Origin of the sequence: Streptomyces sp. NPDC059816 (assembly GCF_042732055.1) — a bacterium.
GTDB lineage: Bacteria > Actinomycetota > Actinomycetes > Streptomycetales > Streptomycetaceae > Streptomyces.
Map to the genome: position 1 here is coordinate 1 of NZ_JBHWIQ010000012.1, position 55,917 is coordinate 55,917.

Sequence of the window (55,917 nt, forward strand, 5' to 3'; positions counted from 1 at the left end):
AGATCGAACCACGCGGCCCCATCGAGACCGAAGCAGCCCGCCGCCTCGCCGACGATCTCAAGAACGAGTGATCACCCGGTTACCCAACACTTTCTGAGCCGGTGGCCCGGGAGTGAGTGGCCGGTGGCCGGCCCCGGCAGGGCCGGCCACCGGGGCCGGGGGTGAGCCCGTCAGCCGGTGGTCTCCAGGGCGACGGGGCCGCGGAAGGTGCGGCGGTAGGCGTGGGGGGTGGTGCCCAGCACCCGGAGGAAGTGGTGACGCAACGTGGCCGCGTTCCCGAAGCCGGCGCGGCCGGCGACCGAGTCGACCGTCTCGTCGGTCTCCTCCAGCAACTCCTGTGCCAGCAGGACCCGTTGTTGCAGCAGCCAGCGGTACGGGGTGGTGCCCGTCTCCTGGCGGAACCGTCGGGCGAACGTCCGCGCGGACAGGTGGGCCCGGTCCGCCAACTCCTCGACGGTCACCGTCCGGTCCAGGTTGCGGCCCATCCACACCAGCACCTCGCCGACCGTGTCGCAGGGGGCAGTGGGCATCGGCCGCTTGATGTACTGGGCCTGCCCGCCGTCCCGGTGCGGCGGCACCACCATCCGACGGGCGATGGCGTTGGCGACCTCGGAGCCGTGCTCCTGCCGGACGATGTGCAGACAGGAGTCGATCCCGGCGGCCGAACCCGCCGAGGTGACCACCGGGTTCTCGTCCACGTACAGCACGTCCCGCTCCACCCGGGCGCGGGGGAAGCGGACGGCGAGTTCGTCGGCGTGCCGCCAGTGCGCCGCACAGCGCCGGTCGTCGAGGAGCCCGGCCGCACCGAGCACGAAGACCCCCGAACACACCGACAGCACCCGGGTGCCGCGCTCGGTGGCCCGCCGCAACGCGTCGAGCAGCGGTTCGGGGAACTCCCGACTGCCGTACTGTTCGCCGGCCGGGATCGCGATGAGGTCGGCCTCCTCCAGCCGTTCGAGGCCGTGCTCCACCCGGACCGAGAATCCCGCGTGGGTGGTCAGCAGCGGACCCTCGCCGGAGACCACCGCGAAGTCGTAGACGGGCAGCCCCTGATCGCTGCGGTCGAGGCCGAAGACCTCGCAGACGACGCCCAGTTCGAAGGGGTGCACCCCGTCGAGGAGCACCACGGCCACGTTGTTCAGCATGCGGTCAGTGTGCGCGCGCGGTGGCAGGAAGTCGAGGGCGCATGGCACTTCTGCCACTGACGCGGAGGCGGCCGGGGCGGGACAGTGAAGGCATGGACACCTTGCTGAACTACCTCACCGTCACGTTCGTGCTCGCCCTCCTCCTGGCGCCCTCCCTCCCCGGCTACCTGCACGAACGCCGCATCGACCGGGAGTTGCGGGCCGCCGAGAGAGGGTCGGGGGACGAGGAACGGCCCGGCCGCCCCGAAGGGGCACCGGGCCGTTCCCTGGACCTCGCGGCCTAGGACCGCCGGACGACTAGAAGTCGTCGTCGAAGCCGACCGAGCCCTCCACCGCCACCTGGTAGGCGGAGGGACGGCGCTCGAAGAAGTTGGTCAGCTCCTGGACGCCCTGGAGCTCCATGAACGCGAACGGGTTCTCGGAGCCGTACACCGGGGCGAAGCCGAGGCGCTGGAGGCGCTGGTCGGCGACGCACTCCAGGTACTGCCGCATCGACTCGGTGTTCATCCCGGGCAGGCCCTCGCCGCACAGGTCGCGGGCGAACTGGAGCTCGGCCTCCACGGCCTCCCGCAGCATGTCGGTGACCTGCTGCTGGAGCGCGTCGTCGAACAGCTCCGGCTCCTCCTTGCGGACCGTGTCGACCACCTCGAAGGCGAAGCTCATGTGCATCGTCTCGTCGCGGAACACCCAGTTGGTACCGGTCGCGAGCCCGTGCAGCAGACCGCGCGAGCGGAGCCAGTAGACGTAGGCGAACGCCCCGTAGAAGAACAGGCCCTCGATGCAGGCGGCGAAGCAGATCAGGTTCAGCAGGAACCGTCGGCGGTCCGACCGGCTCTCCAGCTGGTCCAGCTTCTCCACCGAGTCCATCCACTTGAAGCAGAACTCTGCCTTCTCGCGGATGGAGGGGATGTTCTCGACGGCGGCGAACGCGGCGGCCCGGTCGTCCGGGTCGGGCAGGTACGTGTCGAGCAGCGTCAGATAGAACTGGACGTGCACGGCCTCCTCGAAGAGCTGGCGCGACAGGTACAGCCGCGCTTCCGGGGAGTTGATGTGCTTGTACAGCGTGAGGACGAGGTTGTTGGCGACGATCGAGTCACCGGTGGCGAAGAAGGCCACCAGCCGCCCGATCATGTGCTGCTCGCCCGGCGACAGCTTCGCGAGGTCGGCGACGTCCGAGTGGAGGTCCACCTCCTCGACGGTCCAGGTGTTCTTGATGGCGTCGCGGTAGCGCTCGTAGAAGTCCGGGTAGCGCATGGGCCGCAGCGTCAGCTCGAAGCCCGGGTCCAGCAGGTTCTGGGCACGGCCGCCGCGGGTGGCCTGGGTGGGGACGGTCATTACTGGCATGCCTCGCAGGACTCGGGGTTCTCCAGGGAGCAGGCGACGGCGTCCGCGTCGGGCGCGGCCTGCTGCACGGGGATCGGGGTGGGGGCGGGGCGCTCGGCGGTGGACGAGCCGGCCGCGCGGGCGATCCGGGTCGCCGGACGCGACCGCAGGTAGTACGTGGTCTTCAGGCCCGACTTCCATGCGTACGCGTACATCGAGCTGAGCTTGCCGATGGTCGGCGTCTCCAGGAACAGGTTCAGCGACTGCGACTGGTCCAGGAACGGGGTGCGGTCGGCGGCCATGTCGATCAGGCCGCGCTGCGGGATCTCCCACGCGGTGCGGTACAGCGCCCGCACCTCCTCGGGGATCCACGGGAAGTCCTGCACCGATCCGCTGGACTCGCGCAGCGCCTCGCGGGTCCGGGCGTCCCACACGCCCAGCTCCTTGAGGTCCCGCACCAGGTACGAGTTGACCTGGAGGAACTCACCGCTGAGCGTTTCGCGCTTGAACAGGTTGGACACCTGGGGCTCGATGCACTCGTAGACCCCGGCGATGGACGCGATGGTCGCGGTCGGCGCGATGGCCAGCAGCAGCGAGTTGCGCATCCCGGTGACGGCGATCCGCTCGCGCAGCGCCGCCCACCGCTCGGCCCAGTGCAGGGTGACGCCGTAGTGGTCGGGGTGGAGCACGCCCCGGGCGGTGCGGGTCTTGTCCCAGGCGGGGAACGGGCCGGACCGCTCGGCGAGGTCGGCGGACGCCTCGTACGCGATCAGCATGATGCGCTCGGCGATCCGGGTGGACAGCGCGCGGGCCTCGGCGGAGTCGAAGGGCAGCCGCAGCTGGAAGAACACGTCCTGGAGGCCCATGGCGCCCAGGCCCACCGGACGCCAGCGGGAGTTGGAGCGGCCGGCCTGCTCGGTCGGGTAGAAGTTGATGTCCACGACGCGGTCGAGGAACGTCACCGCGGTGCGGACGGCGGCGTCCAGCCGGTCCCAGTCGATGGCGTCGGCGGGGTCCGCGCCGGGCGTGCGCACCCCGGTGACGAACGCGCCGAGGTTCACCGAACCCAGGTTGCACACGGCGGTCTCGCCGTCGTCCGTGACCTCCAGGATCTCCGTGCAGAGGTTGGAGGAGTGGACGGTGTGGCCGGGCTCGGCGGTCTGGTTGGCGGTGCGGTTGGCGGCGTCCTTGAACGTCATCCAGCCGTTGCCGGTCTGCGCCAGCGTCCGCATCATGCGCCCGTACAGGTCGCGCGCCGGGATGGTCTTGCGGGCGAGCCCGGCGGCCTCCGCCGCACGGTACGCGGTGTCGAACGCGTCGCCCCACAGGTCGACCAGCTCGGGCACGTCCGACGGGGAGAACAGCGACCAGACGCTGTCCTCGGCGACCCGGCGCATGAACTCGTCGGGCACCCAGTGCGCGAGGTTCAGGTTGTGGGTGCGCCGGGCGTCCTCACCGGTGTTGTCCCGCAGCTCCAGGAACTCCTCGATGTCGGAGTGCCAGGTCTCTAGGTAGACGGCCGCCGCACCCTTGCGGCGCCCGCCCTGGTTGACGGCGGCCACCGAGGCATCGAGCGTCTTGAGGAAGGGGACGATGCCGTTGGAGTGGCCGTTGGTGCCGCGGATCAGGGAGCCCCGCGAACGGATGCGGGAGTACGACAGACCGATGCCGCCCGCGTGCTTCGACAGCCGCGCGACCTGGTGGTACCGGTCGTAGATGGAGTCCAGCTCGTCCTTGGGGGAGTCCAGCAGGTAGCAGGACGACATCTGCGGGTGCCGCGTACCGGAGTTGAACAGGGTCGGCGAGGAGGGCAGGTAGTCGAGGCGGCTCATCAGGCCGTACAGCGAGGCGACCTCGTCCACCGCACGGTCGCTGTCGTCCTCGGCGAGACCGGAGGCGACGCGCAGCAGGAAGTGCTGCGGGGTCTCCACGACCTTGCGGGTGAGCGGGTGGCGCAGCAGGTAGCGGCTGTGCAGGGTGCGCAGGCCGAAGTACCCGAACCGGTCGTCGGCGGCGCGGTCGATCAGGGCGTCCAGGCGCTCGGTGTGCCGGGTGACGAAGGCGGCGGTGCGGTCGGCGATCAGCCCTTCGCGGTGCCCGGTGGCGACCGACTCGGAGAAGGTGCGCACCCCCTGCGAGGCGGCTTCGGCGGTGATGGTGACCGTGAGGAGACGGGCGGCGAGGCGGGAGTACGCCGGGTCCTCGGAGATGAGGCCAGCCGCGGCCTCGGTGGCGAGTTCGCGCAGCTCGGCCTCGTCGGCGTGGGCGGACCGGCCGCGCAGCGCCGCCGCGGCGACCCGGCCGGGGTCGGCGTCGGGGAGGTCGGCGGTGAGGTCGGTCAGGGTCCGCAGCAACGCGGCCCCGGGGCCGTCGGTCCGCTCGGATCCCGGGCCCCGGGCCTCGGCCGGCTCGGTCGCAGGAGCCTGATCGACGACTGACGCCGGATCGGCTGGCGCGATGGTCACGTGTAGCTCTCCCTCGCTGGGCACGGGCCTGGCGGGGAGGTGGGCAGCGGGCACGCGGGCGTGCCGCCCGAAGGCGGTACGCCGCGTCCACCAACCCAGTCCACGAGGCCCGGACGTCTCATCTCCACCCGGACCGGTCGGAACGGGTGCGCCACCATCAGGTCATCGGACTCGTGGGTGTGCGAAAGCACACCGATCACACCGTTGCGGGACAGTTCCGGATTCACACCGGATTCCCCTGTGGTGGCGGCGAGCATGAGCATACATCTTGTGTTGGCCCTCGATACGGAGCCCACATGTTGTGTCTGTGTGGCGCGCGGCACCTTGGCGGTGCGGGGTGTCGGCCGCTCCGCGGCGACCGCGAACGTACCCCGGGCCGACCGCAGTCGAGGGGTGTTCGCGGGGTGTGGCGGGGGCTGGGAGGGGCGTCCGGACGATGCCCGGCGCCGGGTGTGCGGGCGTCTCGCGGCGCCCCGTCGAGGGGCCTTCGGTGGCCTTCGGCGGCGGGTGGTGCGAACCGCCGGCGGTGGGGTCGCCGTCACGGTGGGTGACGTCCGGCGGGCCCTGCGGCCCGGCCTGGCGGTGGCGACAAAGGTCCAGACAACTCGGGGCGGTTCGGCTCCGGATCGGCGGTCGGCGGCCGGTCTACGCCATTCGCCGGGTGCCCGTCCAGGTGGCGGGTTGGGGGCCCCTGGGACAGCAGGGGGACGGGTGTCGCCCCCGGCCGGGGCGCGGCGTCCGTCCGTCGTGCGGGGGTCGTTCGGGGTCCCCGGCGGGCTCGGGCGTGCGGCCCGCCGGGGAGGGGCTCAGTCCTGCGGGCGCTTGAGCCGGGCCACGAACTTGTAGCGGTCGCCCCGGTACACCGAGCGCACCCACTCCACCGGGCGGCCCTCGCCGTCCAATGAGTGGCGGGACAGCATCAGCATCGGCAGGCCCACGTCCGTGCTGAGCAACCCGGCCTCGCGCGGGGTGGCGAGGGAGGTCTCGATGGTCTCCTCGGCCTCCGCGAGACGGACGCCGTAGACCTCGGCGAGCGCGGTGTAGAGGGAGGTGTACTTCACCAGGGACCGGCGCAGCGCGGGGAAGCGCTTGGCCGACAGGTGGGTGGTCTCGATCGCCATGGGTTCGCCGCTCGCCAGGCGCAGCCGCTCGATCCGCAGCACCCGGCCGCCGGTCGTGATGTCCAGCAGGCCCGCGAGCGTGTCATCGGCGGTGATGTACCCGATGTCGAGCAGCTGGGAGGTCGGCTCCAGGCCCTGGGCGCGCATGTCCTCGGTGTACGAGGTCAGCTGGAGGGCCTGGGAGACCTTGGGCTTGGCGACGAACGTGCCCTTGCCCTGGATGCGTTCCAGGCGCCCCTCGACCACCAGTTCCTGGAGCGCCTGGCGTACCGTGGTCCGTGAGGTGTCGAACTCTGCCGCGAGTGTCCGTTCCGGTGGGACCGGGGTTCCCGGTGTCAGCGTTTCGGTCATGTCGAGCAGATGCTTCTTCAACCGGTAGTACTTTGGCACGCGTGCGGTACGACCTGGGGTCGCCGTCTCCGTCGTCGCGGACGTACCCATCCGGGTAACCTCGCTGGCCATCGTCCGCCTTTCCGGCTCTCGTGCTGCTGCCGCCACCGGCTCCTCCGTCTGTAGCGGCTCACATCGTGGCACGGCGTGCCCGGAGTGAGCCGAGCCCCCTCAGGTGTCGGTCCGATAACGGACGTGACAGCCCTTCTTATACACCCTTGACACCCCTAAAGGTCTAGGCCAAGCTCCCGGTACTGGTCTACACCATTAAAGGCCAGGTCCCAGTCCCACGAGCTTCAGTTTCTCGCTGTAGTCATTCGCGGTGGGTGTGGGGGGTATGCATCCTGAGGAGGGTGACGTGAAGCGCAAGCTCATTGCGGCGATCGGTGTCGCGGGCATGGTGTTCTCGGTCGCGGCGTGCGGCAGCGACGACAAGAAGGACGAGGGGGGCTCCGGGGGCTCCACCAAGGGGAAGACCCTGGTCGTCTGGTCCATGGACGGCTCGACGCCGGACCCGTGGAAGAAGGCCGTGGGGGACGCCTTCGAGAAGAAGACCGGGTCGAAGATCAAGTGGGAATCCCAGGTCTGGAACGGCATCCAGCAGAAGATCACCACCGCGCTCTCCGAGTCCACTCCGCCGGACGTCATTGAGATCGGCAACACCCAGACCCCGGCGTACGCGTCGACTGAGGGCCTTGCCGAGCTGGGCGACCTCAAGAGCGAGATCGGCGGCGAGTGGACCGAGGCCCTCAACAAGTCCTCGATCTACAACGACAAGCAGTACGCGGTGCCGTGGTACTTCGCCAACCGCGTCGTCCTTTACAACAAGAAGATCTGGGCCGAGGCCGGTCTGAAGGACACGCCGAAGACGCGTGAGGACTTCTTCAAGGCGCTCGACACCATCAAGGAGAAGACCAAGGCCGAGCCGCTGTACATGGCGGGTCAGAACTGGTACTTCCTCGATGGCCTGATCATCGGCAAGGGCGCCGACCTGGTGAAGAAGGAAGGCGACAAGTACGTCTCCAACCTGTCCGACCCGAAGGTCGGCGAGGCGATGGAGCTGTACAAGAAGTACGCCTCCTACTCCAAGGCGCCCAAGGACAAGGACGAGGCCACCCCGCAGCAGGCCGACGTCTTCGCCGCCGGCAAGACGGCCGCCTTCATCGGCAACGCCTCCGAGGCGACCATCGCCATCAAGGCCAACCCGAAGATCGAGCAGGACATCGGCTACTTCACCATCCCGGGTGAGACCGCCGAGAAGCCCGAGAGCGTCTTCCTGGGCGGCTCCAACCTCGCCGTGCCGCTGCGCAGCAAGAACCAGGACCTCGCCAAGGAGTTCCTGAAGATCGCGCTGGCCGACGAGCACCAGATCTCCTTCTCCAAGCAGATGGGCTTCACGCCGAACAAGGCGTCGCTCCTGCCCAAGGTCAAGGGCAGCAACGCTGGCCTCGACGCCGCCGCCCCGGCCGCCGCGTTCGGTGGCACCACCCCGTTGATCCCCGAGTGGGCCGCGGTCGAGAACATCCCGAACCCGATCAAGGACTACATGACGGCCGTCCTCAACGGTAAGTCGCACGCCGACGCCGCGAAGGACGCCGACAAGGAGATCAACGAGCGTCTCGCCAAGAAGAACTGACTCACCCCCCGCGCCCCGGGTGCGGCGGGTCCGGAGCCAGAAGGACACCTCTGAGGTGACCTGAGGAAAGACCGGCCCGCCGCCCCCGGGCGCACCGGTGTGCGCCCCCGAGGGCGGGGTGAGCACCCGCATCGAAACGTACAGCCACGGAAGAGACGGCGACGATGTCAGTGCAGACGGAACAAGCGGACGCGGGCGGGGTGTCCGGCGTCCAGAAGGGCGAGGCTCCACCGCCTCGCGGCGCGGGGAGCGCCACCAAGAACGGCGGAGGCGGCCAGAGACGGCCGGGCGGACGCGGTTCGTTCACCCCCTACCTGCTGCTGCTGCCGGCGACGGTCGTCACCATCGTGCTGCTCGGCTGGCCGCTGGTGAAGAACGGCATGCTGTCGTTCCAGAACCTCAACCCCAAGCAGCTGATCCTCCACCTCACCGAGTGGAACGGGATCGAGAACTACAAGGAGACGCTGACCAACGAGGAGTTCTGGCGGGTCGTCGTCCGCTCGTTCGTCTTCACCGCGGTCAACGTCGTCCTGATCATGGTGCTCGGCACCCTGATCGGTCTGCTGCTCGCCCGCCTCGGCAAGCGGATGCGGATCACCCTGCTGCTCGGTCTGGTGCTCGCCTGGGCCATGCCGATCATCGCGGCCACCACGGTCTTCCAGTGGCTGTTCGCCCAGCGCTTCGGCGTGATCAACTACGTCTTCGTCCAGCTCGGCTTCGAAGACATGGCCGACCACAACTGGCTCGGCACCCAGTTCTCCACCTTCGCCGTGGTGACCCTGCTGATCGTCTGGCAGTCGATCCCCTTCGTGGCGATCAACCTCTACGCGGCGACCACCACGATCCCGCGGGAGCTGTACGAGGCCGCGGCGCTGGACGGCGCCGACTCCTGGAAGATCTTCCGGACGGTGACCTTCCCGTTCCTGAAGCCCTTCCTGTGGGCCACGCTCTTCCTCGAAGTCATCTGGGTGTTCAAGTCCTTCGCCCAGGTCTTCGCCATCAACCAGGGCAAGCCGGACCGGCTCACCGAGACGCTGCCGGTCTACGCCTACATCGAGGGCTTCGGCAACCAGCACTTCGGCATGGGTGCGGCGATCTCGATCCTCACCATCCTGGTCCTGCTCGGCATGACCAGCTACTACCTGCGCACGGTGATCAAGCAAGAGGAGGACGAGCTGTGAAGCGCTCCTTCCTGGCCAGGTTCTGGCCCAACGCAACGTCGATCGTCCTCTTCGTCGTCTTCGCGTTCCCCGTCTACTGGATGTTCGCCACGGCGTTCAAGAAGTCCAGTGACATCGTCACGGACACGCCGGTCTGGTTCCCGACCAGCCCGACGTTCGAGCACTTCAAGACCGCGTCGGACGCCGAAGGGTTCTGGACCCTGGTCCGCAACTCGCTCACGGTGACGACCCTCGCGGTCGTGCTCTCCCTCCTCATCGCGCTCTTCGCCTCCTTCGCGCTCGCCCGGATGCGGTTCAAGGGCCGGCGCGGCTTCATCCTCGCGGTCATGATCGCGCAGATGGCGCCCTGGGAGGTCATGGTCATCGCGGTCTACATGATCGTGCGCGACGCGGAGATGCTGAACAGCCTCGTCCCGCTGACCATCTTCTACATGGTCATGGTGCTGCCCTTCACCATCCTGACGCTGCGCGGCTACGTCGCCGCCGTGCCGAAGGAGCTGGAGGAGTCCGCCATGGTCGACGGCTGCACCCGGCCGCAGGCGTTCGTGAAGGTCATCTTCCCGCTGTTGGCACCGGGTCTGATGGCCACCTCGCTGTTCGGATTCATCACGGCCTGGAACGAGTTCGCGATGGTCCTGATCCTCAACAAGGACCTCGAATCACAGACGCTCCCGATCTGGCTCTCCAGCTTCCGGACCGTCTTCGGGGACGACTGGGGCGCCACCATGGCGGCCTCCAGCATCTTCGCCATCCCGGTTCTCGTCCTCTTCGTCTACCTCCAGCGCAAGGCCGTCAGCGGCCTCACCGAAGGCGCAGTGAAGGGATAGCCATCCGATGACGACACTCGCCACCACCGACACCCTCACCAGGGACGCACTCACCGTCCTCCAGCCCGGCTTCGACGGCACCAGTGCACCCGACTGGCTGCTGCGCAGGCTCGGCGAAGGGCTCGCCTCCGTAGGACTGTTCGGCCGGAACATCCACACCCCCGAACAACTCGCCGCGCTGACCGCACAGTTGCGCGCCGAGCGGGGCGACGTGCTGGTCGCCATCGACGAGGAGGGCGGCGACGTCACCCGCCTCGAAGTGCGCGACGGTTCGTCCTTCCCGGGCAACCACGCACTCGGCGCGGTCGACGACGTCGACCTCACCCGCGCGGTCGCCCACGAACTGGGCCGCCGCCTCGCCGAGTGCGGGGTCAACCTCAACTGGGCGCCGTCCGCGGACGTCAACGCCAATCCCGACAACCCGGTCATCGGCGTCCGTTCCTTCGGCGCCGGCACCGACCTGGTGGCGCGGCACACCGCCGCGTACGTCGAGGGGCTCCAGTCCGCCGGGGTCGCCGCGTGCACCAAGCACTTCCCCGGCCACGGTGACACCGCGGTCGACTCGCACCACGCGCTGCCCCGCATCGACGTGGACCTGGAGACCCTGCGCGCCCGGGACCTCGCACCGTTCCTGGCGGCCATCGCGGCCGGTTCCCGGTCGGTGATGAGCGCCCACATCCTGGTCCCGGCGCTGGACGCCGAGCGCCCCGCCACGCTGTCCCACCGCATCCTGACGGGCCTGCTGCGCGAGGAACTCGGTTACGACGGCCTGATCGTCACCGACGGCATGGAGATGCAGGCCATCGCCGGCACGTACGGCATCGAGCGCGGCAGCGTGCTCGCCATCGCGGCGGGCGCGGACGCGATCTGCGTCGGCGGCGGACTGAACGACGAGGACACCGTCCTGCGGCTGCGGGACGCACTCGTCTCCGCCGTGCGCACCGGTGACCTCGCCGAGGAGCGGCTCGCCGACGCGGCCGCCCGGGTCCGGGCGCTGGCCGCCTGGACGCGCACCACCGAGGTGCAGGGCGCGGGCGTCAAGGCCGACATCGGTCTGGTCGCCGCGCGCCGCGCACTCCAGGTGACCCGCGGGGACGGCTACTCCGGGCCCGTGACGGGGACGCCGTTCGTGGCGACCTTCACCCCGGAGGCCAACATCGCCGTCGGGGACGAGACCCCGTGGGGCGTCGCCGCCGAACTCCGGGCGCTGCTGCCCGGCACCGAGGGCGAAGGCTTCACCGGTGACGCGTCCGGCGAGGCGGCGCTGAAGGCGGCCGGGGACCGGCGGATCGTCGCCGTGGTCCGGGACGCCCACCGCCACCCGTGGATGCGGGACGCCGTCGCGACCCTGGTCACCGCCCGACCGGACACGGTCGTGGTGGAGATGGGCGTGCCGCAGTCGACGCCCGTCGGCTCGCTGTACGTCGCCACGCACGGTGCCGCCCGGGTCTGTGGAACGGCCGCCGCCGAGGCGCTGACCACCACCCACTGAGCCAGACCCCCGTACCGAGTTGGGGCTCGGTGCGGGGGCCTGTTTCGCCGCACGGCACCCACCGCGCACACGAAGGCGCCGGGCGCCCCCACTCCAGGGGGCGCCCGGCGCCTTCGTCGTGCCGGGTGCGGGCCGGTCAGATGCCCTGCCAGGCGGGCTTGGCCGCGAAGGTGTGCCGGAAGTAACCGGCGAGCTTCAGCTTGGAGGCGGCGGCCTCGTCCACCACGACCGTGGCGTGCGGGTGCAGTTGCAGCGCCGAGGCGGGGCACACCGCGGCGACGGGGCCCTCGACGGTCGCGGCGACGGCCTCCGCCTTGCCCTCGCCGGTGGCGAGCAGCACCAGGTGGCGGGCGTCCAGGATGGTCCCGATGCCCTGGGTGATCACGTGGTGCGGGACCTGCTCGATGTCACCGTCGAAGAAGCGCGCGTTGTCGACGCGGGTCTGCTCGGTGAGCGTCTTGATCCGGGTGCGGGAAGCGAGCGAGGAACAGGGCTCGTTGAACCCGATGTGCCCGTCGGTGCCGATCCCGAGCAGCTGGAGGTCCACCCCGCCCGCGTCGGCGAGCGCCGTCTCGTACGCGGCACAGGCCGCGGCGACGTCCTCGGCGGCCCCGTCCGGGCCCAGGAAGGCGTCGGCGCCGATGCCGAGCGGCTCCAGGACCTCACGGCGGAGCACGGAACGGTAGGACTCCGGGTGTTCGGCGGGCAGTCCGACGTACTCGTCGAGCTGGGCTATGCGCGCCCGCCCGACCTCGGCCTGTCCGGCGCGGACCTTGGCCTCCAGCGCCCGGTAGACGGGGAGCGGGGTGGAACCGGTGGCGACACCGAGGACCGCGTCGGGCTTGCTGCGCAGCAACGCCGCCATGGCCTCGGCGATGAGTTCGCCGCCTGCCGCCGCGTCCGGGACGATCACAACTTCCACTCTGAGCCTGCCGATCTGGAGAGCGAACACGGATGGAATACGCCATGTGGTATAGACCAATCTAGCAGAACTGCCCTGCCGTGCGGGGGTTCGGCGGGCGTGCTATGCGGGCGGACGCCGGAACGCTCAGGGCGGGCGCCGGACGCCCGGGGGGAGTGGAATGGGAAACGGGGCCCGCCGCCCCGGGAGCCGCCACCCACCGGAGGAGACCCGCATGACTGCCACGACCACCACCGACCCGCAGAGCGAGCGGCCGGGTCGGATCATGTCCCGCGAGATGGCCGAACAGCCCGCGGTGCTGCGCCGCATCCTCGACACCGCGGCCCCCGCCGTGCGCCGGGTGGCCGAGCAGGTCGCCGCCCGCGCGCCCCGCTTCGTCCTGCTCACCGCCCGCGGCACCTCCGACAACGCCGCCCTGTACGCCAAGTACCTGCTGGAGATCCGGCGCGGCCTGCCCTGCGGGCTCACCTCGATGTCCACCACCACCGCCTACGGGGCCCGCCCCGACCTGCGGGACGTCCTGGTCATCACCGTCAGCCAGTCCGGCGGCTCGCCCGACCTGGTGGCCTCCACCCGGGCGGCCCGGGAGTCCGGGGCGATCACGCTCGCCGTCACCAACAACCCCGACTCCGCGCTCGCGGCGGTCTCCGAGTTCCACATCGACATCATGGCCGGGCCCGAACGCGCGCTGCCCGCCACCAAGACGTACACGGCGTCCCTGCTCGCGCTGTACCTCTTCGTGGAGGGCCTCGCGGGCGACGACGGGGGCGCTGCGCTGCCACTGCCGGAGCTGGCGGCCCGGCTGCTCGACCGTCAGCCCGAGGTCCGCACGCTGGCCGCCCGCTACCGGTTCGCCGAGCGGATGGTGATCACCTCCCGCGGCTACGGCTACCCCACCGCCAAGGAGGCCGCGCTCAAGCTGATGGAGACCAGTTACATCCCCGCCCTGTCCTACTCCGGGGCCGACCTGCTGCACGGGCCGCTCGCCATGGTCGACAACATCTCCCCGGTGATCGCCGTGGTCACCGCGGGCAAGGGCGGGGACGCCCTGCAACCCGTCCTCGACCGGCTCCGGGGCCGCGGCGCCGACCTGGTGGTCATCGGCCCGCGGGCCCAGGTGGAGGCCGCGTCCGGCGGGTTCGTGCTCACCACGGACGACGTTCCCGAGGAACTCCAGCCGATCCTGGAGATCATCCCGCTGCAACTGCTCGCCTACGAGGTCACCATCGCCCGAGGTCAGGACCCGGACGCCCCGCGGGCCCTCGCCAAGGTCACCGAGACCCGCTGATCCGGTGCGGGGCCGGGGCCGCCAAAAGGGCCGGACGTCACCCGGATAGCGTCACCCCATGAACCCCCCGTTCCGGCAGCCCCGCCCCCTCCCGCCGCCCGCTCCCGCCGGGCCCCGCGTCCACCGTCCCGTCGCGGGGGAGGCCACCCCGTGACGCTCTGGGAGATGGTCGCCGTCCTCGCCGCCGGAGCGGGCGCCGGAGCCATCAACGCCGTCGTCGGCTCCGGCACCCTCATCACCTTCCCGGTCCTGCTGGCCACCGGCCTGCCACCGGTCACCGCCACCGTCTCCAACGCCCTCGGCCTGGTCCCGGGCTCGCTGAGCGGCGCCTTCGGCTACCGCAGGGAGCTGGTCGGACAGCGCGACCGGGTGCTGCGGCTGGGGATCGTCGCGGCCCTCGGCGCCGTGGCCGGGGCGGCGCTGCTGCTGATACTGCCGGAGACCGCCTTCGAGACCATCGTGCCGATCCTCGTGGGCCTCGCCCTGGTGCTGGTCGTCCTCCAGCCGTGGATCTCCCGGACCGTCAAGCGCCGCCGCGAACGCGCGGGGACCCGGCCCCGGCCCGACGGCGGCGTCCCCCTGCTGGTCGGAATGGGCCTGGCCAGCGTCTACGGGGGGTACTTCGCCGCGGCTCAGGGGATCGTCTACCTCTCCCTCATGGGCTCGCTGATCGACGAATCCCTGCAACGTCTGAACGCCGTCAAGAACGTGCTGGCCGCCGTGGTCAACGGGGTCGCCGCGGTGTTCTTCCTCTTCGTCGCCGACTTCGACTGGACCGCCGTCCTGCTCATCGCGGTCGGCTCCACACTCGGCGCGCAGGCGGGGGCGCTGGTCGGACGCCGGTTCAGCCCGGTCGTCCTGCGCGCCGTGATCGTGGCCGTGGGGGTCTTCGCCCTGGTCCAGTTGATCCGTCGCTGAGCGCCCGGACCGAGCGTTTCCCGCCAGCGACCGGACCCGCACGACAAACATGGGCCAACACATGGACAGACGTGAATGGTCTAGTCCACAATGAAAACGATGGACCTCCGGGGACTCCCCGGGACCACCATTCCGTTCTCCCCGCACAGGAGGACGGTCGAGGAGCCGGAGCTCTCTGCCCTGACTGCACCGGGTCCTCACCCAACGGCCGACCGGGACCGCACACCCGCCGGCCGGGTTTGCTCCGGGCTGCGGTGCCGGGAGGGTTGAGGGTCCCTCCCAGGCACCGTGGCCCGCGGGTCTTTCCGGGGCGGCCCGCGGTGACGCCCCACCGCCGTGCTCGCCCACCCGCCCGACGCCGCCAGGGGGCCGACGCGATCCGGCCAGGTACGCTCACAGACGTGCCCTCCATGAACGATCTCGTACGCCAGCACACCGCCCTGTCCGACACGGACCTGGAGTGGCTGCACCTGCTGGTCTCGGAGTGGCAGCTGCTCTCCGACCTCTCCTTCGCGGACCTCGTCCTGTGGGTCCCCACCAGCGACGGCACCCGGTACGTCTCCGTCGCCCAGATGCGCCCCAACACCGGCCCCACCTCGTACCAGGACGACATGGTCGGCCACCTCGTCCCGCGCGGCCGGCGCCCGCTGCTGGACGCCGCCCTCGACGAGGGGCGCATCGTCCGCGAGGGCGACCCGGAGTGGCGCGAGGAGGTCCCGGTCCGGGTCGAGTCGATCCCGGTCCGTCGGGAGGGCCGCGTCCTGGGCGTCATCGCCCGCAACACCAACCTGCTCACCGTCCGCACCCCCTCGCGGCTCGAACTCAGCTACCTCCAGAGCGCGTCGGACCTGGCGCAGATGATCGCCGCGGGCTCCTTCCCCTTCCCCGGCCAGCAGGTCGACATGGACGCCTCCCCCCGGGTCGGTGACGGACTGATCCGGCTGGACGCCGAGGGCATCGTCCAGTACGCGTCCCCCAACGCGCTCTCCGCCTACCACCGCCTCGGGCTCGCCGCGGACCTGGTGGGCCACCACCTGGGCACCGCCACGGCCGAACTCGCCCCGTCCCGGGGGCCCGTCGACGAGGCCCTGGTCAAGATGGCCAGCGGCTGGGCCCCCCGGGAGTTCGAGATCGAGGGCAACGGGGGAGTGATCCAGCTCCGTGCGATCCCCCTCAAACCCAAGGGGCCGCGCATCGGTTCCCTCGTCCTGCTGCGCGACGTCACCGAACTGCGCCGCCGCGAACGGGAACTCATCACCAAGGACGCCACCATCCGGGAGATCCACCACCGGGTGAAGAACAACCTCCAGACGGTGGCCGCCCTGCTGCGGCTCCAGGCCCGCCGCATCGAGTCCGAACGGGGCCGGGCCGCGCTGGAGGAGGCGGTGCGCCGGGTCGGTTCCATCGCCATCGTCCACGAGACGCTGTCCCAGAACCTGGACGAGCGGGTGGAGTTCGACGAGATCGCCGACCGGGTGCTGGCGATGGTCTCGGAACTGTCCCCCGGCAAGGTCACGGCCCGCCGCACGGGCCGCTTCGGCATCCTCGACGCGGAGGTGGCCACCCCGCTGTCGATGGTCCTCACGGAGGTGCTCCAGAACGCGCTGGAGCACGGGTTCGGGCCGCTCGACGCGGGGGCCGTCGAGGTGTCCGCGGTGCGTGGGGGCACGGTGCAGCAGGAGCGGTTGCTCGTCACCGTCCAGGACGACGGGGTCGGACTGCCCGAGGGGTTCGACCCCCACCGGTCCGGCAATCTGGGGCTCCAGATCGTCCGGACGTTGGTCGAGGGGGAGCTCGGGGGCACGTTCGGCATGCTGCCCGCGCCCGGTGGCGGCACCCGGGTCACCCTCGACCTTCCGGTCCGCCGCCACCCGTAGCCGTTTCCGTGCGGTGCGCGGTGGTTGCCCGCGCGCTGTCCCGTGCGGGTGCGCCGTGGTCGCTCGCGCCGTTCCCCGCGCCCCTATCGGGGCGCGTCCTGTCGGTACGGCGCCTGCCGGGGCGCTGTGGTCCGGGGCGGAGGGGTCAGGGGAGGTTCTTCCAGAACGGGTACTCGTGGTCCCCGGTGAAATCCGCGCGCTTCCACGGCCCCGAGGTCAGCGACTGCACGTGGCCGCCGTTGCGGAAGTCCGGCCAATTTGTCCTCCCGGACCCGGCGAACTCCACCCAGGAGTCCGTCATCCGCTTGCCGAGGCGTTGCTGCTGCTGCGTCAGCCCCTCGAACAGGGGCAACGCGAAGTCGAAGAGGTAGGGCAGCTCCGACATGTGCGAGGCACGGAGCCCGAAGCTGAGCTTCGGGCGGCCCACCCACGGGGGCGTCTCGTGCTCGCTGAACTCGAACATCCGGGTGGGCGTCCAGTGCGCCAGCAGCCGGGCGGTGTCCAGCGTCGGAACCGACCAGGCGTGGTCGGTCCGCACGGTGGCCAGCGCCTCGCCGGCGGAGCCGAAGCGGCTCAGCGGGTAGCGGGCCAGCACCGCATCGGCCCGGGCGCCGAACTCCTCGCGGATTTCCCGCTCGTACGCTTCGGGCGGCAGGGGACCGCCCGTCAGTTCCTGACCGAGGATCCGGCTGCGCTCCTCGTCGTGGTTGACCCCGATGAGGACCGGGACGCGGTGGAACGCGCCCGTGCGCAGCGCCTCGGCCGGGGCCAGCGGCATCAGGTCCGTACCGGCGATCGGGCGGGGTTCGTTCCAGGTTCCGTACGCCGCCATGAGCGTGGCGGGGTCGGCGCCGCGCAGACAGGACTCCGCGTCGGCGCAGTCCTCGCCCTTCTCGGACTTCAGCTCCCTGAGCCTGGCGAGCGTGGCCCTGGCCTCGCTCTCGGCTTCCTCCCGGGTGCGGGAGCCGCCGGTGGCGCAGGGTGCGCTGTGCAGGACTGCGCGGTCGAACAGTCCGGCCGACTTCGGTGAGGCGAGGTGGCCGCACACGCTGTACCCGCCGCCGGACTGGCCCATGACCGTCACCTTGCCGGGATCGCCGCCGAAGGCGCCCGCGTTGGCGCGGACCCAGCGCAGTGCGGCCTGCTGGTCCTCCAGGCCGAGGCCGCCGGAGGTCTTGAGCGTCGGGTCGGACAGGAAGCCCATGACGCCGAGCCGGTAGTTGACCGTCACGACGACGGCGCCCTCGGCGGCCAGCCGCTCGGGGCCGTAGAGGTCGCCGCTGCCGAACATCAGGCTGCCGCCGTGGATCCACACGATCACCGGCCGTTTGCCGACCCGCTCCGCGGGGGTGGTGACGTTCAGGTAGAGGCAGTCCTCGGCTTCGCTGGGGACTCCGACGGGGAGCCCGGCCGGCTGCGCGCACGGGGAGCCCGGCGCGGTCGCCTCGCGCACCCCGCTCCAGTTCGCGGCGGGCCGCGGTGAGCCCCAGCGCAGGTCCCCGACCGGCGGGGCGGCGTACGGAATGCCCTGGAAGCTGCGCAGACCGTCGGTCGATGTGCCGCGGACCGCGCCGCCGGTGGTGTCCACGACCGGTCGGGCGTTGCGGTCTGCCGCCGCGTGCGCCGTTCCGGCCGGCCCCCCGCCCATGCCCAGCACGGCCAGCGACAGCGCGGTGGCGGTGAGCCCTCGGAAGACGCTTCTGGTGTGTCTCATGGCCCGAAACGCTACGCAGTCTTGCACGATCGTGCAAGACGTGCGTATAACTCGATCGTGCCATATGAGGTGCTGGGTAGGCTCCGGGCATGGGAAACCGTGAAGCGCTGCTCGTCGGCGCCAAGGCGTGCCTGCGGGAAAAGGGCTACGACCGCACTGCCGTACGCGACATCGCCACGGCCGCCGGGGTGAGCACCGCCGCCATCGGCTACCACTACGGCTCACGGGAAGCGCTGCTCAACCAGGCCCTGTTCGAGCTCCTCGACGAGTGGGGCGACGCGATGGGTCGGGCGCTGTTGCCCGACGCGGACGGCTCCTCCCGGGCGCACTTCGAGCGCATCTGGGAGAGCTTGATCGAGCAGTTCGCCGCGCACCCCGACCTCTGGCTGGCCACGGTGGAACTGTTCATGCAGGCCCAGCGTCAGCCGGAGTTGCGCGCCGCGCTGGCCGACGGGACCGCCCAGGGGCGACGTGGCCTGGCGGCCATCCTGGACGGCGTCCCCGAGGAGCAGGTGTCGGAGACCTCCGTGCGCACCCTCGGGACCGTGCAACTGGCGCTCGTGTCCGGTGTGATGTTCCAGTGCCTGAGTGATCCCTCCAGCGCCCCCACCGCCACCGAGGTCCTACAAGGCATCAGAACCCTGGCCCAGCTCGCAACCTGACCCCTCGCGAGCACACCCCCACAGAACAGCACACCCCACCGGAACGCACCCGTAGGGGGCGCGGGGAACGGCGCGAGCAACCCCAACGCACCCGCACGGAACACCGCACCCCCGCGGGGCGCCCCCGCACGGGAACAGCGAAAAGCCCCGGATCACCAGGATCCGGGGCTCACGCAAGAGCACTGCGGGGTTCTACGCGCTGCGGCTCGGGAGGCGGGAGTTGCGTACTCGCTGTACGCGCCGCCGGCTGAGACTCGTACGGGCGGCTGGGCGTCAGGCGCTGGCCTGCCGCGCCCGGTTGCGAGCGGCACGACGCTTCATTGCGCGGCGCTCGTCCTCGCTGAGGCCACCCCAGACACCCGAGTCCTGACCGGACTCGAGCGCCCACTGCAAGCACTGCTCCATGACGGGGCAGCGACGGCAGACGGCCTTCGCTTCCTCGATCTGCAGCAGCGCGGGACCGGTGTTGCCGATGGGGAAGAACAGCTCGGGGTCTTCCTCGCGGCAAACGGCGTTGTGACGCCAGTCCATGGCTGCTACCTCTCTTGGTGGTACATCAGTGTGCTTGTGAATGTGAACGCTTTCACGAATCCCTCGACAAGGGAAGGGCCTACTCCCGGATGTGACCCGGGGCGGTCCTAGAGTTTGAGGAGGGGTTCGGACTCTCTATGGAGGGCGGTGGTGCGGCCCGTCCTGAGCGCCACGTAGAGACTCGCAAACCTCGGCTACGGATACAACCCCTTCTGGAAAGTTTTTTTTGATTCCTCGGTGTCGACTAGGTCACAGCCGTACTTCCATGGGGTGGAGCCTTGCCTAAACGTTCGAGTGCAAGGACTTTTGCTGCTTCCGCTCACACAATCACACGCAGTGCACGGTCTACGCCTAGGAACGTCACGCTAGTGCGCAGTCCTAGGTGGTCTCCGTCCATCTGTAGGGGGAGCGGCACCTTCGAATGCAAGGTGAACTGCTGGAGGTCGTGGAGGGTGACGGCGTGCTTGCCGCGGGGGCCCCGCTCGGGGGACGAAGTGATCAATTGAGTGGCATAGCGGGTCACCGCACCCGTGGTCAGCCGGCTCAGACCGAGGACGTCGAGCCCCGTGTCGAACGAGGCCCGCGGCGCCGCGTAGACCGGGCGATTGCCCAGGAAGGTCCACGGAGCCGTATTGCAGACTATGGACACCAGAAGATCTTCCACTGGTTCCCGGCCCGGCTGCTCCAGGGTGATCGAACCGTGCCGACGCTGTTCGCCCAGGAATTGCCTCAGGACCTGCCGCAGATAAAGCGCGTGCGTCGAACGCTTTCCCAACTCGCGTTGCTGTTCGACGCGTCCGACCACTCCGGCGTCGAATCCGAGTCCCGCGCAGAAGGTGAACCAGCGCCCGGGAATCGCCTCGTCCGGGGTGCCGGGGGTGCCGACCGCCCGGCCGAGTCCGATGGTGCGCTCGGAGCCGGTCTCGATCGCGTTCAGCAGGGCGCCCGTCGCCTCCACCGCGTCGTTCGGCAGTCCGAGGGCCCGGGCGAACACGTTCGTCGATCCACCGGGCACCACGGCGAGCCGGGGCGTGCGCTCCGGCTCGGGGGCGCTCCCGCCGTCGCCGAGCAGGCCGTTCACGACCTCGTTGACCGTGCCGTCCCCGCCGAGCGCGACCACCAGGTCGATGTCGTCGCCCTGGGCCGCCTGCCGGGCGAGGTCCCGGGCGTGCCCGCGGTACTCGGTGGTGACCGCTTCGAGCTTCATCTCGCTCGCCAGCGCGTGGATCAGTACGTCGCGGGTACGCGCGCTCGTGGTGGTAGCTGCCGGGTTGACCACGAGGAGTGCGCGCATGTCATGCAGGGTACCGAGCCGGGAGTGGTGGGCCCACATTCGGGTGGAGCGGGCCGACGGGCCCGACGCACCGGCGCCCGCCGGGTGCGGGCTACCCTGCTGGGGTGAGTGCTGAGCAGAAGTCCACCCCCGGCGCGCGCTCCGGGGAGATCCCCGAGGGCCCCCGTCCCGGTCGGCTGACCGCCGCCGCGGCCCTGACCGGCCTGGAGGGCGCCGCACTCGTCGTCGGCGGCGTCTACGTACTGGTCCGCGGACTGTCCGGGGACGGCAGCGCGGGGCAGGCGGCCATGGCGGGTCTGACGCTCGTCGCGCTTGCGGCCCTGCCGCTGATCGCCGCGAGGGGCCTGTGGGCCCGCCGCAGCTGGAGCCGCGGCCCCGCGATCATGACCCAACTCGTCGCCCTGCCGGTGGCGTGGAGCCTGCTCCAGGCCAACAGCATGCTGATCCCCGGCGGCATCGCCCTCGCCGTGGCCGCGGTGACCACCCTGGGCCTCCTGGTCAACGTCCAGACCACCGAGGCGCTGGGCATCAGGGGCCCCGGCAGCGCCTAGCTAGACACCCGGACACGAGGAGGGGGTGCCCGCAGCCATGACGGCTGCGGGCACCCCCTCCTCACGTTCGGGGCGCCGGGCTACTCCTCGACCAGCAGCTTCTCGCGGAGCTGGGCCAGCGTCCGGGCCAGCAGCCGGGAGACGTGCATCTGCGAGATGCCGACCTCCTGGGCGATCTGCGACTGGGTCATGTTGCCGAAGAAGCGCAGCAGCAGGATGCGCTTCTCCCGCGGGGGCAGGTCCTCCAGCAGCGGCTTGAGGGACTCGCGGTACTCCACGCCCTCCAGCGCCTCGTCCTCCGCGCCGAGGGTGTCGGCCACGGCGGGCGACTCGTCGTCCGTGTCCGGGACGTCGAGGGAGAGGGTGGAGTACGCGTTGGCGGACTCCAGCCCCTCCAGGACCTCCTCCTCGGAGATCGCCAGCTTCTGGGCCAGCTCGTGCACGGTGGGGGAGCGCCCGTGCTGCTGGGACAGCTCGGCCGTCGCCGTGGTCAGCGCCAGCCGCAGTTCCTGGAGCCGCCGGGGCACCCGGACCGCCCAGCCCTTGTCGCGGAAGTGCCGTTTGATCTCGCCCACGACGGTCGGCGTCGCGTAGGTGGAGAACTCGACGCCGCGCTCCGGGTCGAACCGGTCCACCGACTTGATCAACCCGATGGTCGCGACCTGCGTCAGATCGTCCAGGGGCTCCCCGCGGTTGCGGAACCGCCGTGCGAGGTGCTCCACGAGCGGCAGGTGCATCCGGACGAGCTGGTTGCGCAGTTCCGCGTACTCCGGGCTGCCGTCGGGCAGCTTGCGCAGCGTGACGAACATCGCCCGCGCCGCACTCCGGTCCTGGGGGTCGTGCCGGACGTGTGGGACGTGCTGAACGTGTGGGACGTGCTGGCCCTCCCCGGCGCCAGGTCCGCTCACGTCCCGCTCACCGGTCCGCTCGTGCTCGCTCATATATCCCGCCCTCCCCCAGCTCCCGCTGGGAGGTGCCCCCGGTCCGCCACCCCGGCCGGACGGCGACTCGCGCTCGTCCGTGCCCCCGGGGGCGCCCGGCTGTGCCTGCTCCAACGCGTCGACCGTGCCCGGCGCCGTCGGCCCGGCCGGTTCCCGGAGCCCGTCGTCCGGGTGTGGCCTGGCCTGCTGCTCGGGGATGCCGCCCGGCGTGTGCGGGGCGGGCCGGCCGCCCGTCCCGTCGGCGGGCGGCCCCGGTGTGTCGTGTCCCTCGTCCCGCACCGGTCCGTCCCCGTTCCTCACGCCGGACCGGGTCCCGCGCCGCGTTGTTTGTAGAGACTGATCGACACGGTCTTGTCATCGGCCACGGACGAGTCGACCTTGCCCGCGAGGGCGGACAACACCGTCCAGGCGAAGGTGTCGCGCTCCGGCGCACGGCCGTCCGTGGTCGGGGCCGAGACGGTGACTTCCAGGGAGTCGTCCACGAGCCGGAACACACAGCTGAGGACGGAGCCGGGCACGGCCTGCTGGAGCAGGATCGCGCACGCTTCGTCGACGGCGATACGGAGGTCCTCGATCTCGTCGAGGGTGAAGTCCAAACGCGCCGCGAGACCGGCCGTCGCCGTCCGCAGCACCGACAGGTAGGCACCCGCAGCCGGCAGCCGGACTTCCACGAAGTCCTGGGTCCCGGGCTCTCCTGCGATCTGGGACACCCTCACCTCCAAGGTGGTACAAGCTCTTCGGGGCTCCGGGGGAGCGCCCCCCGGGTAACGCACAACATGGTGCAGCGGTGACGCTATCGCGCTCACGGCGCGGGTGTCCCGGGGACCCCGCCCCTTGACATCACTCATCGTAAGCACATGGGTACGCACGGTGGGTAGGGGGTGGTGGATACCGATGCGATGACGGTCCCGGCCTCCCTCGCCCTCTCGGTGCGCCGGGGTGACGTACCCACACGCCCGGCGGTCGAACCGTCACCGCGCCCCGTGCGCTCGTCCGGGGCACGGCGGCGGCCCGTCACCCGCCCGTGGGGCCCGTGCACTCCGTGCGGTCACACGAGTACGCAGTCGACGAAACACCAGCGCCACCCCTCCCCGGGCTCGAACGTCCGCATGATCGGATGCCCGGTCTCCTCGTGGTGCCCGGTGGCGTGGCGCAGGGGCGACGAATCGCAGCAGCCGACATGGCCGCAGTCGAGGCACATGCGCAGCTGCACCGGGTTCGTCCCGGCTGCCAGACAGCCCAGACACGTCTCGCTCAGGGGCTTCGGCTCCGGCTCGGGCAGCGCCGAAACGTGCGTGCACTCCTTCATGATGGCCAGGTTACTGATCCGTGCGGGGCCGCGGGGGCCCTGCGGTGCCGCACGGCCGCCCGGCCCGCCCGGCAGCACGGCGAACGGGCCCGGACGGACGGACGGGTCCGGGGCGCCGACGAGGGTGCCGGGACGCAGGAGAGGGAGTCGTGATGGACGCGCTGTCGGTGGTCGGACTGGTCGCGGCGAGCGCCGCCGTCGCGGGGCTGGCCCGCCGGACCCCGGTGCCCGCCCCCCTGCTGCTGGTGACGGTCGGTCTGATCGCCGCCTACGTGCCCGGCGTCCCGGCGTTCACCCTCGATCCGCACATCGTGCTGCCGCTGTTGCTGCCGCCCCTGCTGCAACTGGCCGCCCTGGAGAGTTCGTACCTCGACCTGCGGGCCAACCTGCGTCCGGTGGCGCTGCTGTCCGTCGGGTACGTGCTCTTCGCGACGCTCGCCGTGGGCTGGCTCGCCCATCTGCTCATCCCCGGACTGCCGCTGACGGCGGCCCTGGTGCTCGGAGCGGTCATCGCGCCGCCGGACGCCGTGGCCGCGACCGCCGTCGCCCGCCGGGTGGGGCTGCCTCCCCGGATCACCACCATCCTCCAGGGCGAGTCCCTGGTGAACGACGCCACCGCCATCACCGCCTTCAAGGTCGCGCTGGCCGCCGCGGTGGGCGAGGGGATGAGCTGGGCCGGCGGCATCCGGGAGTTCCTGGTGGCGGCCGTCGGCGGGGTCGGCGTCGGGCTGATCCTGATGATCCCGCTGCACTGGCTGCGCACCCATCTGAAGGAGGCGCTGCTCCAGAACACCCTGTCGCTGCTCATCCCGTTCCTCGCCTACGCGGCGGCCGAACAGGTCGGGGCGTCCGGAGTGCTGGCCGTGGTCGTCGTCGCCCTCTACCTCGGTCACCGGGCCTGGCAGGTCGACTTCGAGACCCGGCTCCAGGAGGCCGCGGTGTGGCGGATGGTGTCGTTCATCCTGGAATCCGTCGTCTTCGCGCTGATCGGGCTGCAACTGCCCGTGGTGCTCCGTGGGCTGGGTTCGGTGGGCGGCCTCGACGCCGCCTGGTACGCGCTGGCGCTGTTCTTCCTGGTCGTCGTCGTGAGGTTCGTGTGGTGCTACCCGGCGACCTACCTCCCGCTGTGGCTGTCGCCCCGGATCAGGGAACGCGAGTCCGACACCGACTGGCGACGTCCGCTGGTCGTGAGCTGGGCCGGGATGCGCGGCGTGGTGTCGCTGGCCATCGCCTTCTCGATCCCGCTGGTCACCCACGCGGGCGAACCCTTCCCCGCCCGCAACCTGATCCTCTTCCTGACCTTCACCACCGTGATCGGCACGCTCGTCGTCCAGGGGCTGACCCTGCCCGGACTGATCCGGCTCCTCGGGCTCCCCGGGCCCGACACCCAGGCACGGACCCTCGCCGAGGCGCAGGCCCAGAACGCCGCCTCCCGCGCTGCCGACCAACGCTTGGAAGAACTCCTCCACAACCCGCGCAACGCCCTGCCCGAGCCCCTCGTGGACCGTCTGCGCCTGGTCCTGGAGCGCCGCCGCAACGCCGTCTGGGAGCGGCTCGGCGCCCCCAACCCGGTGACCGGCGAGTCCGTCGACGACACCTACCGCAGACTGACCCGCGAGATGATCGCCGCCGAGCGGGACGTGTTCGTCCGGCTGCGCGACGCCCGGGTGATCGACGACGAGTTGATGCGGACGCTGCTGCGCCGGCTGGACCTGGAGGAGGCGGCCGTCTACCGGGAGGAGGACGTGGAGTGAGCCCGCCCGGTCACCCCTGCCCGCCCGTTTCGGGGCCGGGGCGTCCGGTGACCACGGCGACGAGTCGCGTCCCCGCCGGGAACGCGCCCTCCTCGGTGAGCTTCAGCAGCGCCCACAGCAGCTTCGCGACGTAGAGGTGCTCCACCGCCAGCCCGTGCCGCCGTGCGAAGTCGTCGGCGAACTCCCGCAGGGGTGCGGGCACCCGGGCGTACCCGCCCCAGTGGAAGCGGTCGTCCAGCGACCAGGTGCCGCGCAGCTCTCCGAAGGTCGCCCGCTGGAGCCCAGCCGTTGCCTCGGTGAGGAACCCGCCGCCCACGACGGGCACCCCGAGCGCACGTTGGTCGGGGTCGAGCCCCGCAGCCAGTCCGGCGAGCGTCCCGCCGGTGCCGCAGGCCACCGCCACGACGTCCGCCCGTCCCCGGAGTTCACGACCGAGCGGGACGCAGCTCTGGACGGCGAGCGGGTTGCTACCGCCCTCCGGGACGACGTACGCGTCCTCGGGGGCGAGGTCCAGGGCGGCCAGCAGCGCGGCCAGCACCTCCGGCTCGGCGGCACGGCGGTAGGTGGCCCGGTCGACGAACCGCAGCCGCATGCCGTCGGCCGCGCAGCGGGCGAGCGAGGGGTTCAGCGGGCGGTCGGCCAGTTCGTCGCCGCGCACCACCCCGAGGGTGCGCAACCCGAGGAGCCGCCCCGCGGCGGCGGTGGCCCGCAGATGGTTGGAGTAGGCGCCCCCGAAGGTGACGACCGTGCGCCGACCCGCCGCGGTCAGGTTCGGCGTGAGCTTGCGCCACTTGTTGCCGACCACTTCGGGGTGGATCAGATCGTCCCGCTTCAGCGCGAGCCGCACGCCGCGGGCGTCGAAGCGGTCGTCCCGCACGTCGAGCAGGGGAGACGGCAACCGCGCCCCCACCCCGGTGAGTGCTGCGGCTGCTCCGCCTTCCCCGACCCGTCCCGTCACCCGTCCATTCTCGCCGGACGGCCGGGGACGCCGACGCGGGGGCGGGCCGCGGCCGGCCGAGGGGCGGCGCCGGGGGCGGCCCGAGACGGGCCTTCGCCCCGCACCGCGCCGGTGGGGCGGGGGTCAGTGGCGCAGTACCCCGTCCCCGTGCACCGCGATGTGGCTCTCCAGCTCCTGGACGGCGCGCTGGGTCGCCTCCGGCGAGCCGTTGCCCTGGCGCTCCGCGTAGTACGCCGCGCCGAGCCGCTTCAGCAGGTCCGCCCCGGCGCGCTGCGCCTGCACCTCGTCCAGCTTCTGCTTGCCCTGGGTGAGACCCTGCTGGACCTGCTCCTTGGCACGGTCGAGGAATCCCGCCATCGTGAACCACTTCCGTTCGTCCCGCCGCCTTCCGGCGGCTCGGTGTCGTGTTCGGTACGCGCATCCGGTGAACGCGCGGCGGGATCTTGGAGTTCCCCCCACCGCTTCCATGTCATCCGAACGGCGGTGCGGCGCACCGGAACGCCGGTGTGTGTAGAAACGGTTCGCCACAAATCGACGTCTGACCCGAACGGCGGCTTCCAATCCCGCTCTTTTGTGTGATGGCACCCGCACGCTCCGTACTGTCAGGCTCCTCCCCGCAGGTCAGTGCACGCACCGGGAGGGCAAGGACAGATGTCGGTAGGCGAAGAGGTCCGCAACGAACAGCCGCAGCGCAGTCTCGGCACCGCAGCAGCGCGGAACCTGGCCACCACGAGCAAGTCGGCACCGCAGATGCAGGAGATCAGCGCGCGCTGGCTGCTGCGGACGCTGCCGTGGGTCCCCGTGCAGGGGGGCGCGTACCGGGTCAACCGGCGGCTGACCTACGCGGTCGGCGACGGTCGGGTGACCTTCGTGAAGACCGGGGACAGCGTCCGCGTCATCCCCGCGGAACTCGGCGAGCTGCCCCTCCTGCGGGACTACGGGGACGAGGACGTCCTCGGCGAGCTGGCCGACGGCTGCGAGCAGCGGCACTACGCGCCGGGCGAGGTGCTCACCGGGTCCGGGAACCCCTCCGAGGGGGTCTTCCTGCTCGCGCACGGCCGGATCGAGAAGCTCGGCACCGGACCGTACGGCGACGCGGCGGTCCTCGAAGTCCTCGCGGACGGTGCGCACTTCGGTGAGCAGGCGCTCATCGACCCGGACGCCGTCTGGGAGTTCACCGCCCGGGCCGCCACCGCCTGCACGGTCCTGGTGCTGCCCCGCGCGGCGTTCGAACGGGTGGCCGACCGCAGCGACTCCCTGCGGGCGCACCTCGAAGCCCTCCGGACGATTCCCGGGCAGCGCGCGAACACGTACGGCGAGCGGGAGATCGACCTGTCCGCCGGGCACGTCGGCGAGGCCCGGCTGCCGGGCGCCTTCGTCGACTACGAGGCGTCCCCGCGCGAGTACGAGCTGAGCGTGGCGCAGACCGTCCTGCGCGTCCACACCCGGGTCGCCGACCTCTACAACCAGCCCATGGACCAGACCGAACACCAGCTCAGGCTCACGATCGAGGCGCTCAAGGAACGCCAGGAGCACGAGATGATCAACAACCGGGACTTCGGTCTGCTCCACAACTGCGAGTACGAGCAGCGCGTCCAACCGCACGACGGGGCACCGGGCCCCGACGACCTGGACGAACTCCTCTCTCGCCGGCGCGGATCGAAACTCTTCCTCGCCCATCCGCACGCCATCGCCGCGTTCGGGCGCGAGTGCAACCGGCGCGGGCTGGTCCCCGAGTCCATCGACGTCGAGGGCACCCGCATCCAGACCTGGCGCGGGGTGCCCCTCTACCCCTGCACCAAGATCCCGATCACCGACGCCCGGACGACCTCCATCATCTGCATGCGCACCGGCGAGGCCGAACAGGGTGTCGTAGGCCTGCGCCAGTCGGGCATCCCCGACGAGGTCGAGCCGAGCCTGTCCGTGCGGTTCATGGGCATCAGCGAGCAGGCGATCACCTCGTACCTGGTGACGACGTACTACTCGGCCGCGGTGCTCGTCCCGGACGCCCTCGGCATCCTGGAGAACGTCGAGATCGGCCGCTGGCAGTGACGCCCACCGGCCAGGACCCCACGGCGGGCGCGGACGTCCTGCCCGCGCGCCCCGCACCGAGCCCCGTCGCCACGGCGTTCCCGGAGCGGGCGGGCGCGGACTTTGAGGCGGCGGCCCTGCTCGACGGGGCGCGCACCAGCGTCGACCCGGAGCTGCGCCGCTGCGTCGACACGCTCCCCGGTCAGCTGCGCCGCATCGCCCGCTACCACTTCGGGTGGGAGCACGCGGACGGCACCCCGACCGACGGCAACGCGGGCAAGGCCGTCCGTCCCGCCCTCGTACTGGCGGCGGCGCGGGCGCTCGGCGGCCGGCCCGAGGACGCCGTGCGGGCGGCGGCGGCCGTGGAGCTGGCGCACAACTTCACCCTGCTGCACGACGACGTGATGGACCGCGACGCCACCCGGCGGCACCGGCCCACCGTCTGGGCCGAGTTCGGTGACGCCGATGCGATCCTCACGGGGGACGCCCTCGCGGCGCTCGCCCAACGGGAGCTCGTCGAGGACGCCCACCCGGCGGCCCCCCGGGCGGCGGCCCGGCTCGCCGCGTGCGTCATCGAACTGTGCGCGGGCCAGCAGTCCGACACCGCCATGGAACGGCGGGCGCCCGACGAGGTGACCCTGGACGAGTGCCTGGCCACGGCGGAGGCCAAGACGGGGGCGCTCCTCGGCTGCGCGTGCGCCCTCGGCGCGCTGTACGCCGGCGCGGGGGAGGAGGAGGTGGCCGCACTCGACGCCTTCGGGCGGCAGGCCGGGCTCGCGTTCCAACTGATCGACGACGTGATCGGCATCTGGGGCGACCCCCGGCACACCGGGAAGCCCGCGGGCGCCGACCTCCTCGCCCGCAAGAAGTCCCTGCCGGTGGTCGCCGCGCTCGGTTCGGGCACCGCGGCGGGGGCCGAACTGGCGGCGCTCTACCGGGTCCCCGCCCGGTCCGCCGCCCCCGGCGACCTCGAACGCACGGTGCTCGCGGTGGAGGCGGCCGGGGGGCGGGACTGGGCGCAGCACCACGCGGCCGACCGGATGGGCCGGGCGGTGCAGCTGCTGGCGCGGGCCCTGCCGGGGCCGGAGGCGGCCGGGGAGCTGTTGTCCCTGGCCGAGTTCGTCACCCGCCGCTCCGCGTAGCCGCGGGGGCGAACCGCGGGGCCGTCGGGCGCCCGCGCGGTTCGCCCCCGCCGCCCGGCCAGGTCACTCACCGCCCCGTTACCCCGCGTGAGGTTCAATTGTGGCTTCCGATGCGGATGTTGACGGGAAGGCGGCAGCGATGAGTGTGGGGATTCGGACGGCGGGGGCCACGGACCGGGAGACCGTGCTCGACTTGCTCGACCGGGGCTTTCGGGGGGACCCGGTCAGCCAGTGGGTGTTCGCGGCCGAGGGGGACTTCCACCGCAAGCACCGGCTGATGATGGGGGGCATCCTGGACATCGTGCTGGAGGCCGGCCGCGTCGACCTCACCGAGGACGGGTCCGCCGTCGCCCTGTGGCTGAGCATGCCCGAGGGCGGCCACGAGGACCCGGACGGGGTGGACGGTCCCGCGCTGATGCGGGAGGCGGTCGACCCCGGAAACGAACGGATCGAGCAGGTCGGCCGACTCACCGAGCGCCTCCATCCCACCCACGCCGCCCACGAGTACCTGTGGATGATCGCGGTGGACCCGGACCGCCGGAGCCAGGGGCTGGGCACCACATTGATCCGGCCGGTCCTCGAACGGTGCGACCGGGCGGGCACGGCCGCGTACCTGGAGGCCAGCAACGCCCGCAGCCGGGATCTGTACCGGCGTCTGGGCTTCGAGGTCCGCGAACCGGTGCTGGAACTGCCGGACGGTCCGACGATGTGGCCGATGTGGCGGGAACCCGCCGGGTCCTGAGGGGGAGGTTTTGACATGGCCAGCAAGTTCACCGACCTGGAGATCGACTGCGCCGACCCCCGGGCCCTCGCCCGGTTCTGGTGCTCGGTCCTCGACTACGAGGTACGGGACGACCGCGACGACGTCGTCACCATCGGATCCCCCCTGGTGCCCGAGGGGAGGAACCGCCCGGGCCCGGTGCCACCGACGTTGACCTTCGCACGGGTGCCCGAGGGCAAGACCGTCAAGAACCGGCTCCACATCGACGTCAACCCCACCGACCGGGAGCAGGACGAGGAGGTCCGTCGACTGCTCGACCTGGGCGCTCGACACGCCGACGTCGGTCAGGGCGAGGTGAGTTGGGTCGTCCTCCTCGACCCGGAAGGAAACGAATTCTGCGTCCTGGGGGGCCGCCACCCCTGAGCGGACGGTCCGTTCCGGTCGGTCGGGCCGGCGGTGCACCGGAACGCACAGAAGGGCCCGCCCGGCGAGATCCTGCCCGGGCGGGCCCTTCTCGGTGCCGCGCCGACCGCACGGCGGCCTGCGCGTCGTCGACCGGAGATCAAGCCTTCTTGGTCTCCCAGAAGATCTTGTCGATCTGGGCGATGTAGTCGAGCGCCTTCTGCCCGGTGGCCGGGTCGGTGGACGCCTTCGCGGCCGAGAGGGCCTTGAGGGTGTCGTTGACCAGCTGGTGCAGCTCGGGGTACTTCTCGAAGTGCGGCGGCTTGAAGTAGTCGCTCCACAGGACCGAGACGTGGTGCTTGGCCAGCTCGGCGCGCTGCTCCTTGATGACCGTCGCGCGAGCCTGGTAGTGCGGGTCGTCGTTGCCGGCCATCTTGTCCTGCACGGCCTTGACCGACTCGGCCTCGATGCGGGCCTGGGCCGGGTCGTAGACCCCGCAGGGCAGGTCGCAGTGTGCGCTGACCTTCACCCGGGGGGCGAATAGGCGGGAGAGCATGGAGCCGTCCTTCCTCGTGATCGTCTTCTCAGGTGGGACATTACTCCGTGGGGAAGGGGTTTTTGCGAGCGCCCCCGGGGGCCTAGGACGAAAGTCCGGGCGGGATTCGGACTGGTGGCGGAACGGACCGGGAGGTATGCGATGCCGGAAGCAGCACAGGAGCGGGAGGCCCGTGCGCTGTTCGGGTTGGCCGAGGTGGAAGGGCCCTCGATGGTGCCGACGCTGTACGGCGGGGACCGACTGCTGGTGCGCTACGGGGTCCGGGTGCGACCCGGACAGGTCGTCGTGCTGCGCCATCCGCTCCAGCAGAACCTGCTCATCGTGAAGCGGGCCGTGGAGCGGCGCGGCGGAGGGTGGTGGGTCCTCGCGGACAACCCGACGGCGGGCGGGGACAGCACGGTGTACGGGACGGTGCCCGCGGAGTTCGTCCTGGGGCGGGTCCTCGGGCGATACCGGCCGAGGCGCCGGACCTCCGGTCAGCGGTCCTGGAGCGGGGCGCTCGGCTGGGCGCTGACCGCCGTGCGGCCGGTGTCGGCGCGCTCGGCCTCCAGGCGCTTGCGGGCCCGGTAGGCGGCCACGTTGGCCCGGGTCGCGCAGCGGTCGGAGCAGTAGCGCCGGGAGCGGTTGGTCGAGGTGTCGAGGTAGGCGTTGCGGCAGGGCGCGGCCTCGCACAGCCCCAGGCGGTCGACGCCGTACTCGGTGAGGTGGATGGCGAGGCCCATCGCCGCGATGGCCGCGTACCCGGCGGTCGCGTTCGACGGGTGGTCCGCGAGGTGCATGTGCCACAGGGGGCGGCCGTCGTCGTCGCGGTAGTCGTGGCCGGAGATCTGCGGGCTCACCGGGAACTCCAGCAGCAGGGAGTTCAGCAGGTCCACCGCCAGGGTCTCGTCCCCGCCGTCCGCCGCCTCGAAGACCGAGCGCAGTCGGGTCCGTACCGAGCGCAGCCGCGTCACGTCGGTGTCCGTGGCCCGTCGCGCGGCGGACTTGCTGGTGCCGAACAGGTCCCGCACGGCCTCGACCGACGTCAGCGCGTCCTTGCCCCGTTCGGGTTCCTCGCTGTTGACCAGGCGTACGGCATAGTCTGAGTAATAGGCGAGTTCCACTTGTAGTCCTTACGGGCGCCGTCTATGGTCGTGCAGGCAATGGGTAATGGTTGCTCACTACCCAAGGGTATTACGTTCATCGGGTGGTTCCTCGGTGCCGTGCCCGGAGCGGCCCGCCGGGCCGGGCGCTCCGGGCCGAAGCGGGACCGGGTTCGCCTGCCGAACGGCCGCGGAGGAGAGGTACGGGACGAATGACCGGGACCACGACCGGAACCGACTGGCGAGCCTGGCAGCGGAGCTGGGACCGACAGCAGGAGTGGTACATGCCGGACCGCGAGGAGCGGTTCCGGGTCATGCTGGACATGGTCGAGGCGATCGCCGGCCCCGAACCCCGGGTGCTCGACCTCGCATGCGGTACGGGGAGTATTACGGATCGGCTGCTCCGGAGGTTCCCGAACGCGACAAGTACCGGGGTGGATCTCGATCCGGCGCTCCTCATGATCGCCGAAGGCACCTTCGCGGGTGATGACCGTGTCTCCTTCGTGACTGCCGACCTGACCGCGCCGGACTGGTGGGACCAGTTGCCGCACGACTCCTACGACGCGGTGCTCACGTCGACCGCCCTGCACTGGCTGCACCGGGAACCGCTCGCCGCGCTGTACGGACAGCTCGCCGGGGTCGTCCGGGACGGCGGTGTGTTCATGAACGCCGACCACATGATCGACGAGCTGACGCCCCGGATCAACGAGGCGGACGCCGCGTTGCGCCGGGGGCGGCGCGAGCGGGAGCGGGAGGCCGGGGCGCTCGACTGGGCCGCGTGGTGGGAGGTGGTCGGACGGGACCCGGTCCTCGCCGAGGCCACCGCACGGCGGTTCGCGATCTTCGGTGAGCACGCGGAGGGGGACACGCCCCCGCTCGACTGGCACGTGCGGGCGCTGCGCGAGGGCGGGTTCGCCGAGGCGCGGGGGGTGTGGGCCTCGCCGTCCGACGCGATGGTCCTCGCTCTGCGGTAGGACGTCCTGCGGTGGGACGCCTTGCGGGAGGACGACGACCGCGAGGTGCGCCCCCGGGCGGGGGCGCACCTCGCGGTTCCTCGCGGGTGGTGCGGGCGGGGGTTACAGGACCTTCGAGAGGAAGGACCGGGTGCGCTCGTGCCGAGGGTTCGTCAGGACCTCGCGCGGATCACCCGATTCGACGACGACACCGCCGTCCATGAAGACGAGCGAGTCGCCGACCTCACGGGCGAAACCCATCTCGTGGGTGACCACGACCATCGTCATGCCCGACTCCGCGAGGTCCCGCATCACGTCCAGCACGTCGCCGACCAGCTCCGGGTCGAGCGCGGAGGTCGGCTCGTCGAACAGCATCAGCTTCGGGTCCATCGCCAGGGCGCGGGCGATGGCCACCCGCTGCTGCTGACCGCCGGAGAGCTGTGAGGGGTAGTTGCCCGCCTTGTCGGCGAGGCCCACCCGTTCCAGCAACTCCCGGGCGCGCTCCCTGGCCTGGGCCTTCGACTGCCGCTTGACCTGGACCGGCGCCTCCATGACGTTCTCCAGCGCCGTCATGTGCGGGAACAGGTTGAAGCGCTGGAAGACCATGCCGATGTCACGGCGCTTGAGGGCGACCTCGCTGTCCTTGAGCTCGTACAGCTTGTCGCCCTTCTGACGGTAGCCGACGAGCTGCCCGTCCACGTACAGCCGCCCGGCGTTGACCTTCTCCAGGTGGTTGATGCAGCGCAGGAACGTCGACTTGCCGGAGCCGGACGGGCCGATGAGGCAGAACACCTCGCCCGTCGCGACCTCCAGGTCGATGCCCTTGAGGACCTCGACGTTGCCGTAGGACTTGTGGACGCCTTCGGCCTTCACCATCGCGGTCATGCCGTGGCCCCCTTTCGGCTGGACAGGGAGAACACGTGCTTCCTGACCTTCTGCCAGGGCGTGGGCGGCAGCTGACGGCTGGAGCCGCGGGCGTAGTACCGCTCGATGTAGTACTGGCCGATGCTCAGCACCGAGGTCATGATCAGGTACCAGGCGGCGGCGAGGAACAGCATCTCCACCGGGGAGCCCGAGGTCTGACCGATGTCCGTGGCGTACTTGAGTAGTTCGTAGTACTGCACCGCCGACACCAGTGAGGTCGTCTTGAGCATGTTGATGACCTCGTTGCCCGTCGGGGGCACGATCACGCGCATGGCCTGCGGGATGACGATGCGGCGCAGGGTCTTGGAGTGGCTCATGCCCAGGGCGTTCGACGCCTCGGTCTGCCCCTCGTCCACCGACAGCAGGCCGGCCCGGCAGATCTCCGCCATGTACGCGGCCTCGTTGAGGCCGAGGCCGAGCAGCGCCGTCAGGAACGGCGTCATGAAGCTCGACCAGTAGTCCTTGTAGACGAAGCCGAGGTTGATGTACTCGAAGACCAGGCCCAGGTTGAACCAGACGAACAGCTGGACCAGGACCGGGGTGCCCCGGAAGAACCAGATGTAGAACCACGCGATGGACGAGGTCACCGGGTTCTTGGACAGGCGCATCACCGCGAGGAGGATGCCGCCGCCGATGCCGATCACCATGGACAGGGCGGTGAGCACCAGGGTGCTGCCCACGCCCTTGATGATGCGGTCGTCGAAGAAGTAGTCGGGGACGGCGCCCCAGTTGATCTGGCCCTGGGCGAACGCGTAGACGATCGACGCGAGCAGGGCGACGGCGATCAGGGCGGCGACGTACCGCCCGTAGTGCCGGACCGGAACGGCCTTGATGGCTTCCGGCCGGGAGGACGGCGGGCTCGGGGGAGCACCGTCCGTCTTGCCGATGTCAACGGACACGGATCTTGCCTTTCGGTGGCCTTGGCGGCTTCAGCGCGGGCGCGGGGTCACTTGCCGCCGTTGACCACGGCCTCCTTCACGGCGCCGCCGTCGACGCCCCACTTGGCGACGATCTTGGCGTACTCGCCGTTCTTGATGATGGCGTCGAGCGCGGCCTTGATGGCGTCCCGCAGCTCGGTGTTGCCCTTGGCCACGGCGATGCCGTACGGGGCGGCCTCGACCTGCTCGCCGACCAGCTCGAAGTCCTTGCCGCCGCCGGAGGTCTCCACCGCGTACGCGGCGACCGGGAAGTCCGCGGAGCCGGCGTCCGCGCCACCGGAGCGCAGCCGGGTCTGGGCCTGCTGGTCGGTGTCGTACGCCTCGACGTTCAGCTTCTTGCCGGACGGGCACTTCTTCGCCTGGTCCTTGGCGAGGTCGTGGGAGACCGTGCCGCGCTGGACGACGAGCTTCTTGCCGCAGAGGTCGTCCCAGGTCGCGATGGACTGGGTCTTGCCCTTGAGCGTGTAGATGGAGACGCCCGCGTTGAAGTAGTCGACGAAGTCGACGCCCTCGCCGACCTTCTTGCCGGTGTCGCCGTCGACGCCGTTCTGCCGGTCCTTGGTGTCCGTCATCGCGGACATGGCGATGTCGTACCGCTTGGACCGCAGACCGGTGACGAGGGTGTCGAACGTACCGTTCTCGAAGGTGAACTTCACGCCGAGCTGCTTGCCGATCGCGGCGGCGATGTCCGGGTCGATGCCGACCGTCTTGCCGGACTTGTCCTTGAACTCGACCGGCGCGTAGGCGATGTCCGAACCGACCTTGACCTCACCCTTGTCCCGGATGGCCTGGGGGAGCTTGTCGGCGAGCGGAGCGGCGGCCTTGACGTCGCCGCCCGACTCCCCCTTGTCCTTCTCCTTGGTCTGGTCGCCGCAGCCGGTCAGCAGCAGTGAGCCGGCGACCGCGATCGCGCCGATCGCGGCGAGCCGTGACTGCCCGGACTTCGCGGCGAACGAGCGACGGGTGGAGCGTGCGGTCATGGTGAATCCTCCGGCGAGTGGGTGAGGTGCCGGTGGTCGGCGGGCACACACCTTCGGGTGTCGCGACCACGTGTGATTACGGCATCTTGCCATTCGTGCCTGGTCAAACAGTCCGCCCGCTATGTCAAAATCGGATAACGGGTCACCCCCGAATCCCGACAGGCCGGTACATCCCGACCGGACCTTCTGCGGGACTGATCATCCCGGGCCGAAAAATCTTCGGCGAGACCGAGGGTGCACGAAGAGACCAGTCGGGACGATCGTGCAGAGATGGCGACCCGTCGCGGTCTTGTCCATATGTTCACGAAATTCGCGTATGAGTCACATCACCGTGCCGCCCCGGACTCGTCCGTCAAGCGGTCCGTCCGGTATGAAGGTTCTTTACACCCCTCATCAGGGGCTCAGGGCGCGCGTGCGGCGCGCCCGTCGTGCCAGGTCCGCATGCGTCACAGGCAGTTGCGTGTTCGAAGCGCTCCGGGCTTCCGCTCCGGGCTTCGAGGACAACGGATCCGGCACGGTGCCCGCCCACCCCTTTACCAGGAGTGGTCACCCTCAGGCTTAAGAATTAAGGGGCAAGACAAGTGGCAGCGGAGATCGTCAATCCTCGCAGCGACAGCGACAACAGCGCACCCGGCGTCGACGGGGGCACGCGCGGCAAGGGCAGTGCGGGATTCGAGGGCGACGGTGAGCCCCTCGATTCCTTCGACCCCGCGTTCGCCCTCCACCGGGGTGGCAAGATGGCCATCCAGGCGACCGTGCCCGTGCGCGACAAGGACGAGCTGTCCCTCGCGTACACCCCCGGCGTCGCCCGGGTGTGCAGCGCCATCGCCGAGCAGCCCGAACTCGTCCATGACTACACCTGGAAGTCACAGGTCGTCGCCGTGGTGACGGACGGTACCGCCGTGCTCGGGCTCGGCGACATCGGACCGGAGGCGTCCCTGCCCGTCATGGAGGGCAAGGCGATCCTCTTCAAGCAGTTCGCCGGGGTCGACGCGGTGCCGATCGCCCTCGCGACCACCGACGCGGACGAGATCGTCGAGACCGTCGTCCGGCTGGCCCCGTCCTTCGGCGGCGTCAATCTGGAGGACATCTCGGCGCCGCGCTGCTTCGAGATCGAGCGCAAGCTCCAGGAGCGGCTGGACATCCCCGTCTTCCACGACGACCAGCACGGCACCGCCGTCGTCACCCTCGCCGCACTGCGCAACGCCGCGAAGCTGACCGGGCGCACGCTCGGTGACCTGCGCGCGGTCATCTCCGGAGCCGGTGCCGCCGGGGTCGCCATCGCCAAGTTCCTGCTCGAAGCGGGCATCGGGGACGTGGCGGTCGCCGACCGCAAGGGCATCGTCAGCCGGGACCGGGACGACCTCAACCCCGCCAAGCGGGAGCTCGCCGAGATCACCAACCGGGCCGGCCTCAGCGGTGGCCTCGATGCCGCGCTGGCCGGGGCGGACGTGTTCATCGGGGTGTCCGGGGGAACGGTGCCCGAGGCCGCGGTGGCGTCGATGGCGCCCCGGTCCTTCGTGTTCGCGATGGCGAACCCGGACCCCGAGGTGCACCCCACGGTCGCCCACAAGTACGCGGCCGTGGTGGCCACCGGGCGCTCCGACTTCCCGAACCAGATCAACAACGTGCTGGCCTTCCCCGGCATCTTCGCCGGAGCGCTCCAGGTGCGGGCCTCCCGGATCACCGAGGGGATGAAGATCGCGGCTGCCGACGCGTTGGCGGCGGTCGTCGGCGACGAACTCGCCGCCGACTACGTGATCCCCTCGCCGTTCGACGAGCGGGTGGCCCCCGCGGTCACCGCGGCGGTCGCCGCGGCGGCCCGCGCCGAGGGCGTCGCACGCCGATAGCCCGTTCGGTGGTTGTCGTGCAAGGGCCCTGCCCCGGGAGAAGTCCCGGGGCAGGGCCCTTCGCGCGGGCCCGGTCGGGCGCTCGTGGCGGAGGGTGCTGTGTGTCACCCGGGGCGGACGTTCCGGCGGGGCGGCGGTCGGGCCTATCGTCGCGGGCATGTTCGCTGCCTACGCCGCTCGCATTGACCGTGATCAACCACTGAACGGGCTGGAGCTGGGGGAACGCCCGGCCCCCGGGGCCCGGGACGGCTGGACCACCGTGAACGTCCGGGCCGCCTCGCTGAACCACCACGACCTCTGGTCCCTGCGCGGGGTGGGGCTCGGCGAGGACGCGTTGCCGATGATCCTCGGCTGCGATGCCGCGGGGGTCGACGAGGACGGCAACGAGGTCGTCCTGCACTCCGTCATCGGGCAGACCGGGTACGGGGTGGGGCCCCACGAGGGACGCTCCCTGCTGACGGAGAAGTACCAGGGCACCTTCGCCGAACAGGTGTCCGTGCCGGTGTGGAACGTGCTGCCCAAGCCCGCCGGCCTCTCCTTCGTGGAAGCCGCCTGTCTGCCCACGGCCTGGCTCACCGCGTACCGGATGCTCTTCACCAACGCCGGGGTGCGCCCCGGGGATTCGGTGCTCGTCCAGGGCGCCGGGGGCGGGGTCGCGACCGCCGCGATCGTCTTGGCCAAGGCCGCCGGGCTCCAGGTCTTCGCCACCAGCCGCGACGAGGCCAAGCGCACCCGCGCCCTTGAGCTGGGGGCGGTGGAGGCACTGCCCACGGGGGCGCGGCTGCCGCGCCGGGTGGACGCGGTGATCGAGACCGTGGGGGCCGCCACCTGGTCGCACTCCATCAAGTCGCTGCGGCCCGGCGGCACCCTGGTGATCTCCGGCGCCACCAGCGGTGACGCACCCTCACATGCCGAACTGACCCGGGTGTTCTTCCTGGAGCTGCGGATCGTGGGCTCCACGATGGGCTCCAAGGACGAGTTGGAGGACCTGCTCGCGTTCTGCGCCGCGACGGGCGTGCGTCCGGTGATCGACGAGGTGCTGCCCCTGGACCGGGCCCGAGAAGGGTTCCAACGGATGCTCACCGGTGACCTGTTCGGAAAGGTCGTGCTGACCGTGTAGCCCCTGCGGCACCACCACCGGGTTGCCCGGACATCCGGGCGGGACGTGTTGTGACGAGGGTCACGGGAAGTCGGTCGGTGGTGCCGGACAGCTCATCGTTGTGAGCACTCATATGCGTACCCGGGTGCGGGCCGGGGAATCGACCGCGTTCGCGGAGCTGTTCGACAGCTATGCCCGCGCGGTGTACAACCATGCCTTCCGGCTGACCGCCGACTGGTCCACGGCCGAGGACGTGATGGCCGCGACCTTCCTGGAGGCGTGGCGGCTGCGTGACCGGGTCGAGCCGGAAGGCGGCTCCCTGCGGCCCTGGTTGCTGGGCATCGCCACCAACACCGCGCGCAACCAGTACCGGAGCAATCGACGCTACCGGGCCGCCGCCGGCGCGGCTGCGGCCGCGGAACTCGCGGTGCCCGACCACGCCGACGAGGTGGCCGCACGGGTCGACGACCGGCGCATGCTGGCGAAGGCGCTCCGGGCCCTGGCCAAGCTCCGCAGACCGGAACGCGAGGTGGTGGCCCTCTGCCTGGGCGAGGGGCTGGACTACGAGAGCGCGGCGGAGGCCCTCGGGGTTCCGGTGGGGACCGTCGCCTCCCGACTCTCCCGGGCCCGCAGGAAACTACGGGCGTTCGCCGAGGAGGACCCGATCCGCCCGGCGCCGGGGAAATCCTTCGAGGAAGTGCCCGGAAAACGGGAAGGCGGTCGCCCCGCCCGACAGACAAGAGGTGATCACACGCACGTGATCCGGCCCGCGCAGGGAGGAAACCGATGAACGCGCACACGCCCCGACAGGCCCCGCCCGAAGGGGAACAGGAAGCACAGCTCCTGTCCCGGACGGCGCGTGACCTGCCGGCGGGCCGCCACCAACTCCACAAGGAGCGTCTGATGGCCCGCATCCAGCAGGAACAGCGTGAGACGACGACGGCCCCGGACGGGGGGCGCCGCTTCCGGCTGCCCCGCCCGGCGGTCACCCTGCCCCTGATGGCCGCCGCGCTGGCCGGGGTGGTCGTGGCCGGCGTCCTGAAGAACGACGGTGAGGGGGTGCGGGACGGCGGTGCCGCCACCGCCGCGCTCCCCACCGTGGAGATCGGCACCGCGACCACCAAGGGGATGCCGCAGCTGCTCGACCGGATCTCCCTGGCCGCCGCCAAGGCACCCCACCCGACCGTGCGGCCCGGACAGTACGTCTACATCGAGTCCAAGGCGGCCGACGTCTATCTGAGGCACGTCGAGGACGAGGTCACCCTGGGCAACCACGCGCTTCACCGCCGTCAGGTCTGGAAGTCCTCCGACGGCACCAAGGGGTGGCTGATCGACCCCTCCGTCAATGACGGACCCGAGGGCGAGACGCTGAGCGGCACCGATGAGAAGGGCAATGTCCCGGTGGCCGGTCTGAACCATCCGTCGTACGACTACCTGGCCGATCTGACCACCGACCCCGATCAACTGCTCGCCCTCATCTACAAGGAGACGAAGGGGCAGGGCAACTCCCCCGACCAGCAGGCGTTCACCACGATCGGGGACCTGCTCGGCGAGAGCTATCCGCCCGCGAAGCTCTACCCGGCGTTGTTCAAGGCCGCCGAGAAGATCCCCGGTGTCGTCGTGGTGCCGAAGGCGGTGGACGCGGTGGGTCGTGAGGGGGTGGCGGTGGCCCGGCTGGACGAGGTCAGCGGGGAGCGTGAGGAATGGATCTTCGACAAGAAGAGTCATGTGTTCCTGGGCTCCCGTACGGTCCAGATCGAGGAGCGCCCGGAGGACGAGGGGCTGATCAAGCCCGGCCAGGTGACCCACACCCATGCCGTGCTGAAGCGGGCCGTGGTCGACGGGATGAAGCAGACCCCGTCGACCGACTGACCCACCGGCCCGAACCCGACCCGGCTCCCGCGGCTCCGACGCCCGGATCTGTCAACTTTGATTGACGCGATGCATTTGTCAATGTACGTTGACGTCATGACCGAAGCAACGGATCTCGCCGCGCGAGCCGGTGATCGTGACCCCCGGGTCGGCCTGCGGGCCGTCGCCGCGCTGCGACGGCTGCTGGAGCGCCTGGAAGCCGTGCAGGTGCGCAGTGCCCGCCAGCAGGGGTGGTCGTGGCAGGAGATCGCCACGGAGCTGGGGGTCAGTCGGCAAGCGGTGCACAAGAAGCACGGGAGGCAGTGATGTTCGAACGGTTCACCGGGGACGCACGGGCCGTGGTGGTCGGGGCGGCCGAACAGGCGGCGCGCCGGGGGAGGCGGCAGGTGGAGGCGGAGCACCTGTTGCTCGCGCTGCTGGACCGTACGGGTGGCCGGGCGGCGTCCGTCCTGGTCGCCCTCGATGTCGACCGGCGGCGGGACTCCATGGTCCGGGCGCTGGCCGACGCGCGGCGGCGGGCGGGGCTGTCCCGTGCCGACTCCGAGGCCCTGGCCGGCCTCGGGATCGACGTCGAGCAGATCGTGGACCGGGTGGAGGAGGGGCATGGTGCCGGTGCGCTCGAACCCGAGGCGGGCCGGGGTGCGCCCCCGGCGCCGCGCCGCGGCTGGTTCTCGGGGCCCGCGTTCTCCTCGGAGGCCAAGGCCGTGGTGAAGGGGGCCCTGCGGATGGCGTTGGAGCGCGGGGAGCGGGAGATCGGCGACCAGCACCTGTTGCTGGCGTTGACGGCCCAGCCCGGAGTGGTCTCCGAAGTCCTCGCCGACCACGGGGTGGGGCTACCGGAGGTGTGGAAGGCGCTGTCCGCGGGCTCGTTCGGACGCGGAGACGGGGGCGCTGGACGAGCTGCGTGAGTGCAGGGGCGGTCCCGTGGACCGTAGACGCTGTCCACGGGGCCGCCCCGCCTCCGTGCGGGACGGGGCCCTGCCGCTAGGAACTCCGGTCCTCCGGGGTCCTGGTCGTCAGCGTTGCGGCGATGTGGGCCGCGGCTGTGGAGAGATGACGGCGCGCCGTACGGAACTGGGCCTCCGTGACGCCGTGATCGCGGGCGGCATCGCGGATGTCATCGCGGAAGCGGTCCAGTAGGCGGTCGAGGTCGCGGGCGGGGTCGTCCGAAGGGGTTTGCTCGGACCACTCCGGGGCGTAGCCCGCCGGGAAGGCGGACGGAGCCTCGCTGTACTCGGGCGGAGCCGTTCCGGGGTCGGCTTCCGTCGTGAGGTCCGGCTCCGCAGCGAAGTCCGGCTTCGCAGCGGGGTCGGTCTCCTGGGCGGGGTCCCGCTCAGGGGCGGGATCGGTCTTTCGGGTGGGGTCGGTCTCTTGGGTGGGGCGGGTCTGTCCGAACTCGCCGAACTCCTTGACCAGCTCCGACAGGCCCTCGCGGACCCCCGTGGGCCAATCGCCGCGCTGGAAGTGGGACTGCACCTGTTCCTGGACCCGCTTGGCGATCCGCTGGACCTCCTGCTGGGCCTGGGTCTGGGCCTCCTTGGCCTGGCGGCGGGCCCGCTGGGCCTCGTCACGCGCCCGGCGGCTCTCGTCCTTCGCCCGGCGAGCCTGTTCCTTCCACTCCTGCTTGGCGCGCTTCAGGTCCTCCTTGGCGCTCTGCCACGCCTGCGAGTCGCCCCACGAACCGTCGAGGAGGCCGGAGGGGTCGGGGAAGCCCGGCCCGCCCGCCGTGCCGCCGGAGGTCCGTGCCTGCTGGGCCGCCGCGCGCATGTCGCGGCGCAGGTCGCCCGCCGAAGTGCGCACGTCGTCGCGGATCTCCGCGGCGAGTTCCGCGACGGATTCGCGGATCTCCAGCTCCAGGTCGACCAGCTCGCCCTTGCGGCTGGCCAACTCGGCGCGGCCCGCCTCCGTGATGGAGTAGACCTTCCGCCCACCCTCGGTGGTGTGGGTGACCAGCCCCTCCGTCTCCAACTTGGCGAGTCGGGGGTACACCGTCCCGGCGGACGGTGCGTACAGCCCCTGGAAGCGTTCTTCCAGGAGGCGGATCACCTCGTACCCGTGGCGGGGGGCCTCGTCCAGGAGCTTGAGGAGGTAGAGGCGCAGTCGGCCGTGGGCGAAGACGGGGGGCATGTCACATCACCTTCCGGTCGGCGTCGACCCCGTCGGGGGCGGCGGGGGGCGGGGCGCCTGGGTGCTCGGCGCCGGGTCTGCGGAGTAGGGCGATCGAACCGGACATCGTACTGGCCTTGAGTTTGCCCGTGCCCGCGCCGAGGCGGCCGGTGATGCGCTTGGCACCCCACTGGTCGCTGACCCGTAGGCCCTCGAAGTGGTTCGACACGGCTCCGCTCGCGGTGTTCGCCTCGACCTCGGCGTCGGCGGGGTCCGGCAGCCGGATTGCGATCTCGCCGGAGACGCTGTTCAGCTCGACGTCTGCGGGGCGGCCGGTGGGGTCGAGGTCCACGATCATGGAGCCGCTGACCGAGTCCGCCCGGACCCTGGTGCCGGAGCCTTCGACGACGGTCAGATCGCCCGAGACGGAGTTGAACCGGAGGGTGCCCGTCAGGGCCTGGGCCTCGATGTTCCCGGAGACCGTATCGGTACGGACCGGGCCGTCCATGCCGACGAGCGTGGTGTCGCCTGTGACGCCCCGGACGTCCGTACGCCCCGCGATGCCGGAGATCACGGCCCCGGCGCCGACGACGCCGACCTCCACCCGGGTGCCGGTCGGGACCGTCAGTGACACGACCGCGCTACGGCGCCAGCCCTTGTTGTCGAGCCAGCGCAGGAAGCCCTTCCAGGGGAGGTCGTCGTACGCCACGGTCAGGACGCCGTCCTCATGGGTGATGACCAGGGGCGGACCCTCGATCTCGGACACCTGGAGCCGGGCGGAACTCTCCTCGGTACCCACCACGTTCACCGTTCCGTTGACGATGCGTACGTGGAGCGCCGTGACCGGGGCGTCGAGGCTGAGCTGTTGAGGCTCGGCGACGGACCACTCGGACATGGAACCTCCCTCGGTCGGAACTGGACGCGCCATATCGCGTCTTCTGCAATACACGATATATCGCGGATCGCCGGGGTCAAGTACCCGAAGGGGTCACCTTCGCGTTCCGTCGGTGGACCGGGGTGCGCCGGGGCACCGTGCGCGGCGGTTCGCCCCGTGGTGATCTAGCGTGGGGACATGGCGTTCGACCCGAGCTCCGCGACCGGGGCGCTGCTGCTCTGCCGGGCGGCCCCCGAGACCGTCACCGCCGCGGCCCGGCTGCTGCGCGAGCCCTTCCGGTGCGTCGCAGCGGGGGAGGGGTGGACGGCGCTGGTCCCCGGGACGACGCCCTGGGCGGACGGCGGCGATCCCGTGGACCGGGTGGTCACCGGTTGGGCGGGGGCACTGGCCGTCGGCGGTCAGTGGGCCGTGCTGGCACTGTGGTGGGACCCCGGGCACAGCGGCTTCGTCCTCGCGTCCGGGTTCCGGCGGCCCGTGGCCTTCGAGTGGCTGGCCAGCGGCACGCCGGTCGGTGAGGCGGAGGCCCTCCACACGTTCGCGCTGCGGCTCGGGCTGGACCCCGTGCTGGACGTGCAGGAGCTGGAGGAGCTGGCCCGGCCGGACTCCGACGCGGATGCGCGGGCGCGGCTCATCGGGCTGGTGGCGGTGCTCGCACGGACGGGGCTGGCGCTGCCGCGGGGGTTGGCGCCGGGGGCTCCGCCGGGGGTGCTGTGGGCTGTTGCGGCGCGGTACGAAGTGGTCGATGCGGTGTGGTGGGCGGTGCCGTTGCGGGGGGCCGCGGTGGTGCAGGTTCTGGGGGGTGTGCCGCTGGTGCTTGTGGGCCTTCGGCGGGGGCGGGGGTCCTGGGTGCTGGTCGGTGGGGTTCTTGTTGCCTCTGGGGTGTGGGGGTTGCGCCGTACGCGGTGAGGGTGCGGTTCCCCGCGGAGTTCCGGTGCGGGTCGGGGGTGGTTGCTCGCGCCGTTCCCCGCGCCCCCTTCGGGTGCGTTGCGCTGGGGTGTGCTGCTCTGCGCCGTGCGCTGGGGCTTCGCGCCGTTCCCCGCGCCCCTTCCGGGTGCGTCCACCTGGGGGTGCGCTGGCCCGTGCGGTGCGTCGGGTGGTTTGCGCAGTTCCCCGCGCCCCTGGTCGGTGCGTTCGGCTGTGCGTGCGCTGGTTCTGCTCGGGTGCGTGGTGGTTTGCGCAGTTCCCCGCGCCCCTTGAACCGGGTCGCTTCTCGCCGCCGTCGACCGTCCCGCCGGGACAGCACCCGGAGCGGACAACGCACCCTCAGGTGAACGCACCTGAAGGGGCGCGGGGAACTGCGCGGGGAACCACAGCGCACCCGCACGGGAACAGCGCGGCCGAAGGGCTTACTCTTCCTCGTCGTCCAGGCGGGCAAGCCACGTGGCGAGGCGTTCCACCGGAACCTCGAAGTCGGGGTTCAGGTCCACGAACGCGCGCAGCTGCTCGGCGAGCCACTCGAAGGTGACTTCCTCCTCGCCGCGCCGCTTCTCCAGTTCCTCGATGCCCCGGTCGGTGAAGTACAAGGTTCCGCTCCTGCTCAGGACCACGTGTTGGTCCCCTCAGGGTACGGCCCCGGGAACGCGGGGAGGCCCGGGCACCCGCCATCGCGGACACCCGGGCCTCCTCACGAACGTGCCGGGGGCGTTACGCCTCGAACACCTCGTTCACCAGCTGCTCCTGCTCGGCCTGGTGCCGCTTCGCCGAACCGACCGCGGGCGACGAACCGTGCGGGCGGGAGATCCGCCGCAGCCGCTCGCCGTGCGGGACGTCCGCGCCGACCGCCAGGTCGAGGTGGTCGATCAGGTTCAGCGCGATGAACGGCCACGCACCCTGGTTCGCGGGCTCCTCCTGGACCCAGAGGTACTTCTCCGCGTTCGGGTACTTGGAGATCTCCGCCTGGAGCTCCGCGCCCGGCAGCGGGTACAGCCGCTCGATCCGGATGAAGGCGGTGTCCTGGGTGCCGCGCTTGATCCGTGCGGCCTCCAGGTCGTAGTAGACCTTGCCCGCGCAGAAGACGACCTTCCGCACGGCCGCCGGGTCCACGGTGGTGTCACCGATGACCGGGCGGAAGCCACCCGTGGTGAACTCCTCCGTCTTCGACGCCGCGGCCTTGAGCCGGAGCATCGACTTCGGGGTGAAGACGACCAGCGGCTTGTGGTGCGGGTTGTGGACCTGCCAGCGCAGCAGGTGGAAGTAGTTCGACGGCAGGGTCGGCATCGCGACCGTCATGTTGTTCTGTGCGCACAGCTGGAGGAAGCGCTCCGGGCGGGCGGACGAGTGGTCCGGGCCCTGGCCCTCGTAGCCGTGCGGCAGCAGCAGGGTGACGCCCGAGGTCTGGGCCCACTTCTGCTCGGCGGAGGAGATGAACTCGTCCACCACGGTCTGCGCGCCGTTCACGAAGTCGCCGAACTGCGCCTCCCACATGACGAGGGCGTCCGGGCGGGCCAGCGAGTAGCCGTACTCGAAGCCCATCGCCGCGTACTCGGACAGCAGCGAGTCGTAGACGTTGTACCGGGCCTGGTCGTCCGACAGGTAGAGCAGCGGGGTGTAGTCCTCGCCGGTCGCCCGGTCGATCAGGACCGCGTGCCGCTGGCCGAAGGTGCCCCGGCGGGAGTCCTGGCCGGACAGCCGGACCGGGGTGCCCTCCATCAGCAGCGAGCCGATGGCGAGGGTCTCGCCCATGCCCCAGTCGATCGTGCCGTCCTCCACCATCGCCATCCGGCGCTGGAGCTGCGGCAGCAGCCTCGGGTGGACGGTGACCCGCTCGGGGATGTTCACCTGGGACTCGGCGATCCGCTTGACGACCTCCTGCGAGACCGCCGTGGTGACGGCCACCGGGAACTCGGGCTGCGGGTCGGGGCTGTGCACCTCACCGGGCTGCGAGGTGGCCTCGCGGACCTCGGTGAAGACCTTCTCCAGCTGGCCCTGGAAGTCCTGGAGCGCCTGCTCGGCCTCCTCCAGCGTGATGTCGCCGCGACCGATTAGGGACTCGGTGTACAGCTTGCGCACCGAGCGCTTCTTGTCGATCAGGTCGTACATCAGCGGCTGGGTGAAGGCCGGGTTGTCGGTCTCGTTGTGCCCGCGGCGGCGGTAGCAGATGAGGTCGATCACGACGTCCTTGTTGAACGCCTGACGGAACTCGAACGCCAGCCGTGCCACCCGCACCACGGCCTCGGGGTCGTCCCCGTTGACGTGGAAGATCGGGGCCTCGATCATCCGGGCCACGTCCGTCGCGTACATCGACGAGCGGGAGGACTCCGGGGCGGCGGTGAAGCCGACCTGGTTGTTGATGACGATGTGGACCGTGCCGCCGGTGCGGTAGCCCCGCAGCTGCGACATGTTCAGCGTCTCGGCCACGACGCCCTGGCCCGCGAAGGCCGCGTCACCGTGCAGGGCGACCGGCAGGACCGTGAAGTCCGTGCCGCCCTTGTTGATGATGTCCTGCTTGGCCCGCGCGACGCCTTCGAGGACCGGGTCGACGGCCTCCAGGTGCGAGGGGTTGGCCGTCAGCGAGACCTTGATCTGCTCGCCGTCGAGACCGGTGAAGGTGCCCTCGGCGCCCAGGTGGTACTTCACGTCGCCGGAGCCGTGCATCGACTTCGGGTCGAGGTTGCCCTCGAACTCGCGGAAGATCTGCGCGTACGACTTGCCCACGATGTTCGCGAGCACGTTGAGACGGCCGCGGTGGGCCATCCCGATGACGACCTCGTCCAGCCGGGACTCGGCCGCCGAGTCGATGACCGCGTCCAGCAGCGGGATGACGGACTCCGCGCCCTCCAGCGAGAAGCGCTTCTGACCGACGTACTTGGTCTGGAGGAACGTCTCGAACGCCTCGGCGGCGTTCAGGCGGCGCAGGATGCGCAGCTGCTCCTCGCGCTCCGGCTTGGAGTGCGGGCGCTCGACGCGGTCCTGGATCCACTTGCGCTGCTTGGGGTCCTGGATGTGCATGAACTCGATGCCGGTGGTGCGGCAGTACGAGTCGCGCAGCACGCCGAGGATCTCGCGCAGCTTCATCATCGACTTGCCGGCGAAGCCGCCGACCGCGAACTCCCGCTCCAGGTCCCACAGGGTGAGGCCGTGCTCGGTGATGTCCAGGTCGGGGTGCTTGCGCTGGCGGTACTCCAGCGGGTCGGTGTCGGCCATGACGTGGCCGCGGACCCGGTAGGAGTGGATCAGCTCGAAGACGCGGGCGGCCTTGGTGACGTCGTCGTCGTGCGAGGCGTCGATGTCCTTGAGCCAGCGGACCGGCTCGTAGGGGATGCGCAGCGCTTCGAAGATCTCGTCGTAGAAGCCGCTCTCGCCGAGCAGCAGGTTGGCGACGACCCGCAGGAACTCGCCGGAGGCGGCGCCCTGGATGACCCGGTGGTCGTAGGTCGACGTGAGCGTCATGACCTTGGAGATGCCGAGCTTGGTCAGGGTGTCCTGGGAGGTGCCCTGGAACTCCGCCGGGTAGTCCATCGCGCCGACGCCCATGATCACGGACTGGCCGGGCATCAGACGCGGCACGGAGTGGACGGTGCCGATGCCGCCGGGGTTGGTCAGGGAGACCGTGACCCCGGTGAAGTCGTCCATGGTCAGCTTGTTGTCCCGGGCGCGGCGGACGATGTCCTCGTACGCCTGCCAGAACTCGAAGAAGTTGAGCGTGTCGGCCTTCTTGATGGCCGCGACGACGAGCTGGCGGTCGCCGTTGGGCTTCACCAGGTCGATCGCGAGCCCGAGGTTGATGTGCTCGGGCTTGACCAGGGTGGGCTTGCCGTCCTTCACCGCGAAGGAGTTGTTCATGGCCGGCATGGCCTTGATGGCCTGCACCATCGCGTACCCGATGAGGTGCGTGAAGGAGATCTTCCCGCCCCGGGCGCGCTTGAGGTGGTTGTTGATGACGATGCGGTTGTCGAACAGCAGCTTCACCGGGACGGCGCGCACGGACGTGGCCGTGGGCAGTTCCAGGGAGGCGTTCATGTTCTTGACGACGGCGGCCGACGGGCCGCGCAGCGTCACGAACTCCGGGCCGGCGGTGGCCTCCGGCGCGGGCGCCGCGGCGGCGGGAGCCTTCGCGGGCGCTGCGGCCTTGGCCGGCGCGGGGGCACCCTGTGCGGTGGCGCCCTGGGCCGGTGCGGCGGGAGCCTGCCTCGGAGGCGTGGCCGGGACAGCGGCGGCGGCCTGCGGGGCCGGAGCGCTCGGGACGGCCGCGGCCGGGGTCGCGGGCTGCTCGGCCTGCTTGCCCGGGGCTGCGGTATCCGCCGGAGCCGGCGTGGCAGCAGCCCCCGGCTTGTAATCGGCGAAGAAGTCCCACCAGGCGCGGTCTACCGAGTTCGGGTCCTGGAGGTACTGCTGATAGATCTCGTCGACGAGCCACTCATTGGCGCCGAAAGCCGCGGCGGGGTCATGACCCTGCCCGGCTTGTTCGGTCGTATGGGCGCCTCCCGGCCGGAGGCTGGGGGAGCTCGAGTTACTGGGGGACTGTGGCGACACGGCGGCAACCGCCCTCTTCCGCTTCACAAGATGATGGACAGCGGGAATTAAGGCTACGCCTTGCGAGGCCAGGAGTGCAGGCGGGGCGGGTGATCCGTCGCGTAAGTCACACCGGAACCCGTGTTTCGGGGCTCGAAATGGCGGGAAACAACCGAGGTTCTCTGTCAGCCGGACGGTAAACGTGCACGTCACGGCCGGGCGGGGCGCGGCGCCGGGCGTACGGGACGCCGTCGGCGGCGGCTCTCGGCCGTACTGGATCGTGTCAGTCCGAGCGCTTTCACACCCGGGTTCACAACCCGACCGGGTCGGTTCGGGACGTGATCGGAACTGACGGAAGCGCATGCGAGCGCCCTGGCGCTCTGACGATCTTGGCCTGCCGCCCCGAACCTTAACGTCAACCGGGGCCGCGGAACAGCCCCGGAAGGAGGACCTGAATCCGGCAACCCCGGGAGGACTCGGCCACCCCGATCCGGCCCCGGTGCAGTTCCACCGCCCACCGGGCGATCGCGAGCCCCAGCCCGGTGCCGCCGTCGCTGCCCTGGCCGCCCGGAGGCTTCCCGGCGGGCGCGGCCTGGGCGCTGGGTGCGGAGCCCGCCGCCGGGTCGGTGTAGGGGCCCCGGTTGAACCGTTCGAAGACCCGGTGCCACTCCGACTCGGGGATGCCGGGGCCCTCGTCGGTGACCTCCAGGGTCAGCGATTCGGGGCCGGTGCCCCGCCGCGCCCGGACCGTGACCCGGCCGTGCGGGGGGCTGTGCTTGACGGCGTTGTCGATCAGGTTGGCGACGACCTGGTGGATGCGCTCCGGGTCCGCGTGCGCCGTCAGCTCCGGCGGCCACACGTCCAGGTGCAGGTGCACGTCGGTGCGGGTGTGGCTGCCCGATCCCGAGGCGATGCCCCCACGGGCCGAGGACACCATGTTGGCCTCCTTCAGCACCCCCGACAGATAGGGCCACACCTCGAAGCGGCGGGCCTTCAGCGGGACGACGCCGTTGTCCAGCCGGGACAGGTCCAGCAGGGTCTCCACCAGCCGCCCGAGGCGTTCCGTCTGCTTCAGGGCGGTGCGCATGGTCTCCGGATCGGCGGCCGACACCCCGTCCACCACGTTCTCCAGCACCGCCCGCAGCCCCGCGATCGGGGTGCGCAGTTCGTGCGAGACGTTGGCGACGAGTTCCTTGCGCTGCCGGTCCTGGGCCTCCAGGTCGTCGGCCATGCGGTTGATGGTGGTCGCCAGGTCGCCCAGTTCGTCCCCGCGGTCGTGGCCCCGTACCCGCCGGGTGTAGTCACCGTGGGATATCGACCGGGCCACGGTGTTCATCTCGTCCAGCGGCGAGGTCAGCGAGTGCGCCACGAACTGGGTGATCAGCAGGGTCGCGATCACCGAGAAGACCGTGATGAACCGCAGCTCGGTCGCGGTGCGCACCGCGATCATCAGCAGCCCCGTGGTGATGAACACCGAGACCACGACCAAGGTGCCGAGCTTGGTCTTGATGGAGAACGGGCGCAGCTTGCGGGAGCCGGGGCCGATGCCCGCGGCCTCCGCCGCCGCGCTGCCGGAACGGTCGGGGCCGGGGGGGCCGGGGTGCCCGGCGGGGGCGCTCACGGCGCCGGCGTCTCCAGCGCGTAGCCGACTCCGTGCACCGTGCGGATGCGCTCGGCGCCGATCTTGCGGCGCAGCGCCTTGATGTGGCTGTCGACGGTCCGGGTGCCGGAGGCGTCCGCCCAGTCCCAGACCTCGGCGAGCAACTGTTCGCGGGAGAGCACCGCGCGCGGGGTGTTCGCCAGGCACACCAGCAGCTCGAACTCGGTCGGGGTCAGGTGCACGTCCTCACTGCGGATCCGGACCCGGCGCTGGGCGTGGTCGATCTCCAGTTCACCGAGGCGCAGCGTGCCGCCCCGGGGCGTGGTCGCCGCGAGGGTGGCCCGTTCGACGCGGCGCAGCAGGACGTGCACCCGGGCGGCCAGCTCCCGCATCGAGAACGGCTTCGTCATGTAGTCGTCGGCGCCGACGCCGAGACCCACCAGCATGTCCGTCTCGTCGTCGCGGGCCGTGAGCATCAACACCGGCACGGGGCGCTGGGCCTGGACCCGGCGGCACACCTCCAGTCCGTCGAAGCCCGGCAGCATCACGTCGAGGATCAACAGGTCGGGTTGCCACGCCTGGGTGGTCTCCACGGCGGTCGGGCCGTCGCCCGCGGTCTGCACGACGAACCCCTCGGCCCGGAGCCGGGCGGCGATCGCCTCCACGATCGTCGCGTCGTCCTCCACCACGAGCACGCGCCGCTGGGCGCCGGGCGCCGCTGGGGTGCTGCCGTGTTGGGTGGTGTGTGTCTGCTCCATCGCCCGCCCCTGACTGCTGTTCGGAATCCGTGGGGTGATCCCATGGCTGTGCCCGGCACCGGAGTGATCCACGCGCCGGTTGCAGACTAAAGGCACGGAACGTGATCAGGCTATCCAGCTCGGACGGCGAGGTGGACGACGTCCGGAACGCCCCGGGCGACCGGGATTTCATGGGTACGGACCCCTTGGAACCCTGAATTCCGCAATGCCCCTTCGAAATCGGCGGAGGGCTGCGCCGACCACACGGCGAGCACCCCGCCGGGGGCGAGCCGTTCGCGGCACCGGGCGATGCCGTCGGGGGTGTAGAGCCCGCCGTTGTCGTCGGTGACCGTCCAGTCGGGCCCGTTGTCGATGTCGAGGCAGAGCGCGTCGTAGGTGCTGGCGCCGGTCCGCAGGTGCTCCAGCAGATCGGTGTGCAGGACCTCGGTGCGGGGGTCGGCGAGGGCTTCGCGGGACAGCGCGGACAGGGGGGCGCCGGGGCGGTGCCAGTCGATGATCGCGGCCTCGCGCTCCACCACGGTGATCCGGCCCCAGCGCGGCTGGGCGGCGGCCCGCACCAGGCTGAAGCCGACGCCCAGGCCCCCGATCAGGAGGCGGGGGCGCGTTTCGGGGTCACGGTCGGTGAGCGCGGCGGCGGCCAGGTCCACCAGGAGGCGTTCCGAGCGGCCGTCGGAGGTGTCCATCAGGAAGCAGCCGTTGGCGATGATCTGGAGCAGGTGGCCGTGGCGGCGCAGCACCACCTCGCCGTGCGGTCCGCTTCGTCGGTCGAGTACTTCCGGTGCGGTGTCGGGGGCGGGAGCGACTGCGGGGACGGTGCTCTGCTGGGGCGACATGGTGGCCATTGTGGCGCGGTGGGGTCGGCCCGCGCGGGGGGATTTCCGAGGGCGGTGGGCCGCGGACGCGGCCCGGAAGCACGGTGGCGGGCGAGGCCCCGACCGCTCCGCTGTGGGCGAACGGACGGCCGGGAACAATCGAGCGGCCCCGCGCATTGAGTCGACATAGCTCAACTTGAATGCCGAAGGGGAGATCATGGCTGCTGAGTCCGTTGGTTCCAAGAGCACCGTGCTGTCGCTGCCCGTGCTGCCCCTCGACGACGAGGTCGTACTGCCCGGCATGGTGGTTCCGCTGGACCTGAACGACCCCGACGTACGCGCCGCGGTGGAGGCCGCCCAGGCCGCCGCCCGCTCCGCACCGGGCAAACCACGGGTCCTGCTGGTCCCGAGGATCGACGGCACCTACGCCGGCACCGGAGTGCTGGGCACCGTGGAGCAGGTCGGCCGGCTCGCCGACGGCGACCCCGGGGCCCTGATCCGCGGCCGTGAGCGCGTCCGCATCGGCGCCGGAACCACCGGACCGGGCGCCGCCCTGTGGGTGGAGGGCACCCTCGTGGAGGAGGACGTGCCCGACCCGCTGCCCGGCGCCGTCACCGAACTCGTCACGGAGTACAAGGCCCTCGCCACCAGTTGGCTGCGCAAGCGCGGCGCCTGGCAGGTGGTGGACCGCGTCCAGCAGATCGAGGAGGTGTCCCCGCTCGCGGACAACTCCGGCTACTCGCCGTTCCTCACCCTGCACCAGAAGGTCGCCCTGCTGGAGACCGCCGACCCGGTGGCACGCCTCAAGCTCGCCACCGAACAGCTCCGCGAACACCTCGCCGAACAGGACGTCGCCGAGTCCATCGCCAAGGACGTCCAGGAGGGCGTCGACAAGCAGCAGCGCGAGTTCCTGCTCCGCCGCCAGCTCGACGCGGTCCGCAAGGAACTGCGCGAACTGAACGGCGACGGGGACGGCGAGGACGAGTCCGACGACTACCGGGCCCGCGTCGAAGCCGCCGACCTGCCCCAAAAGGTCCGTGAGGCCGCGCTCAAGGAGGTCGACAAGCTGGAGCGGGCCAGCGAACAGTCCCCCGAGGGCGGCTGGATCCGCACCTGGCTGGACACCGTCCTGGAACTGCCGTGGCACGAGCGCACCGAGGACCAGTACGACATCGAGGGCGCCCGGGCCGTGCTGGACGCCGAACACGCCGGCCTCGCCGACGTGAAGGAACGGATCACCGAGTACCTGGCGGTGCGCAAGCGGCGCGCCGAGCGCGGCCTCGGGGTCGTCGGCGGACGGCGCGGCGGCGCGGTGCTGGCCCTGGTGGGTCCCCCCGGCGTCGGCAAGACCTCGCTCGGCGAGTCCGTCGCGCACGCCATGGGCCGCTCCTTCGTCCGGGTCGCCCTCGGCGGCGTCCGCGACGAGGCGGAGATCCGCGGCCACCGGCGCACCTACGTCGGCGCCCTGCCCGGGCGCATCGTCCGCGCCATCAAGGAGGCCGGGTCGATGAACCCGGTGGTGCTGCTGGACGAGATCGACAAGGTCGGCTCCGACTTCCGGGGCGACCCGGCGGCGGCCCTGCTGGAGGTCCTGGACCCGGCGCAGAACCACACCTTCCGGGACCACTACCTGGAGGTGGAGCTCGACCTCAGCGACGTGGTCTTCCTGGCCACCGCGAACGTCCTGGAGGCCATCCCCGAGGCGCTGCTCGACCGGATGGAACTGGTCAGGCTCGACGGCTACACCGAGGACGAGAAGGTCGTCATCGCCCGGGACCACCTGCTGCCGCGCCAACTGGAGCGGGCGGGCCTGGACCCCGAGGAGGTCACCCTCGACGAGGGCGCGCTGCGCAAGCTCGCGGGCGAGTACACCCGGGAAGCGGGCGTGCGGACCCTGGAGCGGGCGATCGCGCGACTGCTGCGCAAGGTCGCAGCCCAGCACGAGCTGGGCGAGCGCGCGCTGCCGTTCACCGTCACCGACGGGGAACTGCGCGGGCTCATCGGACGCCCGCACCACGTGCCCGAGTCCGCCCAGGACCCGGCCGAGCGGCGGACCGCCGTCCCGGGGGTGGCGACCGGGCTCGCGGTGACCGGGGCCGGTGGTGACGTCCTCTACGTGGAGGCGTCGCTCGCCGACCCGGAGACGGGCGCGGCGGGGCTGACCCTGACCGGCCAGCTCGGTGACGTGATGAAGGAGTCGGCGCAGATCGCGTTGAGCTTCCTCCGCTCGCGGGGCGCCGAACTGGAACTGCCGGTCGGCGACCTGAAGGACCGGGGCGTGCACATCCACTTCCCGGCGGGCGCGGTCCCCAAGGACGGTCCGAGCGCGGGCGTCACCATGACGACCGCCCTGGCCTCGCTGCTCAGCGGGCGCCCGGTGCGCACGGACGTGGCGATGACCGGTGAGGTGTCGTTGACCGGCCGGGTGCTGCCCATCGGCGGGGTGAAGCAGAAGCTGCTCGCCGCGCACCAGGCCGGGGTCACCACGGTGGTGATCCCGAAGCGGAACGAGGCCGACCTGGACGACGTCCCGGCCGAGGTCCTGGAGAAGCTGGACGTCCACCCGGTGACGGACGTCCGCCAGGTCCTGGAGCTGGCGCTCAGTCCGGCGACCCGGGGCGCGACCCCCGAGGTGTCGATCGCCGCGTGACGCCTCCGCACGGGGACGCCCCCGTACGAGGACGGCCCTCCCCATCCGGGGAGGGCCGTCCTCGTGCGCGCGGACCCGGGCGGTCAGCCCGTGGCGAGGGCCTGGACCCGGTCGAGCGCGCCGTTGAACTTGTTGTGGTCGCCGACCGTGGGACCGGTCGAGGTGTACTGCCACATGGTCTGCACCGCCCAGCCCGCCGGGAGGGTCCCGGGGGTCGTCGCGTAGCGGGCGATCCACAGCGGGTTCACGCCGCCGAAGGCGGAGGAGTTGCCGGTGCACTGGGTCCACCAGCTGGTCGCCGTGTAGAGGACGGCGTCCCGGCCGGTGCGGAGGCGGTAGCGGTCCAGGAAGTCCTTGATCCAGGCGACCATCTGGGTGGACGTCTTGCCGTAGCAGGCGTCCCCGTACGGGTTCCACTCGATGTCCAGGGCGCCGGGCAGGGTGCGGCCGTCGCGCGACCAGCCGCCGCCGTTGTCGACGAAGTAGTCCGCCTGGGTTGCTCCGTTCGTGGTGTCCGGGGTCGCGAAGTGGTACGCGCCCCTGATCATGCCCACGTCGTACGAGCCGTTGTACTGCTGCGGGTGGTACGGGTTCTCGTAGTACGTGCCCTCCGTCGCCTTCACGTAGGCCCAGCGCACCCCGCTGTTCCACAGCGTCGACCAGGCCACGTTGCCCTGGTGGCTGCTGACGTCGACGCCCTCGGTCTGGGTGACGCGCCGCTGGGGCGGGACCCCGTCCTGCCCGTCGTGGGCGAGGACCCCCATCCCCATGTACGCCGAGCCGCGTTCCGGCACCG

The 55,917-nt window shown here is 71.1% G+C and carries 51 protein-coding genes and 1 riboswitch (1 of these 52 only partly in view); of the genes, 25 read left to right on the forward strand and 26 right to left on the reverse strand.

Annotated features, from left to right (window positions below):
- Positions 1-170: 170 nt before the first annotated feature.
- The gene (locus ACFV88_RS17380) at positions 171-1,145 is read right to left on the reverse strand and encodes a helix-turn-helix domain-containing protein (RefSeq protein WP_385491817.1); all 975 of its coding nucleotides are present in this window, start codon (positions 1,143-1,145) and stop codon (positions 171-173) included.
- A gap of 92 nt (positions 1,146-1,237) precedes the next feature.
- On the opposite strand from ACFV88_RS17380, the gene ACFV88_RS17385 reads away from it, so the two are divergent.
- Positions 1,238-1,429: a hypothetical protein gene (locus ACFV88_RS17385; protein ID WP_385491820.1), complete on the forward strand. Its 192-nt coding sequence runs from the start codon at positions 1,238-1,240 to the stop codon at positions 1,427-1,429.
- Between the two features lie 13 nt (positions 1,430-1,442).
- Here ACFV88_RS17385 and ACFV88_RS17390 read toward each other — a convergent pair whose 3' ends face one another.
- From ACFV88_RS17390 to ACFV88_RS17400, 3 genes are all read right to left on the reverse strand, one after another.
- Positions 1,443-2,480 carry a ribonucleotide-diphosphate reductase subunit beta gene (locus ACFV88_RS17390; protein ID WP_385491823.1) on the reverse strand — a complete coding sequence of 346 codons (1,038 nt, stop codon included), beginning with the start codon at positions 2,478-2,480 and terminating at the stop codon, positions 1,443-1,445.
- A complete protein-coding gene (locus ACFV88_RS17395) occupies positions 2,480-4,933 on the reverse strand; it encodes a ribonucleoside-diphosphate reductase subunit alpha (RefSeq protein WP_385491826.1) in 2,454 nt (817 codons plus the stop codon). Before ACFV88_RS17395 ends, ACFV88_RS17390 begins: the two co-directional genes overlap by 1 nt.
- A 160-nt stretch (positions 4,934-5,093) precedes the next feature.
- Positions 5,094-5,171, reverse strand: a riboswitch (cobalamin riboswitch).
- A 568-nt stretch (positions 5,172-5,739) separates the two neighbouring features.
- Positions 5,740-6,495 (reverse strand): GntR family transcriptional regulator, encoded by a 756-nt coding sequence (locus ACFV88_RS17400; RefSeq protein ID WP_385492375.1) that lies wholly within the window; start codon positions 6,493-6,495, stop codon positions 5,740-5,742.
- A gap of 307 nt (positions 6,496-6,802) precedes the next feature.
- Between ACFV88_RS17400 and ACFV88_RS17405 the strand changes: the two genes are divergently transcribed.
- From ACFV88_RS17405 to ACFV88_RS17420, 4 genes are all read left to right on the forward strand, one after another.
- Positions 6,803-8,080: an extracellular solute-binding protein gene (locus ACFV88_RS17405; protein ID WP_385491829.1), complete on the forward strand. Its 1,278-nt coding sequence runs from the start codon at positions 6,803-6,805 to the stop codon at positions 8,078-8,080.
- Between the two features lie 164 nt (positions 8,081-8,244).
- Positions 8,245-9,261 (forward strand): carbohydrate ABC transporter permease, encoded by a 1,017-nt coding sequence (locus tag ACFV88_RS17410; protein WP_385491832.1) that lies wholly within the window; start codon positions 8,245-8,247, stop codon positions 9,259-9,261.
- The gene (locus ACFV88_RS17415) at positions 9,258-10,088 is read left to right on the forward strand and encodes a carbohydrate ABC transporter permease (protein WP_385491835.1); all 831 of its coding nucleotides are present in this window, start codon (positions 9,258-9,260) and stop codon (positions 10,086-10,088) included. Before ACFV88_RS17410 ends, ACFV88_RS17415 begins: the two co-directional genes overlap by 4 nt.
- A 7-nt stretch (positions 10,089-10,095) precedes the next feature.
- The gene (locus ACFV88_RS17420) at positions 10,096-11,580 is read left to right on the forward strand and encodes a glycoside hydrolase family 3 protein (protein WP_385491838.1); all 1,485 of its coding nucleotides are present in this window, start codon (positions 10,096-10,098) and stop codon (positions 11,578-11,580) included.
- A gap of 136 nt (positions 11,581-11,716) precedes the next feature.
- Here the strand turns inward: ACFV88_RS17420 and nagB are convergent, their stop codons facing one another.
- Positions 11,717-12,502, reverse strand: coding sequence for a glucosamine-6-phosphate deaminase (gene nagB / locus ACFV88_RS17425; protein ID WP_385492377.1), 786 nt, complete (start codon positions 12,500-12,502; stop codon positions 11,717-11,719).
- A gap of 214 nt (positions 12,503-12,716) precedes the next feature.
- Here nagB and ACFV88_RS17430 point away from each other — a divergent pair, with 214 nt between their 5' ends.
- The 3 genes from ACFV88_RS17430 to ACFV88_RS17440 all read left to right on the forward strand — a co-directional run bounded on the left by ACFV88_RS17430 (position 12,717) and on the right by ACFV88_RS17440 (position 16,585).
- Positions 12,717-13,790, forward strand: a complete 1,074-nt coding sequence (locus tag ACFV88_RS17430) for an SIS domain-containing protein (protein WP_385491841.1) — start codon at positions 12,717-12,719, stop codon at positions 13,788-13,790.
- A gap of 150 nt (positions 13,791-13,940) precedes the next feature.
- Complete coding sequence (locus ACFV88_RS17435) at positions 13,941-14,708, forward strand: sulfite exporter TauE/SafE family protein (RefSeq protein WP_385491843.1); 768 nt, start codon at positions 13,941-13,943, stop codon at positions 14,706-14,708.
- Between the two features lie 410 nt (positions 14,709-15,118).
- Positions 15,119-16,585: a sensor histidine kinase gene (locus ACFV88_RS17440; protein WP_385492379.1), complete on the forward strand. Its 1,467-nt coding sequence runs from the start codon at positions 15,119-15,121 to the stop codon at positions 16,583-16,585.
- A gap of 145 nt (positions 16,586-16,730) precedes the next feature.
- Here the strand turns inward: ACFV88_RS17440 and ACFV88_RS17445 are convergent, their stop codons facing one another.
- Positions 16,731-18,299 carry a carboxylesterase/lipase family protein gene (locus ACFV88_RS17445; RefSeq protein ID WP_385491846.1) on the reverse strand — a complete coding sequence of 523 codons (1,569 nt, stop codon included), beginning with the start codon at positions 18,297-18,299 and terminating at the stop codon, positions 16,731-16,733.
- Positions 18,300-18,388: 89 nt separating this feature from the next.
- Between ACFV88_RS17445 and ACFV88_RS17450 the strand changes: the two genes are divergently transcribed.
- Positions 18,389-18,961, forward strand: coding sequence for a TetR/AcrR family transcriptional regulator (locus ACFV88_RS17450; RefSeq protein ID WP_385491849.1), 573 nt, complete (start codon positions 18,389-18,391; stop codon positions 18,959-18,961).
- Positions 18,962-19,234: 273 nt separating this feature from the next.
- Here ACFV88_RS17450 and ACFV88_RS17455 read toward each other — a convergent pair whose 3' ends face one another.
- Together ACFV88_RS17455 and ACFV88_RS17460 are read right to left on the reverse strand one after the other, a co-directional pair.
- Positions 19,235-19,492 (reverse strand): WhiB family transcriptional regulator, encoded by a 258-nt coding sequence (locus ACFV88_RS17455; protein ID WP_016639615.1) that lies wholly within the window; start codon positions 19,490-19,492, stop codon positions 19,235-19,237.
- A gap of 319 nt (positions 19,493-19,811) precedes the next feature.
- Positions 19,812-20,786, reverse strand: coding sequence for a diacylglycerol/lipid kinase family protein (locus tag ACFV88_RS17460; protein WP_385491852.1), 975 nt, complete (start codon positions 20,784-20,786; stop codon positions 19,812-19,814).
- Positions 20,787-20,890: 104 nt separating this feature from the next.
- Between ACFV88_RS17460 and ACFV88_RS17465 the strand changes: the two genes are divergently transcribed.
- Positions 20,891-21,337: a hypothetical protein gene (locus ACFV88_RS17465; RefSeq protein ID WP_385491855.1), complete on the forward strand. Its 447-nt coding sequence runs from the start codon at positions 20,891-20,893 to the stop codon at positions 21,335-21,337.
- A gap of 80 nt (positions 21,338-21,417) precedes the next feature.
- On the opposite strand, the gene ACFV88_RS17470 is transcribed toward ACFV88_RS17465, so the two are convergent.
- The 3 genes from ACFV88_RS17470 to ACFV88_RS17480 form a co-directional block, all read right to left on the reverse strand.
- On the reverse strand, positions 21,418-22,578 hold the full coding sequence (locus tag ACFV88_RS17470) for an RNA polymerase sigma factor SigF (RefSeq protein ID WP_385491857.1): 1,161 nt from the start codon (positions 22,576-22,578) through the stop codon (positions 21,418-21,420).
- On the reverse strand, positions 22,575-22,988 hold the full coding sequence (locus ACFV88_RS17475) for an anti-sigma regulatory factor (RefSeq protein WP_073784816.1): 414 nt from the start codon (positions 22,986-22,988) through the stop codon (positions 22,575-22,577). The genes ACFV88_RS17470 and ACFV88_RS17475 overlap by 4 nt, the downstream gene beginning before the upstream one ends.
- Positions 22,989-23,326: 338 nt before the next feature.
- Positions 23,327-23,587 carry a UBP-type zinc finger domain-containing protein gene (locus ACFV88_RS17480; protein ID WP_385491861.1) on the reverse strand — a complete coding sequence of 87 codons (261 nt, stop codon included), beginning with the start codon at positions 23,585-23,587 and terminating at the stop codon, positions 23,327-23,329.
- A 152-nt stretch (positions 23,588-23,739) separates the two neighbouring features.
- Here ACFV88_RS17480 and ACFV88_RS17485 point away from each other — a divergent pair, with 152 nt between their 5' ends.
- On the forward strand, positions 23,740-25,341 hold the full coding sequence (locus ACFV88_RS17485) for a Na+/H+ antiporter (protein WP_385491863.1): 1,602 nt from the start codon (positions 23,740-23,742) through the stop codon (positions 25,339-25,341).
- Positions 25,342-25,351: 10 nt separating this feature from the next.
- Here ACFV88_RS17485 and ACFV88_RS17490 read toward each other — a convergent pair whose 3' ends face one another.
- Positions 25,352-26,299, reverse strand: a complete 948-nt coding sequence (locus ACFV88_RS17490) for a 1-aminocyclopropane-1-carboxylate deaminase/D-cysteine desulfhydrase (RefSeq protein ID WP_385491865.1) — start codon at positions 26,297-26,299, stop codon at positions 25,352-25,354.
- Between the two features lie 123 nt (positions 26,300-26,422).
- Positions 26,423-26,656: a hypothetical protein gene (locus ACFV88_RS17495; RefSeq protein WP_385491867.1), complete on the reverse strand. Its 234-nt coding sequence runs from the start codon at positions 26,654-26,656 to the stop codon at positions 26,423-26,425.
- A gap of 294 nt (positions 26,657-26,950) precedes the next feature.
- Here ACFV88_RS17495 and ACFV88_RS17500 point away from each other — a divergent pair, with 294 nt between their 5' ends.
- From ACFV88_RS17500 to ACFV88_RS17515, 4 genes are all read left to right on the forward strand, one after another.
- Entirely contained in the window at positions 26,951-28,351 is a 1,401-nt protein-coding gene (locus tag ACFV88_RS17500) for a family 2B encapsulin nanocompartment shell protein (RefSeq protein ID WP_385491869.1), read from the forward strand.
- Entirely contained in the window at positions 28,348-29,472 is a 1,125-nt protein-coding gene (locus tag ACFV88_RS17505) for a family 2 encapsulin nanocompartment cargo protein polyprenyl transferase (protein ID WP_385491871.1), read from the forward strand. The genes ACFV88_RS17500 and ACFV88_RS17505 overlap by 4 nt, the downstream gene beginning before the upstream one ends.
- 139 nt (positions 29,473-29,611) lie before the next feature.
- Positions 29,612-30,214 (forward strand): GNAT family N-acetyltransferase, encoded by a 603-nt coding sequence (locus tag ACFV88_RS17510; RefSeq protein ID WP_385491873.1) that lies wholly within the window; start codon positions 29,612-29,614, stop codon positions 30,212-30,214.
- Positions 30,215-30,229: 15 nt separating this feature from the next.
- Positions 30,230-30,616, forward strand: a complete 387-nt coding sequence (locus ACFV88_RS17515; RefSeq protein WP_385491875.1) for a VOC family protein — start codon at positions 30,230-30,232, stop codon at positions 30,614-30,616.
- A gap of 139 nt (positions 30,617-30,755) precedes the next feature.
- Here ACFV88_RS17515 and sodN read toward each other — a convergent pair whose 3' ends face one another.
- Positions 30,756-31,151: a superoxide dismutase, Ni gene (sodN, locus tag ACFV88_RS17520; RefSeq protein WP_385491878.1), complete on the reverse strand. Its 396-nt coding sequence runs from the start codon at positions 31,149-31,151 to the stop codon at positions 30,756-30,758.
- A gap of 141 nt (positions 31,152-31,292) precedes the next feature.
- Here sodN and sodX point away from each other — a divergent pair, with 141 nt between their 5' ends.
- A complete protein-coding gene (gene sodX / locus ACFV88_RS17525) occupies positions 31,293-31,721 on the forward strand; it encodes a nickel-type superoxide dismutase maturation protease (protein WP_385491881.1) in 429 nt (142 codons plus the stop codon).
- Here sodX and ACFV88_RS17530 read toward each other — a convergent pair.
- Entirely contained in the window at positions 31,628-32,254 is a 627-nt protein-coding gene (locus tag ACFV88_RS17530) for a CGNR zinc finger domain-containing protein (protein ID WP_385491884.1), read from the reverse strand. The genes sodX and ACFV88_RS17530 overlap by 94 nt on opposite strands.
- A 191-nt stretch (positions 32,255-32,445) precedes the next feature.
- Between ACFV88_RS17530 and ACFV88_RS17535 the strand changes: the two genes are divergently transcribed.
- A complete protein-coding gene (locus tag ACFV88_RS17535; protein WP_385491887.1) occupies positions 32,446-33,207 on the forward strand; it encodes a class I SAM-dependent methyltransferase in 762 nt (253 codons plus the stop codon).
- A gap of 102 nt (positions 33,208-33,309) precedes the next feature.
- On the opposite strand, the gene ACFV88_RS17540 is transcribed toward ACFV88_RS17535, so the two are convergent.
- From ACFV88_RS17540 to ACFV88_RS17550, 3 genes are read right to left on the reverse strand one after another with little or no spacing between them, the layout of a single operon-like run.
- Positions 33,310-34,071 carry an amino acid ABC transporter ATP-binding protein gene (locus ACFV88_RS17540; RefSeq protein WP_385491890.1) on the reverse strand — a complete coding sequence of 254 codons (762 nt, stop codon included), beginning with the start codon at positions 34,069-34,071 and terminating at the stop codon, positions 33,310-33,312.
- Positions 34,068-35,009 (reverse strand): amino acid ABC transporter permease, encoded by a 942-nt coding sequence (locus ACFV88_RS17545; protein ID WP_385491893.1) that lies wholly within the window; start codon positions 35,007-35,009, stop codon positions 34,068-34,070. The genes ACFV88_RS17540 and ACFV88_RS17545 overlap by 4 nt, the downstream gene beginning before the upstream one ends.
- A 47-nt stretch (positions 35,010-35,056) precedes the next feature.
- Complete coding sequence (locus ACFV88_RS17550; protein ID WP_385491896.1) at positions 35,057-36,028, reverse strand: ABC transporter substrate-binding protein; 972 nt, start codon at positions 36,026-36,028, stop codon at positions 35,057-35,059.
- 581 nt (positions 36,029-36,609) lie between these two features.
- Between ACFV88_RS17550 and ACFV88_RS17555 the strand changes: the two genes are divergently transcribed.
- From ACFV88_RS17555 to ACFV88_RS17580, 6 genes are all read left to right on the forward strand, one after another.
- A complete protein-coding gene (locus tag ACFV88_RS17555) occupies positions 36,610-37,878 on the forward strand; it encodes an NADP-dependent malic enzyme (RefSeq protein WP_385491899.1) in 1,269 nt (422 codons plus the stop codon).
- 157 nt (positions 37,879-38,035) lie between these two features.
- Positions 38,036-38,998 (forward strand): zinc-binding dehydrogenase, encoded by a 963-nt coding sequence (locus ACFV88_RS17560; protein WP_385491902.1) that lies wholly within the window; start codon positions 38,036-38,038, stop codon positions 38,996-38,998.
- 112 nt (positions 38,999-39,110) lie between these two features.
- Positions 39,111-39,767 (forward strand): RNA polymerase sigma factor, encoded by a 657-nt coding sequence (locus ACFV88_RS17565; RefSeq protein ID WP_385491905.1) that lies wholly within the window; start codon positions 39,111-39,113, stop codon positions 39,765-39,767.
- Entirely contained in the window at positions 39,764-40,849 is a 1,086-nt protein-coding gene (locus ACFV88_RS17570; RefSeq protein WP_385491908.1) for a CU044_5270 family protein, read from the forward strand. Before ACFV88_RS17565 ends, ACFV88_RS17570 begins: the two co-directional genes overlap by 4 nt.
- A gap of 96 nt (positions 40,850-40,945) precedes the next feature.
- Positions 40,946-41,155, forward strand: a complete 210-nt coding sequence (locus ACFV88_RS17575) for a helix-turn-helix domain-containing protein (protein ID WP_385491911.1) — start codon at positions 40,946-40,948, stop codon at positions 41,153-41,155.
- Positions 41,155-41,757 carry a Clp protease N-terminal domain-containing protein gene (locus ACFV88_RS17580; protein WP_385491914.1) on the forward strand — a complete coding sequence of 201 codons (603 nt, stop codon included), beginning with the start codon at positions 41,155-41,157 and terminating at the stop codon, positions 41,755-41,757. Before ACFV88_RS17575 ends, ACFV88_RS17580 begins: the two co-directional genes overlap by 1 nt.
- A 76-nt stretch (positions 41,758-41,833) precedes the next feature.
- Here ACFV88_RS17580 and ACFV88_RS17585 read toward each other — a convergent pair whose 3' ends face one another.
- On the reverse strand, positions 41,834-42,976 hold the full coding sequence (locus ACFV88_RS17585) for a helix-turn-helix transcriptional regulator (RefSeq protein WP_385491917.1): 1,143 nt from the start codon (positions 42,974-42,976) through the stop codon (positions 41,834-41,836).
- A gap of 1 nt (position 42,977) precedes the next feature.
- On the reverse strand, positions 42,978-43,850 hold the full coding sequence (locus ACFV88_RS17590) for a DUF4097 domain-containing protein (protein WP_385491920.1): 873 nt from the start codon (positions 43,848-43,850) through the stop codon (positions 42,978-42,980).
- Positions 43,851-44,027: 177 nt separating this feature from the next.
- Here ACFV88_RS17590 and ACFV88_RS17595 point away from each other — a divergent pair, with 177 nt between their 5' ends.
- Positions 44,028-44,756 (forward strand): hypothetical protein, encoded by a 729-nt coding sequence (locus ACFV88_RS17595; protein WP_385491923.1) that lies wholly within the window; start codon positions 44,028-44,030, stop codon positions 44,754-44,756.
- A 440-nt stretch (positions 44,757-45,196) separates the two neighbouring features.
- Here the strand turns inward: ACFV88_RS17595 and ACFV88_RS17600 are convergent, their stop codons facing one another.
- From ACFV88_RS17600 to ACFV88_RS17620, 5 genes are all read right to left on the reverse strand, one after another.
- On the reverse strand, positions 45,197-45,373 hold the full coding sequence (locus ACFV88_RS17600) for a DUF6104 family protein (protein WP_385491926.1): 177 nt from the start codon (positions 45,371-45,373) through the stop codon (positions 45,197-45,199).
- Between the two features lie 121 nt (positions 45,374-45,494).
- Positions 45,495-49,322, reverse strand: a complete 3,828-nt coding sequence (locus ACFV88_RS17605; RefSeq protein ID WP_385491929.1) for a multifunctional oxoglutarate decarboxylase/oxoglutarate dehydrogenase thiamine pyrophosphate-binding subunit/dihydrolipoyllysine-residue succinyltransferase subunit — start codon at positions 49,320-49,322, stop codon at positions 45,495-45,497.
- Positions 49,323-49,716: 394 nt separating this feature from the next.
- A complete protein-coding gene (locus ACFV88_RS17610) occupies positions 49,717-50,826 on the reverse strand; it encodes an ATP-binding protein (RefSeq protein ID WP_385492381.1) in 1,110 nt (369 codons plus the stop codon).
- 92 nt (positions 50,827-50,918) lie between these two features.
- Positions 50,919-51,659 (reverse strand): response regulator transcription factor, encoded by a 741-nt coding sequence (locus ACFV88_RS17615; RefSeq protein ID WP_385491932.1) that lies wholly within the window; start codon positions 51,657-51,659, stop codon positions 50,919-50,921.
- A gap of 110 nt (positions 51,660-51,769) precedes the next feature.
- Positions 51,770-52,492: a spermidine synthase gene (locus ACFV88_RS17620; RefSeq protein WP_385491935.1), complete on the reverse strand. Its 723-nt coding sequence runs from the start codon at positions 52,490-52,492 to the stop codon at positions 51,770-51,772.
- A gap of 196 nt (positions 52,493-52,688) precedes the next feature.
- Between ACFV88_RS17620 and lon the strand changes: the two genes are divergently transcribed.
- Complete coding sequence (lon, locus tag ACFV88_RS17625) at positions 52,689-55,121, forward strand: endopeptidase La (protein ID WP_385491938.1); 2,433 nt, start codon at positions 52,689-52,691, stop codon at positions 55,119-55,121.
- An 83-nt stretch (positions 55,122-55,204) separates the two neighbouring features.
- Here lon and ACFV88_RS17630 read toward each other — a convergent pair whose 3' ends face one another.
- A protein-coding gene (locus ACFV88_RS17630) for a lysozyme (RefSeq protein ID WP_385491941.1) crosses the window boundary here: on the reverse strand, positions 55,205-55,917 show its 3' portion. 235 nt of this gene lie beyond the right edge of the window; only the last 713 of its 948 coding nucleotides appear in the window; the start codon falls outside the window, past its right edge — the gene reads right to left on this strand; it ends in the stop codon at positions 55,205-55,207.

Bases quoted from the DNA above. Each gene is read 5' to 3' on its own strand.
- lon (WP_385491938.1), top strand. From the start codon at position 52,689: ATGGCTGCTGAGTCCGTTGGTTCCAAGAGCACCGTGCTGTCGCTGCCC.
- ACFV88_RS17500 (WP_385491869.1), top strand. From the start codon at position 26,951: ATGTCGGTAGGCGAAGAGGTCCGCAACGAACAGCCGCAGCGCAGTCTC.
- ACFV88_RS17385 (WP_385491820.1), top strand. From the start codon at position 1,238: ATGGACACCTTGCTGAACTACCTCACCGTCACGTTCGTGCTCGCCCTC.
- ACFV88_RS17535 (WP_385491887.1), top strand. From the start codon at position 32,446: ATGACCGGGACCACGACCGGAACCGACTGGCGAGCCTGGCAGCGGAGC.
- ACFV88_RS17580 (WP_385491914.1), top strand. From the start codon at position 41,155: ATGTTCGAACGGTTCACCGGGGACGCACGGGCCGTGGTGGTCGGGGCG.
- ACFV88_RS17550 (WP_385491896.1), bottom strand. From the start codon at position 36,028: ATGACCGCACGCTCCACCCGTCGCTCGTTCGCCGCGAAGTCCGGGCAG.
- ACFV88_RS17615 (WP_385491932.1), bottom strand. From the start codon at position 51,659: ATGGAGCAGACACACACCACCCAACACGGCAGCACCCCAGCGGCGCCC.
- ACFV88_RS17420 (WP_385491838.1), top strand. From the start codon at position 10,096: ATGACGACACTCGCCACCACCGACACCCTCACCAGGGACGCACTCACC.
- ACFV88_RS17560 (WP_385491902.1), top strand. From the start codon at position 38,036: ATGTTCGCTGCCTACGCCGCTCGCATTGACCGTGATCAACCACTGAAC.
- ACFV88_RS17495 (WP_385491867.1), bottom strand. From the start codon at position 26,656: ATGGCGGGATTCCTCGACCGTGCCAAGGAGCAGGTCCAGCAGGGTCTC.
- ACFV88_RS17400 (WP_385492375.1), bottom strand. From the start codon at position 6,495: ATGGGTACGTCCGCGACGACGGAGACGGCGACCCCAGGTCGTACCGCA.
- ACFV88_RS17510 (WP_385491873.1), top strand. From the start codon at position 29,612: ATGAGTGTGGGGATTCGGACGGCGGGGGCCACGGACCGGGAGACCGTG.
- ACFV88_RS17380 (WP_385491817.1), bottom strand. From the start codon at position 1,145: ATGCTGAACAACGTGGCCGTGGTGCTCCTCGACGGGGTGCACCCCTTC.
- ACFV88_RS17620 (WP_385491935.1), bottom strand. From the start codon at position 52,492: ATGTCGCCCCAGCAGAGCACCGTCCCCGCAGTCGCTCCCGCCCCCGAC.
- ACFV88_RS17570 (WP_385491908.1), top strand. From the start codon at position 39,764: ATGAACGCGCACACGCCCCGACAGGCCCCGCCCGAAGGGGAACAGGAA.
- ACFV88_RS17585 (WP_385491917.1), bottom strand. From the start codon at position 42,976: ATGCCCCCCGTCTTCGCCCACGGCCGACTGCGCCTCTACCTCCTCAAG.
- ACFV88_RS17410 (WP_385491832.1), top strand. From the start codon at position 8,245: ATGTCAGTGCAGACGGAACAAGCGGACGCGGGCGGGGTGTCCGGCGTC.
- sodX (WP_385491881.1), top strand. From the start codon at position 31,293: ATGCCGGAAGCAGCACAGGAGCGGGAGGCCCGTGCGCTGTTCGGGTTG.
- ACFV88_RS17445 (WP_385491846.1), bottom strand. From the start codon at position 18,299: ATGAGACACACCAGAAGCGTCTTCCGAGGGCTCACCGCCACCGCGCTG.
- ACFV88_RS17540 (WP_385491890.1), bottom strand. From the start codon at position 34,071: ATGACCGCGATGGTGAAGGCCGAAGGCGTCCACAAGTCCTACGGCAAC.
- ACFV88_RS17450 (WP_385491849.1), top strand. From the start codon at position 18,389: ATGGGAAACCGTGAAGCGCTGCTCGTCGGCGCCAAGGCGTGCCTGCGG.
- ACFV88_RS17390 (WP_385491823.1), bottom strand. From the start codon at position 2,480: ATGACCGTCCCCACCCAGGCCACCCGCGGCGGCCGTGCCCAGAACCTG.
- ACFV88_RS17455 (WP_016639615.1), bottom strand. From the start codon at position 19,492: ATGGACTGGCGTCACAACGCCGTTTGCCGCGAGGAAGACCCCGAGCTG.
- ACFV88_RS17595 (WP_385491923.1), top strand. From the start codon at position 44,028: ATGGCGTTCGACCCGAGCTCCGCGACCGGGGCGCTGCTGCTCTGCCGG.
- ACFV88_RS17430 (WP_385491841.1), top strand. From the start codon at position 12,717: ATGACTGCCACGACCACCACCGACCCGCAGAGCGAGCGGCCGGGTCGG.
- ACFV88_RS17485 (WP_385491863.1), top strand. From the start codon at position 23,740: ATGGACGCGCTGTCGGTGGTCGGACTGGTCGCGGCGAGCGCCGCCGTC.
- ACFV88_RS17440 (WP_385492379.1), top strand. From the start codon at position 15,119: ATGAACGATCTCGTACGCCAGCACACCGCCCTGTCCGACACGGACCTG.
- ACFV88_RS17460 (WP_385491852.1), bottom strand. From the start codon at position 20,786: ATGCGCGCACTCCTCGTGGTCAACCCGGCAGCTACCACCACGAGCGCG.
- ACFV88_RS17565 (WP_385491905.1), top strand. From the start codon at position 39,111: ATGCGTACCCGGGTGCGGGCCGGGGAATCGACCGCGTTCGCGGAGCTG.
- ACFV88_RS17590 (WP_385491920.1), bottom strand. From the start codon at position 43,850: ATGTCCGAGTGGTCCGTCGCCGAGCCTCAACAGCTCAGCCTCGACGCC.
- ACFV88_RS17515 (WP_385491875.1), top strand. From the start codon at position 30,230: ATGGCCAGCAAGTTCACCGACCTGGAGATCGACTGCGCCGACCCCCGG.
- sodN (WP_385491878.1), bottom strand. From the start codon at position 31,151: ATGCTCTCCCGCCTATTCGCCCCCCGGGTGAAGGTCAGCGCACACTGC.
- ACFV88_RS17575 (WP_385491911.1), top strand. From the start codon at position 40,946: ATGACCGAAGCAACGGATCTCGCCGCGCGAGCCGGTGATCGTGACCCC.
- ACFV88_RS17480 (WP_385491861.1), bottom strand. From the start codon at position 23,587: ATGAAGGAGTGCACGCACGTTTCGGCGCTGCCCGAGCCGGAGCCGAAG.